The 54,685-nt window shown below is 71.7% G+C and carries 61 protein-coding genes and 1 pseudogene (2 of these 62 only partly in view); 28 read left to right on the top strand and 34 right to left on the bottom strand.

The features are described from left to right. From EDF47_RS10775 to pucL, 7 genes are all read left to right on the top strand, one after another. Positions 1-113: the final stretch of a M23 family metallopeptidase gene (locus EDF47_RS10775; RefSeq protein WP_131877806.1), read on the top strand. Its footprint begins 877 nt before the window's first position; the window shows 113 of its 990 coding nt (coding positions 878-990); the start codon falls outside the window, past its left edge; it ends in the stop codon at positions 111-113. 140 nt (positions 114-253) lie between these two features. After that, the gene (locus EDF47_RS10770; RefSeq protein WP_123339379.1) at positions 254-1,513 is read left to right on the top strand and encodes a hemolysin family protein; all 1,260 of its coding nucleotides are present in this window, start codon (positions 254-256) and stop codon (positions 1,511-1,513) included. A gap of 114 nt (positions 1,514-1,627) precedes the next feature. After that, positions 1,628-2,539 carry a helix-turn-helix transcriptional regulator gene (locus EDF47_RS10765; protein WP_123293003.1) on the top strand — a complete coding sequence of 304 codons (912 nt, stop codon included), beginning with the start codon at positions 1,628-1,630 and terminating at the stop codon, positions 2,537-2,539. Between the two features lie 40 nt (positions 2,540-2,579). Then, the gene (locus EDF47_RS10760; RefSeq protein ID WP_123937055.1) at positions 2,580-3,374 is read left to right on the top strand and encodes a class I SAM-dependent methyltransferase; all 795 of its coding nucleotides are present in this window, start codon (positions 2,580-2,582) and stop codon (positions 3,372-3,374) included. Between the two features lie 169 nt (positions 3,375-3,543). Continuing rightward, a complete protein-coding gene (locus tag EDF47_RS10755) occupies positions 3,544-4,026 on the top strand; it encodes an FBP domain-containing protein (RefSeq protein WP_123937056.1) in 483 nt (160 codons plus the stop codon). Positions 4,027-4,211: 185 nt separating this feature from the next. After that, on the top strand, positions 4,212-5,009 hold the full coding sequence (gene uraH / locus EDF47_RS20380; RefSeq protein WP_133938157.1) for a hydroxyisourate hydrolase: 798 nt from the start codon (positions 4,212-4,214) through the stop codon (positions 5,007-5,009). A gap of 5 nt (positions 5,010-5,014) precedes the next feature. After that, complete coding sequence (pucL, locus tag EDF47_RS10745; protein WP_131877812.1) at positions 5,015-5,932, top strand: factor-independent urate hydroxylase; 918 nt, start codon at positions 5,015-5,017, stop codon at positions 5,930-5,932. Here pucL and EDF47_RS10740 read toward each other — a convergent pair. Together EDF47_RS10740 and EDF47_RS10735 are read right to left on the bottom strand one after the other, a co-directional pair. Further along, entirely contained in the window at positions 5,929-7,335 is a 1,407-nt protein-coding gene (locus EDF47_RS10740) for a nucleobase:cation symporter-2 family protein (RefSeq protein WP_243698011.1), read from the bottom strand. The two genes, pucL and EDF47_RS10740, sit on opposite strands and share 4 nt — an antisense overlap. Positions 7,336-7,512: 177 nt before the next feature. Next, positions 7,513-8,499: an aldo/keto reductase gene (locus EDF47_RS10735; protein ID WP_131877814.1), complete on the bottom strand. Its 987-nt coding sequence runs from the start codon at positions 8,497-8,499 to the stop codon at positions 7,513-7,515. A gap of 128 nt (positions 8,500-8,627) precedes the next feature. Between EDF47_RS10735 and EDF47_RS10730 the strand changes: the two genes are divergently transcribed. From EDF47_RS10730 to EDF47_RS10700, 8 genes are all read left to right on the top strand, one after another. After that, positions 8,628-9,167, top strand: coding sequence for an acyl-CoA thioesterase (locus EDF47_RS10730; protein WP_131877816.1), 540 nt, complete (start codon positions 8,628-8,630; stop codon positions 9,165-9,167). A 59-nt stretch (positions 9,168-9,226) separates the two neighbouring features. After that, positions 9,227-9,463: a hypothetical protein gene (locus EDF47_RS19825; RefSeq protein WP_159572479.1), complete on the top strand. Its 237-nt coding sequence runs from the start codon at positions 9,227-9,229 to the stop codon at positions 9,461-9,463. Then, entirely contained in the window at positions 9,460-11,010 is a 1,551-nt protein-coding gene (locus EDF47_RS10725) for an FAD-binding protein (RefSeq protein ID WP_165932301.1), read from the top strand. The genes EDF47_RS19825 and EDF47_RS10725 overlap by 4 nt, the downstream gene beginning before the upstream one ends. A 70-nt stretch (positions 11,011-11,080) precedes the next feature. Next, the gene (locus tag EDF47_RS10720; RefSeq protein WP_131877821.1) at positions 11,081-11,713 is read left to right on the top strand and encodes a YdeI/OmpD-associated family protein; all 633 of its coding nucleotides are present in this window, start codon (positions 11,081-11,083) and stop codon (positions 11,711-11,713) included. 9 nt (positions 11,714-11,722) lie between these two features. Beyond that, positions 11,723-12,604 carry an aldo/keto reductase gene (locus tag EDF47_RS10715; protein WP_131877823.1) on the top strand — a complete coding sequence of 294 codons (882 nt, stop codon included), beginning with the start codon at positions 11,723-11,725 and terminating at the stop codon, positions 12,602-12,604. A gap of 165 nt (positions 12,605-12,769) precedes the next feature. Then, the gene (locus tag EDF47_RS10710) at positions 12,770-13,354 is read left to right on the top strand and encodes a PadR family transcriptional regulator (RefSeq protein WP_243692331.1); all 585 of its coding nucleotides are present in this window, start codon (positions 12,770-12,772) and stop codon (positions 13,352-13,354) included. Continuing rightward, positions 13,351-14,079 (top strand): ABC transporter ATP-binding protein, encoded by a 729-nt coding sequence (locus EDF47_RS10705; protein ID WP_123292992.1) that lies wholly within the window; start codon positions 13,351-13,353, stop codon positions 14,077-14,079. The genes EDF47_RS10710 and EDF47_RS10705 overlap by 4 nt, the downstream gene beginning before the upstream one ends. Continuing rightward, positions 14,076-16,895 carry an FtsX-like permease family protein gene (locus EDF47_RS10700; protein ID WP_131877825.1) on the top strand — a complete coding sequence of 940 codons (2,820 nt, stop codon included), beginning with the start codon at positions 14,076-14,078 and terminating at the stop codon, positions 16,893-16,895. The genes EDF47_RS10705 and EDF47_RS10700 overlap by 4 nt, the downstream gene beginning before the upstream one ends. 45 nt (positions 16,896-16,940) lie before the next feature. Here the strand turns inward: EDF47_RS10700 and EDF47_RS10695 are convergent, their stop codons facing one another. Beyond that, a complete protein-coding gene (locus EDF47_RS10695) occupies positions 16,941-17,378 on the bottom strand; it encodes a hypothetical protein (protein WP_131877827.1) in 438 nt (145 codons plus the stop codon). Positions 17,379-17,464: 86 nt separating this feature from the next. Continuing rightward, entirely contained in the window at positions 17,465-17,788 is a 324-nt protein-coding gene (locus EDF47_RS10690) for a DUF952 domain-containing protein (protein ID WP_131877829.1), read from the bottom strand. A gap of 53 nt (positions 17,789-17,841) precedes the next feature. Between EDF47_RS10690 and EDF47_RS10685 the strand changes: the two genes are divergently transcribed. After that, positions 17,842-18,384, top strand: a complete 543-nt coding sequence (locus EDF47_RS10685) for a TetR/AcrR family transcriptional regulator (RefSeq protein ID WP_131877831.1) — start codon at positions 17,842-17,844, stop codon at positions 18,382-18,384. Between the two features lie 131 nt (positions 18,385-18,515). Here EDF47_RS10685 and EDF47_RS10680 read toward each other — a convergent pair whose 3' ends face one another. Continuing rightward, positions 18,516-19,187 carry an SDR family NAD(P)-dependent oxidoreductase gene (locus tag EDF47_RS10680; protein WP_131877833.1) on the bottom strand — a complete coding sequence of 224 codons (672 nt, stop codon included), beginning with the start codon at positions 19,185-19,187 and terminating at the stop codon, positions 18,516-18,518. Then, entirely contained in the window at positions 19,184-19,582 is a 399-nt protein-coding gene (locus tag EDF47_RS10675) for a cupin domain-containing protein (RefSeq protein WP_131877835.1), read from the bottom strand. The genes EDF47_RS10680 and EDF47_RS10675 overlap by 4 nt, the downstream gene beginning before the upstream one ends. A gap of 109 nt (positions 19,583-19,691) precedes the next feature. Between EDF47_RS10675 and EDF47_RS10670 the strand changes: the two genes are divergently transcribed. Together EDF47_RS10670 and EDF47_RS10665 are read left to right on the top strand one after the other, a co-directional pair. Next, positions 19,692-20,867: a PQQ-dependent sugar dehydrogenase gene (locus EDF47_RS10670; protein ID WP_243648812.1), complete on the top strand. Its 1,176-nt coding sequence runs from the start codon at positions 19,692-19,694 to the stop codon at positions 20,865-20,867. Between the two features lie 73 nt (positions 20,868-20,940). Further along, positions 20,941-21,828 (top strand): helix-turn-helix transcriptional regulator, encoded by an 888-nt coding sequence (locus tag EDF47_RS10665; RefSeq protein ID WP_133938155.1) that lies wholly within the window; start codon positions 20,941-20,943, stop codon positions 21,826-21,828. 18 nt (positions 21,829-21,846) lie between these two features. Here the strand turns inward: EDF47_RS10665 and EDF47_RS10660 are convergent, their stop codons facing one another. From EDF47_RS10660 to EDF47_RS10645, 4 genes are read right to left on the bottom strand one after another with little or no spacing between them, the layout of a single operon-like run. Next, positions 21,847-22,821 (bottom strand): trypsin-like peptidase domain-containing protein, encoded by a 975-nt coding sequence (locus EDF47_RS10660; protein ID WP_131877841.1) that lies wholly within the window; start codon positions 22,819-22,821, stop codon positions 21,847-21,849. Between the two features lie 16 nt (positions 22,822-22,837). Further along, a complete protein-coding gene (locus EDF47_RS10655; RefSeq protein ID WP_131877843.1) occupies positions 22,838-23,833 on the bottom strand; it encodes a VWA domain-containing protein in 996 nt (331 codons plus the stop codon). Beyond that, positions 23,830-24,744, bottom strand: a complete 915-nt coding sequence (locus EDF47_RS10650; protein WP_133938153.1) for a DUF58 domain-containing protein — start codon at positions 24,742-24,744, stop codon at positions 23,830-23,832. The genes EDF47_RS10655 and EDF47_RS10650 overlap by 4 nt, the downstream gene beginning before the upstream one ends. Further along, positions 24,741-25,841: an AAA family ATPase gene (locus EDF47_RS10645; RefSeq protein ID WP_133938151.1), complete on the bottom strand. Its 1,101-nt coding sequence runs from the start codon at positions 25,839-25,841 to the stop codon at positions 24,741-24,743. Before EDF47_RS10645 ends, EDF47_RS10650 begins: the two co-directional genes overlap by 4 nt. 138 nt (positions 25,842-25,979) lie before the next feature. Here EDF47_RS10645 and EDF47_RS10640 point away from each other — a divergent pair. Both EDF47_RS10640 and EDF47_RS10635 read left to right on the top strand, forming a co-directional pair. Beyond that, positions 25,980-26,660 (top strand): annotated as a pseudogene (locus EDF47_RS10640) (response regulator transcription factor); the annotation flags it as partial. A gap of 101 nt (positions 26,661-26,761) precedes the next feature. Further along, positions 26,762-28,027 (top strand): HAMP domain-containing sensor histidine kinase, encoded by a 1,266-nt coding sequence (locus EDF47_RS10635; protein WP_208320978.1) that lies wholly within the window; start codon positions 26,762-26,764, stop codon positions 28,025-28,027. A gap of 73 nt (positions 28,028-28,100) precedes the next feature. On the opposite strand, the gene EDF47_RS10630 is transcribed toward EDF47_RS10635, so the two are convergent. Beyond that, on the bottom strand, positions 28,101-28,985 hold the full coding sequence (locus EDF47_RS10630) for an aldo/keto reductase (protein ID WP_133938147.1): 885 nt from the start codon (positions 28,983-28,985) through the stop codon (positions 28,101-28,103). A gap of 86 nt (positions 28,986-29,071) precedes the next feature. On the opposite strand from EDF47_RS10630, the gene EDF47_RS10625 reads away from it, so the two are divergent. Further along, positions 29,072-29,944, top strand: a complete 873-nt coding sequence (locus tag EDF47_RS10625; RefSeq protein ID WP_165901010.1) for a helix-turn-helix transcriptional regulator — start codon at positions 29,072-29,074, stop codon at positions 29,942-29,944. Further along, entirely contained in the window at positions 29,941-30,144 is a 204-nt protein-coding gene (locus tag EDF47_RS10620; RefSeq protein ID WP_123671333.1) for a hypothetical protein, read from the top strand. Before EDF47_RS10625 ends, EDF47_RS10620 begins: the two co-directional genes overlap by 4 nt. 80 nt (positions 30,145-30,224) lie before the next feature. Here the strand turns inward: EDF47_RS10620 and EDF47_RS10615 are convergent, their stop codons facing one another. After that, a complete protein-coding gene (locus EDF47_RS10615; protein WP_132099730.1) occupies positions 30,225-31,241 on the bottom strand; it encodes an aldo/keto reductase in 1,017 nt (338 codons plus the stop codon). Between the two features lie 123 nt (positions 31,242-31,364). On the opposite strand from EDF47_RS10615, the gene EDF47_RS10610 reads away from it, so the two are divergent. Then, positions 31,365-32,063, top strand: a complete 699-nt coding sequence (locus tag EDF47_RS10610; protein ID WP_133938145.1) for a carboxymuconolactone decarboxylase family protein — start codon at positions 31,365-31,367, stop codon at positions 32,061-32,063. A 16-nt stretch (positions 32,064-32,079) separates the two neighbouring features. On the opposite strand, the gene EDF47_RS10605 is transcribed toward EDF47_RS10610, so the two are convergent. Continuing rightward, the gene (locus tag EDF47_RS10605) at positions 32,080-33,051 is read right to left on the bottom strand and encodes an NAD(P)-dependent oxidoreductase (RefSeq protein ID WP_133938143.1); all 972 of its coding nucleotides are present in this window, start codon (positions 33,049-33,051) and stop codon (positions 32,080-32,082) included. Next, positions 33,051-33,539: a DUF4126 family protein gene (locus EDF47_RS10600; protein WP_123671330.1), complete on the bottom strand. Its 489-nt coding sequence runs from the start codon at positions 33,537-33,539 to the stop codon at positions 33,051-33,053. The genes EDF47_RS10605 and EDF47_RS10600 overlap by 1 nt, the downstream gene beginning before the upstream one ends. 107 nt (positions 33,540-33,646) lie before the next feature. On the opposite strand from EDF47_RS10600, the gene EDF47_RS10595 reads away from it, so the two are divergent. Next, positions 33,647-34,297 carry an SDR family oxidoreductase gene (locus tag EDF47_RS10595; RefSeq protein ID WP_123292977.1) on the top strand — a complete coding sequence of 217 codons (651 nt, stop codon included), beginning with the start codon at positions 33,647-33,649 and terminating at the stop codon, positions 34,295-34,297. Positions 34,298-34,343: 46 nt separating this feature from the next. Here EDF47_RS10595 and EDF47_RS10590 read toward each other — a convergent pair whose 3' ends face one another. The 6 genes from EDF47_RS10590 to EDF47_RS10565 form a co-directional block, all read right to left on the bottom strand. Beyond that, positions 34,344-35,357, bottom strand: coding sequence for a matrixin family metalloprotease (locus EDF47_RS10590; RefSeq protein ID WP_123292976.1), 1,014 nt, complete (start codon positions 35,355-35,357; stop codon positions 34,344-34,346). Positions 35,358-35,481: 124 nt separating this feature from the next. After that, the gene (locus EDF47_RS10585; RefSeq protein WP_131877861.1) at positions 35,482-36,573 is read right to left on the bottom strand and encodes an acyl-CoA desaturase; all 1,092 of its coding nucleotides are present in this window, start codon (positions 36,571-36,573) and stop codon (positions 35,482-35,484) included. Between the two features lie 96 nt (positions 36,574-36,669). Then, on the bottom strand, positions 36,670-37,386 hold the full coding sequence (locus EDF47_RS10580; protein WP_123339354.1) for a GAF and ANTAR domain-containing protein: 717 nt from the start codon (positions 37,384-37,386) through the stop codon (positions 36,670-36,672). A gap of 12 nt (positions 37,387-37,398) precedes the next feature. Further along, positions 37,399-38,097, bottom strand: a complete 699-nt coding sequence (locus tag EDF47_RS10575) for a GAF and ANTAR domain-containing protein (protein ID WP_131845127.1) — start codon at positions 38,095-38,097, stop codon at positions 37,399-37,401. Positions 38,098-38,215: 118 nt separating this feature from the next. Then, positions 38,216-38,674 carry a hypothetical protein gene (locus EDF47_RS10570; protein WP_123339352.1) on the bottom strand — a complete coding sequence of 153 codons (459 nt, stop codon included), beginning with the start codon at positions 38,672-38,674 and terminating at the stop codon, positions 38,216-38,218. Positions 38,675-38,824: 150 nt separating this feature from the next. Further along, entirely contained in the window at positions 38,825-39,526 is a 702-nt protein-coding gene (locus EDF47_RS10565) for an SDR family oxidoreductase (RefSeq protein WP_123292971.1), read from the bottom strand. 96 nt (positions 39,527-39,622) lie between these two features. On the opposite strand from EDF47_RS10565, the gene EDF47_RS10560 reads away from it, so the two are divergent. Beyond that, a complete protein-coding gene (locus EDF47_RS10560) occupies positions 39,623-40,018 on the top strand; it encodes a MerR family transcriptional regulator (protein WP_133938141.1) in 396 nt (131 codons plus the stop codon). Between the two features lie 57 nt (positions 40,019-40,075). Here EDF47_RS10560 and EDF47_RS10555 read toward each other — a convergent pair whose 3' ends face one another. The 6 genes from EDF47_RS10555 to EDF47_RS10530 all read right to left on the bottom strand — a co-directional run bounded on the left by EDF47_RS10555 (position 40,076) and on the right by EDF47_RS10530 (position 46,244). Next, complete coding sequence (locus tag EDF47_RS10555; protein ID WP_133938139.1) at positions 40,076-41,353, bottom strand: family 1 glycosylhydrolase; 1,278 nt, start codon at positions 41,351-41,353, stop codon at positions 40,076-40,078. Between the two features lie 53 nt (positions 41,354-41,406). Beyond that, entirely contained in the window at positions 41,407-42,279 is an 873-nt protein-coding gene (locus tag EDF47_RS10550) for a carbohydrate ABC transporter permease (protein ID WP_133938137.1), read from the bottom strand. Further along, the gene (locus EDF47_RS10545; protein WP_132099213.1) at positions 42,276-43,229 is read right to left on the bottom strand and encodes a sugar ABC transporter permease; all 954 of its coding nucleotides are present in this window, start codon (positions 43,227-43,229) and stop codon (positions 42,276-42,278) included. The genes EDF47_RS10550 and EDF47_RS10545 overlap by 4 nt, the downstream gene beginning before the upstream one ends. A 9-nt stretch (positions 43,230-43,238) precedes the next feature. Beyond that, entirely contained in the window at positions 43,239-44,501 is a 1,263-nt protein-coding gene (locus EDF47_RS10540; protein WP_133938135.1) for an ABC transporter substrate-binding protein, read from the bottom strand. A gap of 110 nt (positions 44,502-44,611) precedes the next feature. Beyond that, entirely contained in the window at positions 44,612-45,631 is a 1,020-nt protein-coding gene (locus EDF47_RS10535; RefSeq protein WP_166673221.1) for a LacI family DNA-binding transcriptional regulator, read from the bottom strand. Between the two features lie 112 nt (positions 45,632-45,743). Next, on the bottom strand, positions 45,744-46,244 hold the full coding sequence (locus tag EDF47_RS10530) for a MarR family transcriptional regulator (RefSeq protein WP_132099214.1): 501 nt from the start codon (positions 46,242-46,244) through the stop codon (positions 45,744-45,746). A 107-nt stretch (positions 46,245-46,351) separates the two neighbouring features. Between EDF47_RS10530 and EDF47_RS10525 the strand changes: the two genes are divergently transcribed. After that, positions 46,352-47,143 carry an SDR family NAD(P)-dependent oxidoreductase gene (locus EDF47_RS10525; RefSeq protein ID WP_133938131.1) on the top strand — a complete coding sequence of 264 codons (792 nt, stop codon included), beginning with the start codon at positions 46,352-46,354 and terminating at the stop codon, positions 47,141-47,143. 8 nt (positions 47,144-47,151) lie between these two features. Here EDF47_RS10525 and EDF47_RS10520 read toward each other — a convergent pair whose 3' ends face one another. Beyond that, a complete protein-coding gene (locus EDF47_RS10520; RefSeq protein WP_133938129.1) occupies positions 47,152-48,375 on the bottom strand; it encodes an FAD-dependent monooxygenase in 1,224 nt (407 codons plus the stop codon). Between the two features lie 59 nt (positions 48,376-48,434). Here EDF47_RS10520 and EDF47_RS10515 point away from each other — a divergent pair, with 59 nt between their 5' ends. After that, positions 48,435-48,974, top strand: coding sequence for a MarR family transcriptional regulator (locus EDF47_RS10515; protein WP_243692333.1), 540 nt, complete (start codon positions 48,435-48,437; stop codon positions 48,972-48,974). On the opposite strand, the gene EDF47_RS10510 is transcribed toward EDF47_RS10515, so the two are convergent. Continuing rightward, positions 48,975-49,232: a hypothetical protein gene (locus tag EDF47_RS10510; protein WP_131920855.1), complete on the bottom strand. Its 258-nt coding sequence runs from the start codon at positions 49,230-49,232 to the stop codon at positions 48,975-48,977. Between the two features lie 172 nt (positions 49,233-49,404). On the opposite strand from EDF47_RS10510, the gene EDF47_RS10505 reads away from it, so the two are divergent. Further along, the gene (locus tag EDF47_RS10505; RefSeq protein WP_133938127.1) at positions 49,405-50,400 is read left to right on the top strand and encodes an NADP-dependent oxidoreductase; all 996 of its coding nucleotides are present in this window, start codon (positions 49,405-49,407) and stop codon (positions 50,398-50,400) included. Between the two features lie 12 nt (positions 50,401-50,412). On the opposite strand, the gene EDF47_RS10500 is transcribed toward EDF47_RS10505, so the two are convergent. The 6 genes from EDF47_RS10500 to EDF47_RS10475 form a co-directional block, all read right to left on the bottom strand. Next, complete coding sequence (locus tag EDF47_RS10500) at positions 50,413-51,012, bottom strand: TetR/AcrR family transcriptional regulator (protein WP_243648810.1); 600 nt, start codon at positions 51,010-51,012, stop codon at positions 50,413-50,415. Between the two features lie 165 nt (positions 51,013-51,177). Continuing rightward, positions 51,178-51,828 (bottom strand): dihydrofolate reductase family protein, encoded by a 651-nt coding sequence (locus EDF47_RS10495; RefSeq protein ID WP_133938125.1) that lies wholly within the window; start codon positions 51,826-51,828, stop codon positions 51,178-51,180. Between the two features lie 17 nt (positions 51,829-51,845). Beyond that, positions 51,846-52,568 (bottom strand): SDR family NAD(P)-dependent oxidoreductase, encoded by a 723-nt coding sequence (locus EDF47_RS10490; RefSeq protein ID WP_133938123.1) that lies wholly within the window; start codon positions 52,566-52,568, stop codon positions 51,846-51,848. Between the two features lie 52 nt (positions 52,569-52,620). Then, positions 52,621-53,190 (bottom strand): manganese efflux pump MntP family protein, encoded by a 570-nt coding sequence (locus EDF47_RS10485; RefSeq protein ID WP_133938121.1) that lies wholly within the window; start codon positions 53,188-53,190, stop codon positions 52,621-52,623. A 175-nt stretch (positions 53,191-53,365) separates the two neighbouring features. Next, the gene (locus EDF47_RS10480) at positions 53,366-54,013 is read right to left on the bottom strand and encodes an NAD(P)-binding domain-containing protein (protein ID WP_133938119.1); all 648 of its coding nucleotides are present in this window, start codon (positions 54,011-54,013) and stop codon (positions 53,366-53,368) included. A gap of 65 nt (positions 54,014-54,078) precedes the next feature. Then, on the bottom strand, positions 54,079-54,685 hold the 3' portion of the coding sequence (locus EDF47_RS10475) for an inositol monophosphatase family protein (RefSeq protein ID WP_133938117.1). It continues 179 nt past the right edge of the window; the window shows 607 of its 786 coding nt (coding positions 180-786); its start codon lies off the right edge, out of view; its stop codon occupies positions 54,079-54,081.

The raw sequence follows: 54,685 nt of genomic DNA, 5'->3' as shown, positions 1-54,685 counted from the left end.
CCGGTGTCTCGACCGGCGCGCACCTGCACCTCGAGGTCCTGATGGACGGCGTGACCCCGATCGACCCCGAGGCGTGGCTCGAAGCCCGCATCGGCCGCTCGCTCACGACCTAGCACCGCACCACGCATCCCGGACGCACAGCAGACGTCGAGCGCTGGTGGGGTGACGTCACAGCTGCCCTGTGCAGACTCACAGGCATGGACGATCACCACAGACCGCCCGCCCGTCGTCGATCCGAGGAAGCTGCCCGCTGATGGGCGCCGACACCTGGATCGCCTTCGGGCTCGTCATCCTCTTCGTGCTCGTCGGCGGGGTCTTCGCCGCCGCCGAGATCGCACTCGTCTCGCTCCGTGAGTCGCAGCTGCAGCAACTCGAACGCCGGGGTTCCCGTGGCCTGCGGGTCGCCGAACTCGGGCGTGACCCGAACCGCTTCCTCGCGGCCGTGCAGATCGGTGTGACCGTCGCCGGGTTCTTCTCCGCCGCGTACGGCGCCTCGTCGATCGCGCCCGACGTCGCACCCGTGTTCACCGGGCTCGGACTCGGCCAGGGGGCCGCCGAGACGGTCGCCCTCGTGTTGATGACCCTCGTCATCGCCTACCTGTCGCTCGTGTTCGGCGAGCTCGTGCCGAAGCGACTCGCCCTGCAGCGGGCCGAGGGCTTCTCGATGCTCGTCGCACCGACCCTCGACCGCTTCGCGACCCTGATGCGCCCGGTGATCTGGGTGCTGTCGGCCTCGACGAACCTGGTCGTCCGCGCACTCGGTGGCGACCCGAACGCCCGCAGCGAGTCGATGAGCACCGAGGAGCTCCGCGGCCTCGTCGACGAGCACACCGGCGTCGACGAGCAGGGCCGCCGGATCGCCCGGAGTGCGCTGGACGCCGGTGACCGGATCCTGCGCGAGTCGATGCGCCCCTGGTACGACGTGTCCACGATCGACGCCGCGCTGACCATCGCCGAGGCCACGGACCACGCGATCGAGGTCGGGCACACCCGGTACCTCGTGACCTCCGGCGGACGCGACGAGGTCGACGGCTTCGTGCACCTCCGCGACCTGCTCCGTCCGAGCGACCCGTCCGCACCGGTGTCGACCCTGGTACGCCCGGTGCTTGCACTGCCGGAGACGAAGTCGCTGTCGAGCGCGATCGCGGACATGCGGACCGACGGGCACCAGATCGCCCTGGTGGTGGACGAGTACGGCGGCAGTGCGGGCATGGTCACGCTCGAGGCGCTGCTCGAGGACCTCGTCGGCCGTATCCGCGACGAGTACGACGAACCCACGGCCGAGCACGACGGCGTGGACGGGTCCACGGTGCTCGAGGACCTCGTCGCCGACGGCGGTCCGGCGCTGCCCGACGGTGACTACGAGACCGTCGGCGGCCTCGTCCAGGTCCACCTGGACCGCGTGCCGGAGGTCGGCGACGTCGTCGCCGCCGGCGGACACCGCCTCGAGGTGACCGCCATGGACGGTCACCGCGTGGCGCGCGTCCGGATCACGGCCGACGTCACGCTCTGAACTCCGCGCAGCTGACCTGGAGGCCCGTGGCGGCGCCGCCACGGGCCTCCCGTCCGCCCGGCGGGTACCGCCAGTGCCTGCCGGACGGACAGCGCCGCCACGTACGCTCTCCCCATGGGTATCGACGTGCGCAACGAGATCCGCGACTTCCTGTCCTCACGGCGAGCGCGGCTCACCCCCGAGCAGGTCGGCATGCCGTCGTTCGGCGGCGGGGTCCGACGCGTCCCCGGGCTGCGGCGGCACGAGGTCGCGATGCTCGCCGGCGTGAGCGTCGACTACTACACGCGGCTCGAGCGCGGATCGCTCAAGGGGGTCTCGGACAGCGTGCTCGAGGGCCTCGCGAGCGCCCTGCAGCTCGACGAGGACGAGCGCGTCCACCTGTGGGACCTCACCCGACTGGCGAACTCCGGCGTCAAGACGATGCACCGCACCGTCCCCACGCGGGTCCGCCCCGGCGTCCAGCGCCTGCTCGACGCCATCACCGGCGCGCCTGCCTGGGTGCGGAACGAACGCGGTGACGTCGTCGCGACGAACGAGCTCGGTCGCGCGCTGTACTCGCCCATGTTCGCCGGCCCGGGGCGTCCCGTGAACACCGCACGCTTCACGTTCCTCGACCCCGCTGCCCGAGACTTCTTCCCGGACTGGGCGCAGACCGCGAAGGACGCCGTCGCCGTGCTCCGGGCGGCTGCGGTGTCGAACCCGTGCGAGCCCGGACTCATCACCCTGGTCGGGGAGCTCTCCACCCGCAGCGAGGAGTTCCGCGGCTGGTGGGCCGCGCACGACGTCCGGCTGCAGCGCGCCGGCGGGAAGCGCATCGACCACCCGATTGTCGGCGAGCTCCGGTTGTCGTACGAGGCGCTCGACCTGGTCGCCGACCCCGGCCTGACGTTGTTCACGTACTCGGCCGAGCCGGGCAGCGAGTCCGAGCGGTCGCTGGCCCTGCTCGGCACCTGGGCCGCGACGGAACGGGCCGAGCAGTACGCGGCCCTGCGCGCGGCGGAGTCGGAGTCCGAGTCGGTCGACTGAACCGCTGGTCGGCCCGGCGCACGGTTCGTAGGCTGGGGCCGTGACGAGGACGACGGACGGATCAGCGGGGGACGCCGACTACGCCCGCATCGGCCAGGACTACCGGCAGTACCGGCGCCCCGAACCGACGTTCGCCCGGGCGATCGCGAAGGCCCTCGGCGACGCCCGCACCGTCCTCAACGTGGGTGCCGGTGCCGGATCCTACGAGCCGACCGATCGCGACGTCACGGCTGTCGAACCCTCGGCGTCGATGCGTGCCCAACGACCGGACACCCTGTCGATGGCGATCGACGCCACCGCCGAGGACCTGCCCTTCGACGACGACACGTTCGACGCCGCGATGACGACGTTCTCGGTGCACCAGTGGGGCGACCTCGAGCGCGGGCTGGCCGAGCTGCGCCGGGTGACCCGGGGTCCGGTCGTGATCCTGACGTGCGACCCGGCCCGCGTCGAGGACTTCTGGCTCGCCGAGTACGCACCAGAGGTGATGGCGACCGAGGCCCGGCGCTACCCGGCGCTCGACCGCATCGCCGCCGCGCTGGGCGACGACACCGTCACGAACACCCCGCTGCCGATCCCGTTCACGTGCGTCGACGGCTTCTCCGAGGCGTACTACGCCCGCCCGGAGCGCCTGCTCGACCCCGGCGCCCGGAAGGCGAACTCGGCGTGGAGCTTCGTCGACGAGCTCACCGCCCGGCGATCGGTGGCCGCCCTCCGTACCGCGCTCGACTCCGGCGAGTGGGACCGGCGGCACGGGGCGCTGCGGATCCAGCCGACCTACGAGGGCGCCCTCGTCCTGGTGACGGCCGTCCCCGCGCTTGACACGTCGACGTAGGCTGGTCGCGTGAGCTTCCAGGAGGTGGTCGGCGCCCGTAACGCCGGCATCAGGGCGTGAGGCCCCCGGTCGTGCCCGCAGGCACGGCCGCCCTCGTCGAACCCTGACCTCCTTCCGCCCGGTGCGGTGTGCGTCCGCACGCCCCGGGCCCGCTCGAAAGCGATGCACCATGCTCCCCATCACGGAGAAGACCCTCCGCACGTCCTTCGTCAACGCCTCCCGCAAGGAGACGACCGACATCACGCTGCCCGCCGACTTCGAGACGATCGGCTGGGACGCCCTCGACTTCCTGGGCTGGCGCGACCCGAAGATCGGTCGGCGTGCGTACGCCGTCGTGCCGACACTCGAGGGAACGCTCGTCGGCATCGTGTTCCGGCAGGCCGAGGCCTCGTCGCGCTCGCGCGCCCAGTGCTCGTGGTGCCAGGACGTCAAGCTGCCGAACGACGTCGTGTTCTACAGCGCGAAGCGGTCCGGCAAGGCGGGGCGGAACGGCGACACCGTCGGCACGCTCGTCTGCCAGGACTTCCAGTGCTCGCGGAACGTCCGGAAGCTGCCGCCGCCCGCGTACGAGGGCTACGACGTCGAGGCCGCGCGCCTGCGGCGCATCGAGGACCTGCAGCTGCGCGCAGCGTCCTTCGCCACGGAGGTCTGAGCCGCCGAGGTCTGAGCCGCCGGCGTCTCGCGTCCGCAACGCGACGGACGGCGGACGGGAGGCGCGGGGCGGGGCCGCCACGGGCCTCCCGTCCGGCAGACGCGACCGTTTCAGGGCCGCGGGTCGCGTTGCGGGGGAAACCGCCCGGTAACGCGGGTGAAACGGTCGTTCCGTAGCCTCGCCACATGGACCTCGGCGACCTCGACGACGCGACCGCCCCCGACGCCGCCGCGGTGATCCGGCGATGGGCCGACGTGCCCGCGTGGGTCGACGCCCTGGTGGCCGCGCGCCCCTTCGGCTCGGTGCCGGCGCTGATCGACCGGGCACGTGCCGAGTCGGCGTCGTGGGGTGGGCCGGAACTCGACCACGCCCTCGCGCAGCACCCGCGGATCGGGGAGCGGACGACCGATGCCTCGTCCGCCCGCGAACAGTCGTCGATGCGCACCGCCGGCGACGAGGTGGCCGGCCGGATCGCCGACGGCAACGTCGCGTACGAGCAACGGTTCGGGCGGGTGTTCCTGGTGCGGGCCGCCGGTCGGACCCCCGAGGAGCTGCTGGCCGAGCTCGACCGGCGCCTCGGGGCCGACCCGGCGGTCGAGGCGCACGAGGCCGCCGCTGCCCTCGCCGACATCGCCCTGCACCGCATCCGTGCGACCTTCGCCGTGCCGCACCTGACCACGCACGTGCTCGACGCCACCACCGGCACCCCGGCGGTCGGCGTCGGCCTGACGCTCAGCACCGTCGACGGTGACGTCGTCGCGACCGGCTCGACCGATACCGACGGCCGTGCGGCACTCGGCCCCGACGTGCTCGCGCGCACCGACCACGTGCTGCGTTTCGACACCGGCCCGTACTTCGCCGCCGCCGGGGTGCCGACCTTCCACCCGTTCGTGACCGTGGCGTTCCGCGTCACGGGAACCGAGCACCTGCACGTCCCGCTGCTGCTGAGCCCCTTCGCCTACAGCACCTACCGAGGGAGTTGACCGCCATGTCGGAGACCACCGTCCACTTGGGACCGAACAAGTACGGCAAGGCCGAGAACCGCCTGGTGCGGGTGACCCGGCACGGGGACCGGCACGAGATCGCCGACCTGACCGTGACGTCGCAGCTCATCGGCGAGGCGTTCGCCGGGTCGTTCACCAGCGGCGACAACTCCCGGATCGTCGCGACGGACACCCAGAAGAACACCGTGTTCGCCCTGGCGAAGGAGCACGGCGTCGGAGCTCCGGAGGACTTCCTCGCCCTGCTCGCCGACCAGTTCACGAGCGAGTTCGACTGGGTCGAGGGCGGGCTCTGGCAGGCGGAGGTGCACCCGTGGGAACGCATCACGGTCGACGGGCAGCCGCACGACCACTCGTTCCGCCGCACCGGCACCGGGACCCGTCTGGCGACGGTGCACGTCGAGGGCGGCGAGCGCCACGTCACCGGCGGCGTCAAGGACCTGGTCGTCCTGAAGTCGACCGGCTCCGAGTTCCACGGGTTCCCGCGGTCGCGGTTCACGACCCTGCCGGAGACGACGGACCGGATCATGGCGACCGAGGTCACGGCGCGGTGGCGGTACCTGCCGTCCGCCGTCGAGGCCGGGATCGACTACGACCACCTGTACGAGGAAGTCGTCGCCGTGATGCTCGAGCAGTTCGCCACGGTGCACTCGCTCGCCCTGCAGCAGACGCTGTGGGAGATGGGGCGGGCGGCGATCGAACTGCGGCCCGAACTCGCCGAGGTGCGGTTCGCGATGCCGAACAAGCACCACTTCGTCGTGGACCTCTCGCCGTTCGACCTGACGAACGAGAACGAGGTGTTCATCGCGGCCGACCGTCCCTACGGGCTGATCGAGGGGACGGTCGTCCGCGACGGCGTGGCCGAGGCGCCCCGCGCGTGGGAGCACCTGCCCGCCTTCGTCTAGGCCGAGGGCTCCTCGCGCGGCAGTGCGATCGGCGCCGTCGACCGCACCCCGTCGTACGAACCGACCGCCGGGTCCTCGCCGTACCGCTCGGCCACGGAACGCGACCCGAGCAGCAGGTTGAGCAGGATCGCCGCGACGGCGCCGGCCGAGATCCCCGAGTCGAACACCAGCGTGAACCAGGTCGGGAACTGCCCGTAGATCTCCGGGGCGACGGTCGGCAGCAGCGCGATGCCGAGCGGCAGCGCCACGACCAGGACGTTCCGGTTGTCGAACCGCACCTTCGACAGCGTCCTGATGCCCGACGCCGCGACCATGCCGAACAGCGCGACACCGGCACCGCCGAGCACCGCGTGCGGGATCGCCTCGACCACCGCGGCCACCTTCGGCACCAGGCCCAGCACCACGAGGATGCCGCCTGCCGCCGTCGCCACGTACCGGGAGCGCACGCCGGTCAGTGCGACGAGCCCGACGTTCTGCGCGAACGCCGTGTACGGGAACGTGTTGAACACCCCGCCGACGACGGTGCCGAGTCCGTCCGCGCGCAGACCGTCGGCGAGCGTGCGCTTCGACACCGGGCGGCCGGTGACCTCGCCGACCGCGATCATGTCGCCGGTGGTCTCGGTCATGATCACGAGCCCGACGACGAGCATCGACACGATCGAGGCGAGGTCGAACGTCGGCAGCCCGAAGTGGAACGGCGTGACGAAGGCGAACCAGCCCGCGCCGCCGATGCCCGAGCCGTCGACCATGCCGGGGACGAACAGCGCCACGACCGTGCCGAGCAGCAGTCCGAACAGCACCGAGACCCGGGCGAGACCGCGCGGCGCGAACCGTTCGACCAGGACGATCGCGAGCAGGACCCCGGCGGCGAACGCGACGTCGAGCGGGTCGGCAGCACCGTCCTTGCCGCCGTCGGTGACCCAGCCGGCGGCGACGCTCATGAGCGACAGACCGATGATGAGGATGACCGTGCCGGTGACGATCGGTGGGAACAGCCGGACGAGCTGCGCGAACCACGGTGCGACGACCACCATGAAGACACCGCAGGCGATCGTCGCCCCGTAGACGGCGGTGATGCCGTGCTCCGATCCGATCGCGATCATCGGGCCGACCGCGGCGAAGGTGACACCCTGCACGAGCGGCAGCCGGACCCCGAACCGCCAGAAGCCGACGGACTGCACGATCGTGGCGAGGCCCGCGACGAACAGGTCGGCGCTGATGAGGAACGCCAGGTCGGCGCTGTCGAAGCCGAGGGCCCCACCGACGATGAGCGGCACGGCGATCGCGCCCGCGTACATCGCGAGCACGTGCTGCAGGCCGAGCGGCAGGAGCCTGGCGAGCGGTGGGACGGAGTCGACGCCGTCCTCGGTCGGTGTCGCGCGCGGTGTCTTCGTGGTCGTCATGGCGTCCCCTTCGAGCGGTGGTTTCCCTGTGCTCCGGACGCTATGCACCCCGTGTTTCCCCGCGATGACGGGCGTGGGTCGCGTCGGTCACCGGACCAGCGCCCGAAACGCACGCCGAGACGGACGGGAGGCCCGTGGCGGATCCGCCACGGGCCTCCCGGCCGTCATCCGGTTGCGTCAGCGACCGATGGTCGACATGTCGGGGTAACGGTCGCCGCTCGGGACCGGGAGCGCCGACAGGCGCGTGACCTGGTCCGCGGTGAGGGTCAGGTCGGCGGCACCGACGTTCTCCTCGAGGCGCGACACGCGCTTCGTGCCCGGGATCGGCACGACGTCGTCGCCCTGGGCGAGCAGCCAGGCGAGGGAGACCTGGGCCGGGGTGGCTTCGGCCTCGGTCGCGATCGCCTTGACGGCGTCGACGATGCGCATGTTCTGCGCGAACGCTTCCTCTTGGAAGCGCGGGTTCGCCAGGCGGAAGTCGTCGGAGTCCAGGTCGGACGGCTTCGTGATCGCACCGGTCAGGAACCCACGGCCGAGCGGCGAGTACGGCACCAGGCCGATGCCGAGCTCGCGCAGGGTGTCGAGCACCGCACCCTCGGGGTCGCGCGTCCACAGCGAGTACTCGCTCTGCAGGGCGGTGATCGGGTGGACCGCGTGGGCCTTCCGGATCGTCTCGGGTCCGGCCTCGGACAGGCCGATGTGCCGGATCTTGCCCTCCTGCACGAAGCCCGCGAGCTGCCCGATGACGTCCTCGATCGGGACGGCCGGGTCGACGCGGTGCTGGTAGTACAGGTCGATGTGGTCGGTGCCGAGGCGCCGCAGGGACCCCTCGAGGGCCTCGCGCACGGACTCCGGTGCGGAGCTGATGCCGCGGCCGGTGGCGGGCGTCTCCTCACCGGCGGTGTGGGTGATGAGGCCGAACTTCGTCGCGATCACGACGTCGTCGCGGCGGTCGGCGAGGGCCCGGCGGAGCAGGTCCTCGTTCGTGTAGGGGCCGTACGCCTCGGCCGTGTCGAACAGGGTGACGCCGAGATCGATCGCGCGGTGGATCGTGTGGATCGACTCCGCGTCGTCGGTGCCGGCGCCCGTGTAGAAGGCGCTCATGCCCATGGTGCCGAGGCCGACGGGTCCGACCTCGAGGTCTGCGAGCTTGCGTGTCTGCATGGTGCAGGTCTACTCCGGGTGCGCCGCTCGGAGGAAGGCACTGCCTGTGCCGGTCAGACACGGGCACCGTTCGTGTGGATCCTCCAAGGTCCACGCGGGGCAGCGCGGCCTTCTGGTGTGATCGGGGCGTGAACCTGTACTTCCGGCTGTTCCTGTTGCGCCTGCGTGTCCGGCTCCGCCCGACGACGGGTGGACGGCGGCCGTCGCTCTGGGACGAGGCACGCACACCGTTCCGCGTGACCCTGACCGACCTGGACCCGCTGCGGCACGTGAACAACGGGAAGTACCTGTCGATGCTCGACCTCGGGCGGCTCGACCTGATGCTGCGGTCGGGGTTCTGGGGCGCGATCGCGGAGCGCGGCTGGTACCCGGTCGTCTCGGCGCAGACCATCACGTACAAGCGGCCCCTGACGCTCGGGCAGCGGTTCGAGCTCGTGACCCGGGTGCTCGGCGTCGACGACCGGGCCGTGTACCTGGAGCAGACCTTCGTCCGTCGCGGAGCCGTCGTCGCCCGTGCCGTCGTGCAGGCGCGGTTCCTGCGCCGCGCCGGCGGAACGGTCCCGATGGCGGACCTGCTCGACGCCGTCGGCGGAGCACCGGCCGACCGTGAACTGCCCGCGTGGGTGCACGGGTGGGCTGGTGCCGTTCGGATCAGCAGCGCGGCGTAGTCACGGCGGCGGTACGCTCGGGGGACGGGGTGGACGCCCCGGGACGGAAGGGGAACGTCATGGTCGTCATGTGGATCGTCATCGGAGTGGTCGTGGCCATCGCCGCGCTGCTCACCGTGCTCGAGGTGCAGAACCGCCGTCGTGCGAAGCGCCTCGCCCACCTCGAACCGGTCGACCCGACACTCGGCGCCCGCTCCCTCGCCGACGCCGAAGCGGCGCACTCGATGACCGAGGGCCTCGCGAAGTCTGCACACCCCGGCATCACCGGTGCCAGCGGGGGACTCGCCGGCTCGTGAGCCGCACGTCGACCCGGCGCGCCCTGCTCGCCGGGGGCGTCGGACTCGGGCTCGCCGGGGTCCTGGCAGCGTGCACCCGGCCGAGCCCCACTCCGTCGGGTTCGCCGCGACCGACCGCCAGCGGCTCCGCACAGCCGACGAGGACGCCTTCGAGCACGCCGACGCCCGGCGGCCCCGACTCGTGGGACGCCCTCGCCGCCGCGGTCTCCGGCACGGTGCTCCGGTCCGGGTCGAACGGGTGGGACAGCGCCCGCGTGCTCGAGAACCCGCGGTACGACGACGCCGACCCGCAGGGCATCCTGCGCGTCGCCGGGGTCGCGGACGTGCAGGCCGGTCTCGCCTTCGCGCGGAACACCCGCACCCCCGTCGCACTGCGCGCGGGTGGGCACTCGTACACGGGCTGGTCCGCCGGCGGCGCACCCGGGACCGACGTCCCGCGGTCGCTCGTGATCAGCACGCAGGACCTCGACGACATCGAACTGCACGACGACGACACCGTCACGATCGGCCCGGGCGCGCAGCTCGGGGACGTCTACGCCGCGCTCGCGAAGGCCGGACGGGCGATCGGCGCCGGCTCCTGTCCGACCGTCGGCATCGGCGGGCTCACCCTCGGCGGTGGGGTCGGCGTGCTCGTCCGCTCGTTCGGGCTGACCTGCGACCAGCTCACCGGCGTCACGCTCGTCACTCCGGACGGCGCCGTGCACGAGGTCTCGACGTCCAGCGAACCGGACCTGTTCTGGGCTTGCCGCGGTGGGGGCGGTGGAACCGTCGGCGTCGTGACCGCACTGACGTACCGGACGCAGGCCGCGCCTCCCGTCCTGCTCTTCAGCATCACGTTCGCGTGGTCGGCCGCCGCTGCCGTGGTGCGCGCCTGGCAGGACTGGGCGCCCACCGCCGACCCGAAGCTGTGGTCGACGCTCAAGCTGCTGAACGGCAGTCGGCACACCGCGCCGACGGTCACCGTGACCGGCGTGTGGACCGGATCGAAGACCGGCGCCGACACCTCCGTCGACGGTTTCATCGCCGCCACCGGTGCGAAGCCCCTCGCCCACACCGGGCAGGTGCTCACCTACGGCGCCGCGATGTCCGCGCTGGCGGGGAAGCCGCAGCGGGTGTCCGAGGCAGCGACGTCGTCGATCGGATCGGCGAAGCTCACCGACGCGCAGATCGACGTGCTCGTCGCCCGGGCGGCCGCGGCGGGCGACGTCGACGGCAACCTCGAGGGCGGGGTCGCGCTCGATGCCCTCGGCGGCGTCGTGGCGGACATCGGCCGGACCGACTCGGCGTTCCCGTGGCGGTCCGCGCTCATGACAGTGCAGTACACCGCGGTCTTCGCCGACGGCGCGGACCCCGCACCGTTCGACGCGTACGTGCGGGGGTTCCGACGGGCCATGCGGCCGGCGTGGGGCGACGCGGCGTACGCGAACTACTGCGACGCGGCGATCACGGACCCGTCGGCGTACTTCGGGGACAACACCTCGCGCCTGCACCGCATCGCCGAACAGGCGGACCCGACGGGCGTGCTCGACCAGCCGAACTGGGTCTGACGCCGCACGAGTCTCGGCCCGACGCACGCGAGAGCCGGGGCCGGCCGGCGGGCCGTCCTACGATGACCGCATGGACATCGTCGACCTGGTGCTGCCGGACGTCGCTGCCTGGCGCGCCTGGCTCGACGCGCACGAGGGTGACGCGGACGGGGTGTGGCTCGTGCTCGCGAAGAAGGGCGTCACCGAGCCGACGACCCTGACCTACGACACCGCCCTCGACGAGGCACTGTGCTCGGGCTGGATCGACGGGCAGCGGCGTGGGCGGGACGACACGACCTACCGCCAGCGGTTCACCCCGCGGCGGAAGGCCTCACTCTGGTCGCAGCGCAACCTCGGGCTCGTGGCGACGCTCATCGCCGACGGCCGGATGCGCGAGCGCGGGCAGGCCGAGATCGACCGGGCGAAGGGCGACGGCCGGTGGGACCGCGCGTACGCCGGGCCGGCGACCGCCACCGTCCCCGAGGACCTGCAGGCCGCGCTCGACGCGTCACCCGCGTCAGCCGCCCTGTTCGCCGAGCTCGACGGCACGAACCGGTACGCCGTGCTGCACCGGATCACGACCGCGCCGAGTGCGACCTCGCGGACGAACCGGCTGACCAAGCTCGTCGCAGGGCTGGAACGGGGTGAGACGCCGCACCCGCGTCCGGACCGGTCGGAGCGGCGGGGGACACCGACTCAGGGACCGGCAACGCCTCCGGCGTAGACCGGGGACATGACCACTGGCACCGACACCACGAACCGTCCGGCCGCCGCCTCCGGCACCTTCCGCATCGGGGGCGACCTCGAGGTCCACCGCCTCGGCTACGGCACCATGCAGCTCACCGGCCCCGGCGTCTGGGGACCTCCGAAGGACCACGACGAGGCCATCCGCGTGCTGCAGCGCGCCGTCGAGCTCGGCGTGGACTTCTTCGACACCGCCGACTCGTACGGCCCGTACGTCGCCGAGGAGCTCCTGCACGAGGCGCTCCACCCCTACGGGGACGACGTCGTCATCGCGACGAAGGCCGGACTCACCCGGACCGGCCCGAACGAGTGGCCGCCGGTCGGCCGTCCGGAGTACCTGCGTCAGGAGGCCGAGATGAGCCTCCGCCGTCTGGGCCTCGAGCGCATCGACCTGTTCCAGCTGCACCGCATCGACCCGAAGGTCCCGCTCGAGGACCAGGTCGGCGAGCTGAAGAAGCTGCAGGACGAGGGCAAGATCCGGCACATCGGCCTGTCCGAGGTGTCGGTCGACGACGTCAAGGCTGCCCAGGAGATCGCGACGATCGTCTCCGTGCAGAACCTGTACAACCTGCAGAAGCGCGACGCCGAAGAGCTCCTCGACTGGTCGACCGAGCAGGGCATCGCGTTCATCCCGTGGTTCCCGCTCGCGACCGGCGGGCTGACCGGCGAGGACTCCCCGCTCACCGAGATCGCGTCGCGGAAGGGTGCGTCCCCGGCGCAGCTCGCCCTCGCGTGGCTGCTCAAGCGCTCGCCCGTCGTGCTCCCGATCCCGGGTACCTCGAGCGTCTCGCACCTGGAGGACAACCTGCAGGGCGCGACCATCGAGCTGACCGACGACGAGTTCGAGGAGCTGTCGAAGCTGGGTTCCTGACCCGGGGTCGCGGACGCGACCGAAACGGCGGACGGGAGGCACGGTGCCAGCTGGCACCGTGCCTCCCGTCCGTCTCCCGCGCTCCCCACCACCGCGCTTGCGCATGCATACGCAGTATGGGCATACTCGGTATGTCCATGGTGGACGAGAGACGGGGGAAGTGTCATGAGCGTACGGATGGGCGTACTCGCGCTGCTGGTGGGGGGACCCGGTTACGGGTACCAGCTCCGGGGGGAGTTCGAGCACCGCACCGGCGGGAGCTGGCCGCTGAACATCGGCCAGGTCTACACGACGCTCGACCGCCTGGAACGCGACGGCCTCGTGGCCCGCGGCGACACCGACGACGACGGCCACGTCGTCTACACGGTGACCGACGCGGGTCGCGGGGAAGTGGCGCGCTGGTTCAGCGAGCCGGTGCCCGCCAAGCGCGGGCGTGACGAGCTCGCGATCAAGTTCGCCCTGGCCGTGACGGTGCCCGGCGTCGACGTCGCGCGCCTGGTGCAGGTGCAGCGCGGTGCCGCGATCCGGAACCTGCAGGACCTGACCCGGCTCAAGCGCACGACCGATCCCGCGACGGACCTGGCGTGGTCGCTCGTGCTCGAGTCGATGGTGTTCCAGGCCGAGGCCGAGGTGCGGTGGCTCGACCACGTGGAGTCGACCGTGGCGCGGTACCGGCCGGAGGAGCATCCGGCGGCGGACGCTGGCTCCTCGTCCGCGACCGCTGCCGACACCGCGCGGAGTGCACGGTGAGCGCCGCACCGCTCCTGCAGCTCGACGCCGTCAGCGTGCACTACGGCTCCGGCGCGAAGGCCGTCACGGCGCTGGCCGGCATCGACCTGGCCGTCCAGCGCGGCGAGATGGTCGCCGTCATGGGGACCTCGGGTTCCGGCAAGTCGACGCTGCTCGCCTGCGCCGGCACCCTGCTGCCGCCGACGAGCGGCGAAGTGCTGATCGACGGCGAGTTCGTGTCCGACCGGCCGGCCAAGGAACTCGCGGCCCTCCGCCGTCGCCTCATCGGGTTCGTGTTCCAGGACTTCAACCTGATCCCATCGCTCACCGCGGTCGAGAACGTGGCGCTGCCGCTCGAGCTCGACGGCTGGAAGGCCTCGCAGGCCCGCCGCGCCGCGGAGCTGGCACTCGACAACGTCGAACTCGCACACCGCGGCGACGCCTACCCGGACGACCTGTCCGGCGGGCAGCAGCAGCGCGTCGCGATCGCCCGGGGCGTGGTCGGCGAACGTCGGCTCGTGCTGGCGGACGAACCGACCGGCGCCCTCGACTCGCAGACCGGCGAGGTCGTGCTCCGCATGCTCCGACGGCACGTCGATGCCGGAGCCGGCGCGCTGCTCGTCACCCACGACGCCCGGCACGCTGCCTGGGCGGACCGGATCGTCTTCCTGCGCGACGGTCGCGTGGTCGACGAGACCGTGTACTCGGGCGTGGAGCTCGCCCTGTCGGACCGGACCGCGTCGTGAGCCGGCGTCGGCGTCCGGGTACCGGCCGGACGCCGTTCGCCCTCCGACCGGCGTTCCGTCTGGGGCGTCGACTGGCGTTCGCGAAGGTCGGTCGGGCGGCGCTGATCATCGCGCTCATCGGCATCCCCACCGCCGGGTTCGCCGCGGTGGCGGTCGTCGTGCAGTCGACGCAGCCCACGACCGCGGAGTCGCTGGACTACGACCTCGGCAAGGCAGCCGCGCAGATGCGGGTCTCCGGCCCGGACCTGCCCGGCATGCGGCAGGACCCGGTGCAGTGGCAGTTCACCGATGCGAAGCGGAACAGCCCGGTCACGGAGGCCGACGAGGACCCGCCGTTCGCGAACGTGCTCGCCCACGTGCCGGACGGTGCGCTGTCCATCCCGGTCGGCGGCACGCCCGTCGTGGTGCAGGGACCCAAGGGACCTGTCGGCCTGGCCGCGGTGGAGGGCAGCGTCTGGGACCCGTCGCTCGAGGGCCACTGGCGTGTCCTCGACGGTTCGGCGCCGACCGCGCGCAACCAACTCATGGTCACGCCGGCGACGCTCGACCGGCTCGACGCCCACATCGGTGACACCGTCGACATCACCGATCCCGTCACGAAGCGGTTCACGATCACCGGGACGATGCGCGACCTCGGCTCGGCGCCCAGCGAGCAGGGCGTGTTCCTGCCGTGGGGGACGACCCTGTCGACGACCGAGACCACTGACGACGCGGGTCTGACCGACGTCACCGTCTACCTGCCGTCGGACGCGCCGACCTGGTCGGAGATCCGGCAGCTCAACGCGCACGGCATCGTCGTGCAGTCCCGCCCGGTCGTGCTCGATCCGCCGGATGCCCGCCTGCCCGGCGGCCAGATGAGCTCGTCACTCGGCTGGTACCTCGGCGCGATGGCACTGCTCGGGGTCTTCGCGATGTTCGAGGTCGCGCTGCTCGCCGGGGCCGCGTTCCTGGTCGGCACCCGGGCGGACACCCGTTCGTACGCGATCGTCACGAGCGTCGGCGGGGACAAGCGGTTCGTCCGGACGATCGTCGCCGGGTCCGGCCTCGTGCTCGGGTCCATCGGCGCCGTCCTCGGCGTCGCGGTGGGCACCGGGATCGGCGTCGCGGTGTTCCGCCTGATCGACAACGGCGACGTCGTGTCGTTCCCCGGCTTGCACGTGCCACCGCTCCTGCTGCTCGTGGTCGCGGCCGCCGGCGTCCTCGCCGGGCTGGTCTCCGCACTCGTCGCCGCCCGGGCCGCCACCCGCATCAACGTGCTCGCGGCGCTGCGGGGTTCACTCCGACCCGCGCCCGTCGACCGTCCTGCTCGTCGTCGGCGACGCATCTGGGGGCCGGTGCTCATCATCGCCGGTGCCGTGATGACGCTGGCCTGCGGCGCCGGGGTGCTCATGCTCAACGACCGCCGGGTGCAGGACGACCACTGGGCGTGGGCGGCCGGTGCCGGGGTCGCGCTCGGGCCGTGCCTGATGCAGCTCGGCATCGCGATCTGCTCGCCGTGGCTCCTGGCCCTGGTGTCCCGGATGTCCGCACGCCTGGGCCTGTCGGCTCGGTTGGCCGCCCGCGATGCCCGGCGCAACCCGGTCCGGACGGTGCCGGTGCTCGCCAGTGTGATGAGCGTCGTGTTCGTCGCGTCGGTCGTGATCACGTGGAGTGCGTCGAGCCACGCGCAGTACGTCCGCGGGTACGAGTACACGACGGCGGTCGGGGTCGCGACGTCCGAGGTGCAGCTGTCCAGCGAGGACGGTGCCGCCAGCGGGCACGACGCGGCGTTGACGGCGCACGCGGCGAAGGTCGTGGCGCGGGTGCTCGACCACGACCGGATCCGGGTGCTCGGCGTGGCCGAGGGCTGGGCGGGCGACACCCCGTCGTCCGTGACGATGCCGCACCGGTGGACGGACTTCGACTGCGACGGCTACGACTCCACGTCGTGCTCGTACTACCTCGACACCGCTGACGCGACCGTCCCGCACATCTGGACGGGCACCGTCGACGACTACGCGGTGCTCACCGGACACCGACCGTCTGCTGCCGTGCGGGATGCGCTCGAGGGCGGCAAGGCGGTGTCACTGTGGCCGGAGTACGCCCACGACGGTGCGGTCCGCATCGACACGTTCCACGACCGCACGTGGGAGAGCCCGACGATCACGACGACGACGAAACCGGACGCCAGCGTGTCGATCCCGGCCGTGCTCGACGTGCAGTCGCCGCGGATCCAGGTCGGCGTCTTCATGACGAAGGCGACCGCGGCGCACTACGGGGTGCGCGCCGTCGACGGCATGCTCGTCACGACGCTGCCCGGGGACATCGCGCCCGAGCAGTGGGACGAGCTGAGTTCCGCCTGGCAGAGCTTCGGCGGCGCGGACCGCGCTCGGTGGGACGGCCCGCAGTTCGCCTACGAGGCCGGGCCGGTCGACAACGGCGCGCTCATCCGGGCGATCGTGCTCGCGCTCGCTGCGGCGGTGACGATCGGTGCGACGGCGGTGGCCATCGGGCTCGCGCGGTCCGACGGGCGCCGGGACGACGAGGTGCTCGACGCGATCGGTGCCGCACCACGACTGCGACGGCGGGTGTCGACCTGGCAGGCGGCGATCCTGGCCTCGGTGGGCGCGGTGATCGGCACCCTGCTGGGGCTGCTGCCGATGCGGGCACTCACCCTGCGGTTCACGGAGCCAGCGGTCGGGTCGAACCACATGCCGTTCGTGCCGGACTGGTCGATGCTGGCCGTGCTCGGGATCGGGTTGCCGCTCCTGGTGACGGCCGGGGCATGGCTCACCGCGCACGGCCGACGCCGGGTGGCGGTGCGGCGGGCGCACTGAGGTGTGGGGCGGCGCTGCACGTGGCGCCGCCCCGGTGCAGCCCGGTCAGGCGCCGGGCTGCACCACCATGAGCACGGCGACGACGACCCACACCAGGTTGAACAGGCCGACCAGGGCAGCGAGCTTCCGCGGCGAGCGCTCGGTCCCGTTCCCGCGCAGGACCTCGCGCTGCTCCGGCAGGACCCCGAGCGCGAGGATCCCCGCAGCCACCGCGGTCAGACCGATCGAGACGAGCAGCCACGCCTCGTCGAGTGCCCCGACCTCGAACGCCAGGGCCATGCCGAACGTCGGGACGGCGAGCGAGATGATCGAGTACACGTGGCAGATCCGGTGCAGGACCCTGGCGACCGCTCGGGCCACCTGGTCGCCCGGATCGGCGACGAGCGCGCGAGCCGGCTTCGGGAACATGCTCCCGGCGACCGCGACGGGTCCGAGGGTGAGCAGCGCCGCCACGACGTGCACGGTGAGGAGGACGCTGGACATCGCTTCCAGCCTAGGGCGCGGTACTTCGTGAGCAGAAATGGTCGGGTGGCCGTCGGCGGACTCGACCATTTCTGCTCACGAAGTGGTCACACGTTCGGGATGGGCACCTCGGCCAGTACGACCTCGGCGTCCATCGGGATCGGACCGCGCACCCGGGGGAGACCGTCGACCCACTCGACCGGCACCCCCGCAGCCGCGAGCCCCTCGACGCTCAGGTCGATCCGGAGCAGGGGCAGCGCGAGGTCGCCGTACCGCTCGGTGACGACCTCGGCCACCCGGTCGGGCGTGGTGGCGCGGACGTACCCGCCCGGCTCGAGCGGCACCCCGCGAGTGGACACCTCGTACTCGCCGAACCCGCGGCTCATCTCCCAGTCGTCGGCGATCGCCACGTGACAGACCACATCGGTCATGGACCCTCCTCGGTAATGAAACGGGAGCGTATCATTACCGCTAGGATGGGTCTGTGAACAAGCGTGGACGTCCGACCGCCGACGAGCGGATCGCCCGTGACGAGCGGATCCTCGACGTCGCGACCGACCTGTTCCTGGAGCACGGGTTCGCGGGCGTCGCACTCGACCGCGTCGCCGCCGAGGCCGGGGTCACCAAGCGCACGCTCTACACGGCGTTCGGCGACAAGCCCGCGATCCTCCGAGCGGTCGTCCGGCGGCAGCACCCGTACGCCGCGCAGCCCGCCGCGGACCTCGTGTCCACGGCCACGGCGATCGGCAGCGCGTTGCTCTCGGACCGCGCCGTCGCCCTGCACCGGCTCGTCATCGCCGAGTCGGCGCGATCACCCGAGCTCGCCCGTGAGTTCCACGAGGCCGGCCCGCTCGCCGCGCAGCAGGCCCTGGTCCGCGCCGGAGCCACTCCGGAGACCGCCGCCGAGCTCTTCACCCTGCTGCTCGGGGAGCTCCACCGCGAGCGCCTGCTCGGCCTGGCTCCGGCCCCGACGGCGGCCGCGGTCGCCGCACGCGCCGCGCGTGCCGTCGCGGTGCTCTCGACGTGACCCCAGGGCGGACGGGAGGCCCGTGGCCAGCTGGCACCGGGCCTCCCGTCCGCCACGGAGTGAGCAGAAGGCGACGGGTCACGCGCTCGGACTCGTCGCCTTCTGCTCACTCGATGCGGCGCGAACCGCGCTCAAGCGGGGTCGGGCAGCGCCTCCGCGTACGTGCGGAACTCGCCGCGCTCCGAGTGGATCGCCCACAGACGATCCGCGATGGACTCGCCGGAGTGCTCCGGCTGCCCGTCGTCGATGCCGAACGGGATGATGAGCTGACCGACGTGGACCTGCTCGTCGCGCACGGCGTCGTGCAGGAGCTGGGCGTAGGCGCTCTCGGCAGCGAAGGCGACCGAGGTGCCGGTGACCCGAGCGCCGGGACGCACCGCACTGCCGCCGTTCACGAACAGGATCGTGCCGTGGCCGATCGCGCGCATGCCGGGCAGCACCTGGCGGACCGCGTTGACCGAGCCGTAGACCGAGAACTCGATCGGGCCGACCAGGTCCTCCGCGGTGGTCTCGAGCACCGGGCGCATGTACTCCTTGGCGGGGAGCGGGCTGTACTGCAGCACCTCGATGGGACCGAGCTGCTCGGTCGCACGCTCGAGGGCGCTGCGGAGCGAATCGCCGTCACGGACGTTCGCGGCGAACCCGGCGGCCGTGATGCCCTGCTCGCGCAGCGACGCGGCGAGGCCGTCCAGGCGGTCCTGGTTGCGGGAGACGAGGGCGATCGAGAAGCCCTCGCGGCCGAAGCGTTCGGCGACGGCGAGACCGAGGCCCTTGCCGGCCCCGATGATGGCGATGGTGGTCATGCGGAGTACTCCTCGTCGGTGACGTGCTCGAGCCAGGTGGTGGTGGTCGCCGGGTCGTCGGCGAGGTCGAGCATCGCGAGGTGCTCCATGTAGTCCGTCGGGGTCGCACCGTGCCAGTGCTCCTCACCCGCAGGCGTGTAGACGGTCTGGCCCGGCTGGACCTCGACCACGCCGCCGTCACGGGTGCCCATGCGCGCGACACCCTCGGTGACGTGCAGGGTCTGGCCGTTGGCGTGCGAGTGCCAGGCGGTGCGGGCGCCGGGCAGGAACCGGACCTTCGCGACGGTCATCGACTGGCCGGCTTCCTTCGGGCTGGCGATGGCGTCGAGGTACACGTCGCCGGTGAACTGCGCGGCCGGGTTCTTGACGGTCGGCTGCTTCGGTTGGATCTCCATGGCCCCGACGGTAGGCCGATGTGCGCACCGGAGGGAGGTGCCGGCCGTACCCCTCAGCCGTTTCCCGAACACGACGTGTGTGATCGACGCACGATCCGGGAGGACCACCGTGGACAGCAGCGAACACCCGAACCCGCACCCGAGCCCGAACCCCACCCGAGCCCGACGCGGCTGGTCCGCTGCGGGCATCGCCGCGGTGGCCGCCCTCGCCCTGGGCGGCTGCGCCGATGCCGCACCGGACGACGACCGCGGCTCGTCGGCGAGCGCCCGCGCCACCGCCCCCGCCGACCTGCCCACCGGGCAGATCGCGCTCGACGGCGACACCAGCGACGTGGTCACCGGACTCGAAGCACCGTGGTCGGTCGTCCGCACCGGCGACGACGGCGACGCCCTGGTCAGCGAACGCGACTCCGCGAAGGTCCTCGAGCTGCAGGACGACGGCACGACGCGCGAGGTCGGCACCGTCGACGGCGTCAGCCACGGCGGCGAGGGCGGGCTGCTCGGGCTGGCCCTGCACGACGACGACCTGTTCGTGTACTCGACGGCCGAAGACGGCAACCGGATCCAGCGGTTCGAACTGACGGGCAGCGCCGGGTCGTGGGCGCTCGGCGACGCCACGACGATCATCGACGGACTGCCGTCGAACACGTTCCACGACGGCGGCCGCATCGCGTTCGGCCCCGACGACATGCTCTACGCCAGCGTCGGGGACGCCGGCACGAGCAGTGACGCGCAGGACGAGGACTCGCTCGCGGGCAAGATCCTGCGGCTCACCCCGGACGGCGACGTGCCGGACGACAACCCGTTCGACGGGTCACCCGTCTGGAGCCTCGGGCACCGCAACGTGCAGGGCCTGGGGTGGTCCTCCGACGGCACGATGTTCGCGTCGGAGTTCGGCGAGAACACCCTCGACGAGCTGAACGTGATCGAGGCGGGCGAGAACTACGGCTGGCCCGAGGTCGAGGGTGAGGGCGGCGAGGACCAGGGCTTCGTCGACCCGGTGCAGCAGTGGTCGACGGACGAGGCGTCCCCGAGCGGCCTGACGGTCGTCGACGACACCGTGTTCGTGGCCAACCTGCGCGGCGAGGTGCTCCGGGCGATCCCGGCGGACGACCCGGGGACGTCGACCGAGTACTTCCAGGGCGACTTCGGCCGGATCCGGACCGTGCTCGAGGGGCCGTCGGACACGCTGTGGTTCGTCACGAACAACACCGACGGCCGTGGTGACCCTGCGGAGGGCGACGACCGCATCGTGTCCGTGCCGCTGACCCGCGCCGAGGGGTGAGCCGACGGAGCGCTGCCACAGGGGTTCCGGCAGCCCCTCGCTCGCACGCTGTCCAGCGGGTTACCGTGACGGCATGAACCACCGCGACGAAGCCCGCGACTTCCTGTCCAGCCGTCGCGCCCGCATCACCCCCGAGCAGGCCGGGGTCGAGACGTTCGGAACCCGCCGTCGGGTCACGGGGCTCCGGCGCGAAGAGGTCGCACGGCTGGCAGGCGTCAGCATCGACTACTACACGCGGCTGGAGCGGGGGAACCTGCAGGGCGTCTCGGACAGCGTGCTCGAGGCCGTCGCCGGCGCACTGCAGCTCGACGCCGCCGAGCTCGAGCACCTGCGCGACCTGTCCCGGCACCAGAACGCGACACCGCGGCGCGCGGGCAAGGTGGTGCCGGTGGCCGCCGTCCGCCCGGAGCTGCAGTACCTGCTCGACGTCATCACCGATGCGCCGGCGATGATCATCAACAACCGGCAGGACATCGTCGCCGCCAACGCGCTCGGCTACGCGATGCACTCGGACCTGGTCTCGGCACCGGCCCGGCCGATGAACTTCTCGCGCTTCATCTTCCTCGACCCGCAGGCCCGGAACTTCTACCAGGACTGGCAGCGGGCGGCGCACACGAACGTCGCGATCCTGCGGCGCGAGGCCGGCCGTACACCGAACGACCGCGACCTCGCAGCACTCATCGGCGAGCTGTCGATGCGGAGCGACGACTTCCGCGCCCTGTGGGCCGCGCACGACGTCCGCCGCCACTACGCCGGCGTGAAATCCTTCCGGCACGCCGTCGTCGGTCCGCTCGAGCTGCACTTCCAGACGCTCGAACTCGCCGAGGACCCCGGGCTCGCGCTCACGATCTACCCGGCGACCCCGGGCAGCCCGACCGCCGACGCGCTCCGCCTGCTCGCATCGTGGGCGGCGACGGAGCAGATCGCGGAACGTGCGCGCAGCGCGGTCAGCCCCGGATGAGCGGTGCCCCGCGGAGCGTCAGCCCCGGATGATGTCGTCCGCGATCCGTGCGGCGTCGTCGATGGGCACCGCGAAGCCGATGCCGATGTTGCCGGAGGAGTAGCCGAGCGTCGCGATCGACGTGTTCACCCCCACGACGCGGCCGTCGAGCCCGACGAGCGGCCCGCCGGAGTTGCCGGGGTTGATCGACGCGTCGGTCTGCACGAGCGGCTGCGCGGATCGCTGCGAGGTCCGTTCGAGGGCGCTGATGATGCCCGAGGTGACGGTGCCGTTCAGGCCGAGCGGGGACCCGACCGCGATGACGGACTCGCCGATCCGCAGGTCGGCGCTGCGTCCGAGGTCGGCTGCGGGCACGGTCAGGCCGGTCGCCTCGATGACCGCGATGTCGCTGTCCTCGTCGCTGCCGACGACCCGGCCGTCGGTGCTGGTGCCGTCGGGCAGTACGAGCCGGACGGCCGACGAACCGTCGACGACGTGGTGGTTCGTCATGACGTGTCCGGCATCGTCGATGACGAAGCCGGAGCCGCTCCCGCCGGTCGTGCGGACCTGCACGACGCTCTGCAGCATCCGCTGGGCGGCGTCCTCGGCGTCGGTCGCAGTACCGCCGGACGAGCCGGACGTCCCCGACGAGCCGGACGTGCCGGACTGCTGCCGCCCGGCCACCGGGGCGCTGACCGGGGAGTCCGGGGTGACGAGCAGGGCGCCGGTGACCCCCGCGGTGCCGCCGAGGACGAGCGCGGCGACGAGGACGGTCGCGGTCCGGCCGCCGCCCCGCCGCTCGCGGCGCGGTGCCGGCTCGTCGAACTCGGACCGGCGGGTGGCCGGGTCCGGTGGGGGGCCCTGGACGGGCGTGGGGACGGACGGGAGGCCCGTTGCGAGCTGGTCCCGGGCCTCCCGTCCGCCGTCTGGTCGCGCAGATCGCTCGGGCGGTGCGCCGGTGGACCAGTGCTGTGGACCTGCGGGCCGGCCGATGCCGGGAGGGGTGTCACTCATGGTCGTGTCCTCGTGTTCAGACGATGCGGGCGAACCAGCGGAGGGAGAGCGCGCCGGCGGTGAGGGCGAGGAGCATGCCGAGCAGGGCGAGCCATGGTGTGATCTCGACGGGTTCCTCGTGCCAACCGATCGACGAGCCGATGTCCTGGTAGACCTCGCGGAGTTCGTCGGTGCTGGACGCCCGGTAGAACCGTCCGTCGGTCTCGTCCGCGAGCTGGCGGAGGGAGGTCTCGTCGACGGGGACGGCCTGCTGCGTCCCCCACAGGTTCGCGACCCCGGAATCGGTGCCGTAGGCGATGGTGGAGACGGGCATGCCGGCTTCGCGAGCTGCTTCGGCGGCCGCGGCGGGTTCGCGCCCGGTGGTGTTCGCGCCGTCGGAGAGCAGCACGAGTCGCGCCGGGATGCGCTCCGGTTCCCCGGACCCGCCGGGGGTCGGGGACGGCGACGCCGAGCCGGTGGCACCCTCGTCACTGAGGCGGTCGACCTCGCCGACCGCCTCGAAGACGGCCTCGCCGATCGCCGTCCCACCGCCGCCGTCGTCCATCCCGGCGATGGCCTCCCGGACCGCTTCGTGGTCGCGGGTGGCCGGAGCCAGGACGTCCGCGCCGCCGGCGAAGGCGATCGCCCCGACGTTGAACGTCTCCGGCATCTCGGCGACGAAGGACTCGGCGGCGGACTTGGCGGCCTCGAGCCGGTTCGGGTCGACGTCGTCGGCCTGCATCGAGCCGGACGTGTCGATCGCGACGATCACCGTGGCACGCTCGTAGGGCACCCGGACGTCGATCTCGGGGCGCGCACCGGCGAAGCCGAGGGCGGTCAGGCCGACCAGGACGAGCGCCGCGGGCAGGTGCCGACGCCACCGGGGCTGCTTCGGGACGAGCTTGTCGAGCATCGGCAGGGTCGCGAAGCGCACGGCGTACCGCCGGCGTCGGCGCTGGACGAGCAGGTGCGCGACGGCGAGCGCCGCCACCGGCACCAGGGCGAGCAGGAACCAGGGTGTGAGGAAGGTCATCGGGTCCTCCGTGCCGATCGGGCGGGCGTGCGGTGCCGGCGGTGGATGAAGCGGGTGAGTTCGCGGCCGAGGTCATCGTCGGTGCGCAGGACCAGGTGGTCGGCCCCGGCGGCGCGGACGGCGGTGGCGGTGGCCGCGCGGTGGGCGGCTGCTCCGGCGGCGTAAGCGGTGCGGAGTGCCCGGTCCGAGGTGGCGACGACGCGCTGGGCGCCGGACTCCGGGTCGACGAAGACGACGTCGCCGACGTCGGGCAGGTCGAGTTCGCGGGGGTCGAGCACCTCGACGACGATGACCTCGTGGCGTGCCGACAGCCGACGCAGGGCGGGCTCCCACGGCAGCCGCGCGCTGTCGGTCGCCGGCTGGTCGAGCAGGTCACTGATGACGACCCGCAGACCGCGGCGGGGCGCCTGGGCGGCGAACACGCGGAGCGCTGCGGACAGGTCGGTCGTCGGGACGCCGTCGCGGGGGCCTGGATCGGCACGGAGCACGCGGCGGGCGGTGGTGCGACCGGCGCGCGGAGGGGTCCAGCGGATCCCCTCGGTGCCGACGACGCCGAGTCCCACCCGGTCACCCGCGCCGGTGGTGAGCAGGCCGATCGCCGCCGCCGTCCAGGTGGCGACGTCGGCCTTCTCACGGTCGGTGGTGCCGAAGGCCATGCTCGGCGAACGGTCGACCAGCACCCACGTCTCGAGGGCGTGCTCAGCGCGGGTGAGCCAGACGTACGGTTCGCCGGCGCGAGCCGTGGCGTTCCAGTCGATCCGGCGGACGTCGTGCCCGGGCTGGTAGCGCACGAGTTCCTCGGGGTCGCTGCCCGTGCCGAGGGACAGGCCCTGGTGGTCGCCGTGCACCGTGCCGTCGACACGGCGCCGGACGGTGAGCTCGAGGCGGCGGAGCCGTGCGTCGTCGCTCACGGCGTCGCCTCGTACGGGGTGGAAGCGGCCGCGGCGGGGGTCGGTGCGGCTGGGGGGTACCGCACGTCACCGCCCGCCGCGACCGCGCTCGGGTCCTCGGACGCCGCGATCCGAGGCTGCGGGACGGCCGCGAGCACGGCCTCCACAGCGGTCCTGGGGTCGACCCCGTCGGCGACGGCGTCGAAGGTGAGCACGAGGCGGTGCGCGAGCACGTCGGAGGCGACGTCCGCGATGTCACCGGGCAGCACGTAGTCGCGGCCCCGGAGGAGCGCGAGCGCACGGGCCGCGGCGACCAGGCCGAGCGACCCGCGAGCACTGACGCCGTACTCGAGTACTCCGTCGAAGGTGTGCACGCCGTACCGGTGCGGGTGGCGGGTCGCCATCACGAGCTGCACGGCGTACATGGCGACCGCGTGGTGCACGAAGACCTGCTCGGCTTCGGCCTGCAGCCGGACGATGTCCGGCACCGTCAGGATCTGCTGCGCGCGTGGCCGGTCGGCGCTCATCCGCTGCACGATGGTCAGCTCCCCGAGCTCGTCGGCATGGTCGACGTCGACCTTGAGCAGGAAGCGGTCGCGCTGCGCTTCGGGGAGCGCGTACACGCCGTCGTTCTCGATCGGGTTCTGGGTGGCGAGCACGATGAAGGGGTCGGGGAGCCGGTGGGTCTGCCCACCGATCGAGACCTGCTGCTCGGCCATCGCCTCGAGCAGCGCCGACTGCACCTTGGCGGGAGCGCGGTTGATCTCGTCCGCGAGCACGAGGTTGGCGAACACCGGTCCGGGTTCGACGTCGAAGGTCTCGGTGGACGGCCGCCAGACCCGCGTGCCGACGATGTCGGACGGCATCAGGTCGGGGGTGAACTGCAGGCGGACGAAGTCCCCGCCGACGACGGTGGCCAGGGTGCGCACCGCGAGGGTCTTCGCGACGCCGGGGACGCCCTCGAGCAGCACGTGGCCCCGGGCGAGCAGCCCGATCATCATCCGTTCGACCATGGCGTCCTGGCCGACGACCACGTGCTTGACCTCGAACAGTGCGCGTTCGAGGACGGCTGACGCGGACGGCGTCGTGTACGGGTCGGCGTGGGCGGCTTCGGTCATGGTGTCCTCCTGTCGTTCGGGTGCGTCCCACTCCAGTCGCCAGGGGCGAAAACGACGGGAAGCCGGATCGAAACCGGACCGAAAAGGGGGAACGGACAGTACCTGTCAGTCGCCCAGCCGCCCTGGTTACCGTGAGGCATGCGCGTGCTGATGGTGGAGGACGAAGCCGGTCTGGTGACCGCGTTGCGCGTCGCCCTGCAGCGTGAGGGGTACGCGGTCGACGCCGCCGGCACGCTCGGGGACGCCCGCGGGAAGCTCGCCGTCACGGACTACGACATCGTCCTGCTCGACGTGAACCTGCCGGACGGGGACGGCTTCGAGCTCGCCGGCGAACTCCGGTCGACCGGCGAACCCGGTGGGTCCGGTGGCCCCGGCCCACGGATCCTCATGCTCACCGCCCGCGGCCAGCTGCGCGATCGGGTCCGCGGGCTCGACCTCGGTGCCGACGACTACCTGGTGAAACCGTTCGCGCTCGTCGAGCTCACCGCCCGGATGCGCGCACTCACCCGGCGCTCGGGCGAGGCCGCGTCCTCCGTGCTCGTCGACGGCCCGATCGTCGTCGACACCGCGCGGCAGCTCGCGCGCCGTGGCGACCGCGAACTCGCGCTGACCCTGAAGGAGTTCGGGGTGCTCCGGTACCTGCTCGGCCGTGTCGGCTACGTGGTGTCGGCAGAGGAACTGCTCGAGCACGTGTGGGACGAGAACGCCGACCCGTTCACGCAGACCGTCCGGGTCACGGTGGGCACGCTCCGCCGGAAGCTCAGCGTCGCGGACGAAGAGCCGGCGATCGAGACCGTCGTCGGCCGCGGGTACCGGCTCCGGGAACTCACCGAGGACGGCACCGGGGACTCGTCGACGCTCGGAGCGCCAGCCGCGCCGGTACGGGCGGTCGGCGCGGCCGGCGCTGCCGGCGCTGCGTCGTGAGCGCGCTCGACCGCGCCAGGCGCGAGGTCGGCCACCGCCGGTTCCTCCGCCTGCCGGCCTGGGCACGCACGATCCGGATGCGCCTGACCCTGACGTACAGCGCCGTCCTGTTCGGGATCACCGCACTCGCCCTCGCCGCCGTCTACGTCGCCCTGTCGAGCACGGTCAGCGCCGAGCCCCTCAACCCCGTCACGGTGAAGAAGTTCTACAAGGCCGCCGACGGCACGATCGTCTACAAGCCCGGCGAGCAGTTCCAGGTCGCCGACCTCGAGACGGTGCAGCGCGCCGTCAACTACACGTCCCTGCAGTCGCTGCAGCAGTACTCGATCATCGCCCTCGTCGTGATGTTCGTCCTGAGCCTGGCGATCGGCTGGTGGGTCGCCGGCCGCGCGCTCCGCCCCGTCGGTGCGATCACCCGGGCGACGCAGGAGATCACCGCGACCGACCTGTCACGCCGCATCGACGCGTCAGGACCTCCCGACGAGCTGCACACCCTCGCCGACACCATCGACGGGATGCTCGACCGGCTCGACCGCGCGTTCCGGGCCGAACGGATGCTCGTCGAGGACGTCTCCCACGAACTGCGGAACCCCGTCGCCGTCGTGCAGTCGAACGTCGAGGCCGTCCTCGCGGACGACGCCGCTACCCCGGCCGAACGGCAGGCGTCAGCCGACGTCGTGCTGCAGTCCACCCGGCGGATGAGCCGCCTGCTCGAGGACCTGCTCGCGACCGCCCGCACCCGGTCCGAGGCCTTCACCGACCGCGACGTCGACGTCGCGCGGCTGGCCGCGTCCGCTGCTGCGGAGTACGGGATCCTGGCGAGCCGCCGCGACCTCACGATCCGCGAGCGGATCCACGGCGGCCCGGTGGTGTTCGCCGATCCCGACGCCCTGTCGCGCGCACTCGGCAACCTGCTCTCGAACGCCGTCCGGCTCGCACCCGTCGGCTCCACCGTGACGATCGGCGTCGGGAGCGTCCGCGGGTGGGCGTGGCTCGCGGTGCGTGACGAGGGCCCCGGCATCGGCGACGATGCCCGGCCACGGGTGTTCGACCGCTTCTACCGGGAGTCCTCGGACGCCTCCACCGGCAGCGGCCTCGGGCTGTCGATCGCGCGCCAGATCGTGGAGAGCCACGAGGGCCGCCTCCGCCTCGAGAGTCGCGGCTCCGACGGGTCGACCTTCGTCATCTGGTTGCCGGAGCGCGCCGTGCCGGGCGCGCCGACGAGGACGGACGAGCCGCCGGACGGCGACCCGCTCGCCTGAGTGCCGACCCCGTGACGGCCAGGAGGCCCGTGGCGGCGCCGCCACGGGCCTCCTGGCCGTCTCCTGGTCCGCGTCAGGCCTCCGGGATCACCCGCTCGAAGCGGCTCGTGTCCGCACCGTCGGGGTCCGGGCCGTTCCGGCGGCCCGTGTCGAGCTCGTCCAAGGCCCTGAGGTCGTCGTCGGACAGTACGAAGTCGAAGACGTCGAAGTTCTCCGCGATCCGTCCGGGGTTCGTCGACTTCGGGATCGCGTTCCGCCCCTGCTGCACGTGCCAGCGGAGCATCACCTGCGCCGGCGTCTTGCCGTGCGTCTGGGCGATGGTCCGGATCGTCGGGTCGTCCATCACGCTGACCCGCTCGTCACCCCAGCCCGGGTAGAAGGTGATCCCGCCGATGGGGGACCACGCCTGGTCGAGGACCCCGTGCTCCGCGTCGGCGCGCTGCACGTCCGGCTGCGTGAAGTACGGGTGCAGCTCGACCTGGTTGAGCGCCGGGATGACGTCGGTCGCGTCGAGCAGCGACTGCAGGTGGTGCGGCATGAAGTTGCTCACGCCGATCGCTCCGACCCGACCGTCGGCGTACAGCGTCTCGAGCGCCTTGTACGCCTGCACCGTCCGTTCGAAGCGGTCCGGCGCGGGCTGGTGCAGGATCAGCACGTCGACGCGGTCGAACCCGAGCTTGCCGGTGGCCTTCTCGAACGCGTGCAGGGTCTCGTCGTAGCCGTAGTCGGAGACCCAGATCTTCGTCTCGACCACGATCTCGTCGCGGTCGACGCCGGAGGCGCGGATGCCCTCGCCGACCTCGCGTTCGTTGCCGTACGCGGCGGCGGTGTCGATGTGGCGGTACCCGGTCTCCAGTGCCGTGCGGACCGCGTCCACGGTCTCGTCGGGTGCGCTCTGGAACACGCCGAAGCCGATCGCGGGGATCTCGAGTCCGTTGTTGAGGGTGAGTGTGTCCATGCCCACGACGCTAGGCCGGTGCCCCTGACCCTGACGGGTACCAGCAGCCCCTTCTTCCCCGCCCGGCACCGTCCTACCGTGGACGCATGGACACCAAGAGCGAAGTGCGCGACTTCCTCCGCACCCGCCGCGAACGCGTCACGCCGCAGCAGGTCGGGCTGCCCGACTTCGGTGGCGCCCGACGGGTCAAGGGTCTCCGCCGCGAGGAGCTCGCGCTCGTCGCCGGCATGAGCGTCGACTACTACATCCGCCTCGAGCGCGGGAACCTCACCGGCGTCTCGGAGAGCGTGCTCGAGTCGCTGTCGCGCGCGTTGCGCCTCGACGACGCCGAGCACGCGCACCTGTTCGACCTGGCCCGCGTGCAGAACGCCTCGGCGACCACGCGGCGGAAGCCCCCGACGTCGAAGGTCCGACCGAACGTGCAGCGCATGCTCGACGGCATGACGATGCCCGCGTGGGTCCGGAACGGCCGCTCGGACTTCCTGGCCGGCAACGCCTTGGCACGTGCGCTCTACTCGCCGCTCTTCCTCGACCCCGCCGGCACCCCGAACACCGCCCGCTTCGCGTTCCTCGACCCGCGCGGTCAGGAGTTCTGGCGCGACTGGGACGTCGTCGCGAGCGACATGGTGGCCGTGCTCCGTGCCGAGGCCGCCCGGTCGCCGTACGACAAGGGGCTGACCGACCTGATCGGCGAGCTCTCCACCCGCAGCGAGGAGTTCCGGCAGCGCTGGGCCGCGCACGGCGTCATGCGGCACCTGAACGGCTCGAAGCGGGTGCACCACCCCGAGGTCGGCGACCTCGACCTGACGTACGAGACGATGGAGCTCGCGACCGACACCGGTCTGACGCTCATCGCCTACGGCACCGAGCCGGGCTCACCGTCCGAGGAGCGCCTGCAGCTGCTCGCGAACCTCGTCGCCACGACGGCCGCAGCCGTCCCGGAACCGGAGGACGCATGAGCGAGACCGAGTCCGTCCCGACGACCGCAGCCGCCGCGCCGCTCGGGTTCCTGGGCCGGTTGCGGTTCCGCTGGCGCGCGGAGCAGGAGATCCACGACCTGACCCGCGACCGTGCGCTCGAGGAGCGCGTGCGTGCCGAGGCCGCTGTGCGGCTCGCGCCCGGCCCGTGGCACCTCGGCGAGCTGTTCCGACGTCGCTGACGTTGCGCGCGTGCCCAGATGGCGGACGGGAGGCCCGTGGCCAGCTGGCCGCGGGCCTCCCGTCCGTCAGTCGGTCGCGTTCACCGGCGACGTGCGGCGGGCACCAGGGTGTGCTGCCCGTAGCTGTTGTCGTCGGGGTTGATCGTGACGCCCGGTGCGACGAGCTCGTCGATGCGGTCCAGGACCTCGTCGCTGAGCACGCGGTCGGCGGCAGGGAGCTGCGACTCGAGCTGCTCCATGGTGCGCGGGCCGATGATCGCGCTCGTGACGCCGGGGTGCCGGATCGCCCACGCCAGCGACATCTCGATGAGGGACATGTCCTGCGACTCGGCCAGGAGTGCGAGTTCCTCGACGATGTCGAGCTTCCGCTGGTTCGCGGGCGTCGACATGTCGAACCGGGCCGCGGGGCGGTGCTTCGCCGTCGGGGTGCCGGGAGCGTCCTTGCGCCAGCGGCCACTGAGCCAGCCGCCGCCGAGCGGGCTGTAGACGAGGGTGCCCATGCCGTAGCGCTGCGTGGTCGGCAGGACGTCCTCCTCGATGCCACGCACCAGGATCGAGTACGGCGGCTGCTCGGTGCGGAAGCGCTCCAGGCCACGGCGCTCCGAGGTCCACTGGGCCTCGACGATCTCGGCGCCCGAGTACGACGACGATCCGATGTTCCGGACCTTGCCCTGGCGGACCAGGTCGGTCAGGGCGCCCAGGGTCTCCTCGACGTCCGTCGTCGGGGACGGGCGGTGCACCTGGTACAGGTCGATGTGGTCCGTGCCGAGGCGGCGCAGGGAGTTCTCGACCTCCTGCATGATCCAGCGGCGCGAGCCCCCGGAGCGGTTCGGGCCCTCACCCATCGGCATGAAGAACTTGGTGGCGAGCACGACGTCGTCACGGCGGTCCTTGATGGCCTTGCCGACGATCTCCTCGGAGACGCCGTCCGAGTAGGCGTCGGCGGTGTCGACGAAGTTGATGCCCGCGTCGAGGGCGCGGTGGATGATCCGGATCGAGTCGTCGACGTCGGCGTTCGCCCACGGACCGAACATCATGGTGCCCAGAGCGAGCGGGCTCACCTCGACGCCGGTGCGTCCGAGCTGGCGGTACTCCATGGTTTCCTCTCCGTGCCCGCGGGTCTCGCCGGGCACGGCTGCCACGCTAGGCCGGTCACCCACGGCGAAAGGGGGGAGGCCCTTACCTCCCTCGGCCGGCGGAGCGGTCGTAGCGTCGGGGACATGACGTTCGCCGAGACCGACCCCGAGTTCGCCCAGTACCACGCCGACTTCGTGGACGAGACGCTGCAGCACGCGTCGCTCAGCAGCCACGACCGCGCGGTCGTGCAGCTCGGCGCGATGATCGCCGCCGGCGCGCAGACCGCCTTCCGACAGCTGCTCGGCGCCGCGCTCGACGAATCACTGACCCCGGTCGAGGCGAAGGAGATCGGGTACCAGGCCGTCGCCTACGTCGGGTCCGCACGCGCCTCGGACTTCCTCACGATCACCAACGACGTGCTGATCGCGCGCGGTGTCGAGTTGCCGCTCCCGGGCCAGTCGACGACCACCCCCGACGACCGACTCGAACGGGGCCGTGCGGTCCAGAGCGCCGTCGTCGGCGCCGGACGTGTCGACGCGATGTACGAGAACGCGGCCGACGACACCGTGCACCTCCAGCGGTTCCTGTCCGGCAACTGCTTCGGCGACACCGTCGGACGGGACGGGCTCGACCTGCCGACGCGTGAGCTGCTGACGTTCGCGGTCCTCGTCGCGCTCGGTGGTGCGGACGCGCAGGTCACGGGACACGTCGCGGGCAACCTGCACGTCGGGAACACCCGGCAGCAGCTGCTCGACGTGCTCACCGTCCTGGTGCCGGTGATCGGCTACCCGCGGACGCTCAACGGGCTCGCCGCCGTGAACGAGGGTGCGCCCGCCGCTTGAGGTCGCGGCCGGTCCCTCAGGCGACGAGGGGGCCGGCGACCTCGATCTGGTCGTGGTCGACCTGCCAGCGGACGGCGTCGAGCACCGTCTGTTCGGCGGTGAAGCCCGGCGTGTAGCCGAGCAGACGGCGGGCCTTCTCGACGCTGAACACCTGACTGCGTGACAGGTGCTCCCAGCTGGCGCCAGCGTGCTCGGGAGTCGTGGTCTCGCGGAACCGGTCCCAGCTGACGGACTCGAGCCGGGCCTCCTGGCCGAACCACGACGCTGCCAGGTGGGCGTACCCACGCGCGGTGAGCGCCGTCGGCGCCGTGATGAAGAAGTCCTCGCCGACCGCCGCCTCGCGGCGTTCGACGGCGAGCTGGAAGGCCTGCGCGACGTCGTCCGCGTGCACGTGGGCCATGGCCTCGGCGCCGAGCCCGGGGAACTCGATCGCCTCACCGGCGGACAGCCTCGTCAGCACCGACGGGTCGAGGTTGCCGAGCGGACCGATCGGCATCCAGCCCGGACCGCTGATGTGCCCCGGGTGCAGCGTCGTCGTCGCCAAACCCTCTGACACGGTTTCTTGCATGAGCATCCGCGCGATCGCGTCCTTCTGCACGCCGTAGTCGCCGAAGGGCGGCGTGAAGTCGTCCTCGGTGATCGGCAGCACACGGGATGCACCCGCGCGCCAGATCGAGCCGCAGTGCACGAGGTGCGTGCCCGTGCCGCGGAGCGCTTCGACGAGGGCGGCGGCGGACGGCTCGGTGAAGCAGACCAGGTCGACAACGGCATCGGCGCCGAGCGCAGCGATCCGCGTTCCGAACGTGCCGCCGCGATCCTCCTGCTCACGGTCCGCGGTGACGCGTTCGACCCGCTGCCACTCGGGGGAGTCGGCGTAGGGGGTGCTGGTGCCGCGACTGATGGCGACGACCTCGTGACCGGCGCGGACGAGGCGGGGGACGAGGAACGTGCCGATGTGGCCGGTGGCTCCGATGACGACGATGCGCATCAGTCGGCGGTGATGACCTTCACGGAGCCGGCGATGGTCGCGGCGTCCTCGGCGAGCGCCACGACCGGGTCGGGCAGGCGGGTGGTGGCACCGACGAGCTTGCGGGCACCCCACCCGACGAACGACCCGACGATCGCACCGACGCCGCCGAGGATCGCGCCCTCGATGCGCAGGTCGCGCTTGCCGGTCGTGCCGAGTGCCGCGCCGACGAGCGCACCGGACCCGATGCGGCCGATCAGGCCGGCGGGGGAGATGCGGTTCGGGGTCATCGGCAGCTTGTCGCCGATGAGTTCGCCGACGGCCGAGGCGACGAGCAGCCCGCGGCCGAGCGGGGTGCTGAAGACCTTCCAGTCCTGCCACGACCCCTTCAGCGAGGACCGGTCGTGGTTCAGCGCCAGCACCGCGAGCGGGGTGGCGCTGCGGCCGCCGCTCAGGATGCCGAGCACCAGGGTGCGGACCAGGGTGTGCTGCTCGTGCTGCGTGCTCATCGTGTCTCCAGTCGTGATCAGGTCCGACCGTACGCACGCGGGCCGCGAGCGCTCCGAGGGTCCTCACGGACTGCGGGTACTGAGCCGGCCCGAGTAGCGTCCGCCGCATGAGCAACGTCATCGTCTTCGGCGGCCACGGCAAGGTCGCACTCCTCACCACCCGCATCCTCAGCGACCGCGGCCACTCGGTCACCTCGGTCATCCGCGACGCGGACCAGTCCGACGAGATCCGTGCCCACGGCGGCGAACCCCGTGTCGCGGACATCCAGCAGCAGTCCCTGACCGACTTCGCGGAGCTCGTCCACGGGCACGACGCCGTCGTGTGGTCGGCCGGTGCCGGCGGCGGGTCCGTCGACCGCACCTGGGCGATCGACCGCGACGCCGCGATCCTGTCGGTGCAGGGCGCGAAGCAGGCTGGCGTCGACCGCTACGTCATGGTGTCGTGGTCCGGGTCGCAGCTCGACCACGGGGTACCGCAGGACAACGACTTCTTCGCCTACGCGCAGTCGAAGGCGATCGCCGACGCCGTGGTGCGCGACTCCGGTCTGCAGTGGACCATCGTGGCGCCGAGCACCCTGACGGACGACGACGCCACCGGTTCGGTCGACTGGGCGGGCTCGTCGAGCGACGTGCCGCGCGGCGACGTCGCACACGTGATCGCCGACGTGCTCGAGACCCCCGGCACGGCGGGCAACACCATCCGGTTCAACTCGGGATCGACCCCGATCGCGGACTTCCTGCGCGCCGACGCGGTCTGAGGACCCCGACGGGGTCTGACGACGGCCCGCGGCCCGCAGCCGCGCTTCAGTAGATCGCTGCGATGCCGGTCATGTCGCCGAGCCCGAGCGTGCGTGAGCCGGTGTCGCAGTACCCGCCGGACGGCTCCATGACCTGACCGGTTCCGGTCTTGACGTGGCCGAGTCCGTACAGGTGTCCCCACTCGTGGGTGGCGACGGCCTGGGTGTCGAACCGTGCGCCCGAGCAGGTGGTCGTCGAGCTCCACTTGTAGCTGGTGGCGTACCGCTGGTCGGACTCCTTCGCGACGCCGTTGCCGTCGTACCAGACGCACGTCACGCCGAGGGTGCCGGAGGGCAGCTTGCCCCATCCGACGACGCTGTAGCCGTTGCTCTTCGAGCAGCCGCCCTTGTCGGTGAGCCCGGGCACCTGGGTCGCCAGGCGCACGTAGGAGTTCCGGGCCGACGAGGTCACGGTGCGGTCGCACGACGCGATCGTGCCGGTCCACGCGTTCGCCGCCTTGCGCAGGGCGTCCTTGGCGTACGACGACTTCTGGCCGGACTCGTTGTAGTACCACTGCACCGTGCTCGACCAGCGGTACTTGTTCCGTACGTTGGCCGTGCTGGTGCACTTGGTGGTGGCCGCGGTCGTGGCGGCCGGCGCTGCGGGTGCGCCGGCGGCACCGCTGGCTGCCGCGCTCCTCGCCTGCTCGCGGCGCACGGCGGGCGCCGAACCGCTCCAGGTCTCGTCGATGCGGACCGCGACACCGCCGGTGCCGGTGTTCGCGATGACGACCTCCGCAAGCTCCGGAGCACCCGGCGCCGCGGAGCTGCTCGCCATCACGCTCTCACCGGGCGCCGGCACGGCGAAGGTGCGGCCGTCGGGCAGCGCGACCGTGCCCGACGAGACCGTGCACCCCGACCGGAGCGTCTGCACCGAGAGCGTCCCCGTGGCGCAGCGGGTTCCGGCGGCCGGCGTCGATGCCCCCGGCGTCGCCGCCTGCGCGGGTGCCGCCGTCGCGGTGAGGCCGACGACGAGTGCGATGACCGCCCCGGTGGTGAGCGTGTTCCTGACAGGACGCATGGTTGCCCTTCCCGCGGTGGGCCCCTGTGCCCGCCGTCCCTGATCGGGTCCATGCTCGCCGATGAGCCCCGTCAGGTCCAGGGCTGCGCCAACAGGACAGGAAGCGCCCAGCCGTCGCGGTCGGTCAGCGCAGCCGCTCGACCATCGGACACGCGAACGGGTCGCGAGCCGCCAGACCGACCTCGTTGAGGTAGCGGACCACGATGACGTAGGAGTGCACCAGCGTCGTCTCGGTGTACGGCACGCCCTGGTCCGCGCAGTACTTCCGGACCATGTCCCGGGCGGCCCGCAGGTTCGGTCGGGCCATGCTCGGGAACAGGTGGTGCTCGACCTGGTGGTTCAGGCCGCCCATGAAGTACTCGACCCAGGCGCCGCCACCGATGTCGCGCGAGGTCAGGACCTGGCGCGAGAAGAAGTCCACGCGGCGGCCGGGTTCGATGACGGGCATGCCCTTGTGGTTCGGCGCGAACGCGATCCCCATGAGGAACCCGAACACGGCGAGCTGGACACCGAGGAACGCGAAGGCCAGGCCGACCGGCAGGAACCAGAACACGACACCCAGGTAGAGCACGAACCGGCCGACGAAGACCGATCCCTCGGCCCACCGTCGCTTCACCGGGCCACGGCTCGTGTACGTGCGGATCGACTGCCAGTGCAGGTTCACGCCCTCGACCAGGAGCATCGGGAAGAACGCGTAGCCCTGCACGCGGACGAGCACACGCAGGAACCCGGTCCGGCTGGCAGCGTCCTCGGGTCGGAACGAGATCGCGTCGAACGAGATGTCGGGGTCCTTGCCGACGGTGTTCGGGTTGGCGTGGTGCCGGGTGTGCTTGTTCATCCACCACGCGTAGCTGATGCCGGTCAGGAACGTGCCGGCGTACCGGGCCGCTCGGTCGTTCCAGTGGTGCGACGCGAAAACCTGTCGGTGGGCAGCCTCGTGCGACAGGAACGCGAACTGCGTGAACAGTGCGCCCAGCACCCCCGCGACGATCAACTGGTACCAGGAGCCGCCGAGCACGGCGAACGCCCCGCCGGTGATGCCGAGCAGCGCGGCGAGCACTGCGATGAGGCCCCAGTACCAGCCCGTGCGGCGACCGAGGAGCCCAGCGGTGCGGACCTGCGCGAGCAGCGCGGTGTACGTGGAGGTGGTGTCGGTCCGAGGCGACCGTCGTTCGGTCTTCCGGTAGCCCGTCGGTACGACCAGTTCGTCGCCCATGCTTTCCTCCTGGATCCAGTGCTGCGCCTGCAACCGGGGTCCGGGGCTACGACTTGCTCGTGATCGTACGCCGGCCCGGACCGGGGACACACGGGATCAGGCGGGGAGGACCAGGCGGCGTTCGACGATGGCCCGGGCGACGTCGGCGAGGCGCTCCTGGTTCGACCGCGCGTACTGCCGCAGCAGTTCGAACGCCGCCTCGGTGTCGACCGAGTGCGTGTACGCCACGAATCCCTTGGCCTGCTCGATCACGACCCGGCTGTCGAGGGCTCGCTGCAACTGCGCCTGCGTCAGCGCCGCGTGTTGCAGGGTCCGCTGCTGCAGGATGCTGATGGTCGCGACGTCGGTCAGGGCCTGAGCAGCCAAGGCATCGTCGCGGTTCAGCGCACCCTCGGTCTCGCGGAACAGGTTGAGCGACCCGAGCGTGGTGTCCCGCAACCGCATCGGGATCGCGTGCACCGACGCGTACCCCGACTCGGCGGACGCGGCGGCGAACGTCGGCCACCGGCGTTGCATCTCCGCCTGGTCACTGACGGACACCGGACGCCCGGTCGCGAAGCACTCCACGCACGGCCCTTCGCCGGCGTCGAGCTGGAGGAGTCCGACGAAGCTGGACCGCTCACTGGTCGACGCCACGACCTCGAGTTCCTGGTGCTGGTTGGCCAGCAGGATGCCGGCCGCCGAGGCGTCGAAGATGTCGACGACGCTGTCGACCAGGTTCTGCAGCAGGTCGACGACGTCGTACTCGTCGACGAGGGTGTCGGTCAGCGTGACGAAGGTGTCGATGAGCCGGCGCTCGCGGGTCGGTGCCATGGTGCGTGCTCCTCAGTTCTCGGAACCGTACGGCCGGGCGAGGTCGATGCGGCGAGCGATGACGTCGGTGGCGACGTCGCGGACGGTGCGTTCGGTGGCGAAGGCGTGCGCCTGCAGCACGAGGAGGGCGTCGGTGACGTCCACCCCGAGCTGTGCTGCGACCATGCCGGTCGCCTGGTGCACCTCTCGTCGGGAGTAGCGGCTGGTGCCCATGTCGGCACGACCGTCGGCGGCCGCAGCGAGCAGGGCACCACGGAGCACCCGACGGGCTGCGACCTCGGTGAGCTCCACGGCGCCGCGGATCTGCCCCACGGTCAGGGTGCGCTCGCTGTCCACGGACAGGTCGACGGCGCCGACGGGGATCGTCCCGATGCGCATCGGGAACGAGAACACCGCCCCGACCCCGGCGCGCAGGAGTTCCTCGAGCGCGAGGGGCCAGTCGGTGTTCGTCGTGCCGGACAGGTCGGACTCCAGGACCGGGCGGCGGGTCGTCAACGCCTGCCAGCACGGGCCCTCGCCGAGGTCGAACTGGATCTCGTCGATCCGCGCGGCGCGCGCGTCGCTCGCGCACACCGTCGCCGACCCGAGTGGGTTGCCGAGGGTGGAGATGCCGACCCCGGTCACGGGCAGCGTCGTCAGGAACGGCGGGCACATGTCGGTGCCGTCGGGTGCGGCCTGCAGTGCGGAGACTGCCGTCGTGAAGTCGTTCATCGCGAGGAAACCATCCGGGTCCGTGAACACGGGGCTGATCCGGTCCCCGCGTGCTGCAACGCTAGCGCAGTGCCCCGCTGGCGTCGCCCGCCGGGCACGTCGACCCGCGCGGACACGGTCAGCCCGCGCTGACGCGCGACGGCTCCGGCACGAAGTGGATCCGCTCCGCCGCTCGCGTGACCTCGCGGGCCCGGGCCGTGCGGTCGTCGAACTCGATGCGCGCTGCGTCACGGACCTGCTCCTTGTCGAACAACGACGCCCGGCTCACGACGTCGACGATCGTCGCCACCACCGTGGCGAGACCGCGTTCGAGCTGTCCGAGGTTCGTGTTGCCGATGACGAGACGACGGTCCTGCACGTCGAGCGTGACGTCGGGGTAGCCGGCCGTCACGAGCTGCGCGTGTCCGTCGGCACCGCGGAGGCCGGCCATCTCGGCTGCGTCGGGTCGGCGGTTGAACACCGCCGGGACGTCGTAGTACTTCGCCGCCGTGGGCTTGCCGAGCTCGGTGGGCAGGCCGGAGGCCACCACACTCGTGAGCGCGAGCGGCGTCGAGGCCGCCTCGGACTGGTCCGTCATGATGACTCCCTTGGCGGATCCCCGCGGGAGCTCGAGAGGATCTCGGACTCGGTACGGCGACACCGTGGCGTCAGTGTGGGACCCGCGGATGTGAGCACTCCCAGCCGCGGCCCGACGCCGGGGCTCCACCACGCCCAGGCGTCACCCTGCTCAGGCGAACTGCGCGTAGAACGCCGACGGGTCCTGCGACAGCGACGCCTTCACCGCGCTGCTCCACTCGTCGACGACGACCTCGGCCGCGCCCCGCTCGACGCCGTCCAGCGCGGCCCGCGCCACGTCGGCCGGGTCGACCTTCGGCCCCTCGTAGCCGTCCATCATGTCCGTGTCCGCCGCCCCGAGGTGCAGCCCTTGCACGCTGATCCCCTTGCCGGCGAGCTCCAACCGGACGGCGTTCGTCAGGTTCCACTCGGCGGCCTTCGCCGCCGCGTACGCGCCGGATCCCGGGTAGACGAACCAGGACAGTGCGGACAGGACGTTCACGATGCCGCCGCCGCCGTTCCGCTCGATCACCGGTGCGAACGCCCGGATCATCGCGAGGTTCCCCCAGTAGTGCGTGTCCATCTCGCGGCGCGCATCGGTCAGGTCGTCGGTGAGCAGCGAGCCCGTCGTCGAGATGCCCGCGTTGTTCACGAGCAGGGTGACGTCGCCGGCGGCTGCGGCCGCCGCCTCGACCGACGCCGGGTCGGTGATGTCGAGCGGCAGCGCCACGACGCCCTCGATGTCCACGAGCTCGGGTCGGCGTGCGGTCGCGTAGACCTTGGTGGCGCCGCGCTCCAGCAGCTGCAGGGCGAAGCGGCGTCCGATGCCCCGGTTCGAGCCGGTGACGAGTGCGACCGATCCAGCGATGTCCATGGTGTCTCCTCCTGCCGCGCGGGTGTCTCCCGCAGCGGCTCGGTTACGCTAAGACCTCACATCCATGTCAGGGGCAAGCCCCGGATCGGAGTCCGCATGCGGATCGGCGACCTCGCCGCGGAGACGGGTGCCAGCGTGCGCTCGCTGCGGTACTACGAGGAGCAGGGACTGCTCGCCGCGTCGCGGACCACCAGCGGGCAGCGCGTCTACGACGCCCCGGCGGTCGAGCGCGTCCAGCTCGTGCAGCAGCTGTTCGCCGCCGGCCTGCCGAGCCGCACCATCGTGCAGCTGTTGCCGTGCGTGGACAGCGGCCACGCGACACCGGAGTCGTTCGCGCTGCTCGTCGCCGAGCGCGACCGGATCACGGCGCAGATGGCGGAGCTCGAGGCCGCGCGTGGCCGGCTCGACGAGGTCATCGCCATCAGCGAGCACCCGACTGCCGAGCACTGCCCGGCCCTGCGTGAGCCGACAGACGGAGCGGTCGCGGCCTGAGACGTGGTGTGGGGCGGACGGGAGGCGCGGGACCGACCCGACCCGCGCCTCCCGTCCTCAGGTGGTCGCCGACAGGGCCGCTGCCACGGCTCGTTCCTGCCGCGCATGCGCGGCGAAGGCGTCGGCGACCGGGGTGCGACGGCGGTCGAGCCCGCCGTCGCCGTCTTCGACGAGGTCGAAGAGGCCCATCGTGAGCAGGTGCTCCTGGCGGGGTGCGTCCGTGTGCCGCCAGGTCCACTCGTACATGTCGAACAGCGGCCACCAGGTGTACCCGACCACCGGGACGCCCTCGGCACGGAGCTCGTGCACGGCGGCCACGGAGGCGTCGAGCCAGCCGATGCGTTCGTCGACGGACCCGGTGACGCACGTCTCGGTCAGCATGACCGGGGCGCCGTACCGCTCGGCGTACGTCGTCAGCACGTCGCGGAGTCCCTCGGCCCCCGTGTCCCGGTACGGACGCGGGTCGGCGAAGCCGCCGCCGTGGTGGACGCCGGCCTCGAAGACCTCGGTGGAGTGCAGGGGGTAGTAGTTGACGCCCATCACGTCCGGCCGGACCGCGTGCTGGCGGAACCAGTCCAGGTCCGCGTCGGTGACCCCGCCGGAGCGGAGCCGTCCGACGAGCGGGTGGTGGTCGTCGACCCCGCCGGTCACGAGGTCCTCGACCAGGAACGTCTGGGCGCGGAGCCGCGCCACGGTGTCGCGGTGCTCGGGGGCATCGACGTCGCCGACGTACCGGATGCCGGCGTCGACGTGCACGAAGGTGGCGGCGTCACCGAGTTCACGGGCGATCGCGTGCTGGGTGGAGACGAACCCCTTCGCCAGCGCCGAGGCGATCCGGGCAGAACCCTCGGCACCGGTCAGGTACGGGGGCCAGTACCCGTACTCACCCGAGAACAGGGCGTGGATGACGGGCTCGTTGACGGGCGTGTAGTCGGTCGCGACGTCGCCGTACCGGGCGGCGAACCGGGCGGCGTACTCCGTGACGTGCGCCGGGTAGTCGGGGTTCGCGAACTGACCGTCGAGCCAGAGCGGTGTGCCGTAGTGCAGCAGGTCGATGACGGGCCGCAGGCCGGTCTCACGGAAGCGCTGCATGACATCGTCGACCCACGACCAGTCCCACAGACCGGGCTCGGGGGCGACCCGGTACCAGGGCACGCCCCAGCGGAGCAGCTCGGCGCCGACGTCGACGGCCAGGCCGAGGTCGGCGGCGTACTGCCGGTAGTGGTCGGTGAGTTCGTACTCGTCGATGGGGCGCTCGCCCGGACGGGCCTGCGGGACGAAGGTGTCCTCGATGCCCAGGGCGAAGTGCAGCCGTCCGTCGTCGGACCAGTGCATGGTGTCTCGTTTCGTGGTGGGCGCGTCCCCGAGGGGACCGCGCGGGGTCGTCGTCACTTGAGCCCGGTGCTGGCGACGCTCTCGATGAAGCGGCGTTGCACGAGCAGGAACATGACGGCGAGGGGCAGCACGGCGATCAGGGCGCCGGCCATCATCACGCCCTGCGGGATGATGCCGCCGGGTCCGGTCAGCAGGGTCAGCCCCGAGGTGATGGTCCCCATGTCCTGGTCCGTGGTGAACACCAGCGGCCAGAGCAGGTCGTTCCAGTTGTTGACGAAGGTGAAGATGCCGAGGGTGAGCAGTGCCGGTACGGCGTTCGGCAGGATGATGCTCCGGAAGATCCGCCACTCGGACGCACCGTCGATGCGCGCCGCGTTGTCGAGGTCGCGGGGGAGCGACACGAAGAACTGCCGGAGGAAGAAGATGCCGAAGGCGTCCGCCGCCCGCGGTGCGATGAGGCCGGCGAAGGTGTTCACCCACCCGAGGTCGGACACGAGCTGGTAGATCGGGATCAGGGTGGCCTGGAACGGGATCATCAGGCTGGCGATGATCACGATGAGCAGGACCTTGCTGCCCCGGAAGTCGAGCCGGGCCAGCGCGTAGGCGGCGAGCGCGTCGAACGCCAGCGCGAAGACGGTCACCCCGCCGGCGAAGGCGAAGCTGTTCAGGATGAGCCGGCCGAACGGCAGCTGTGTGAAGATCGCTCGGAAGTTGTCGAGCGTCCACGTGTGCGGGAACAGCGTCGGCGGGTAGGCGTTCACCTCGCTCGCCGGCTTGAACGCCGTGAACACGATGACGAGCACGGGGAGCAGCACCGCGAGGGTGACGATGAGCACCGCGGCGAAGCCGAGCCAGCGCATCGACGGTGCGCGACGGGCGACGGTCCTGCGCCGGACCGCGGTGGCCGGACGGGGGAGTGCGGTCATGATGCGGTGTCCTCTCCGCGCTTGCCGAAGAACAGGAACTGCACGAGGCTCAGCAGCAGGGTCGCGATCAGCAGCACGTACGCCAGTGCGGATGCGAAGCCGAGGTCGAGGTCCTTGAACCCGGACTGGTAGATCTGCATGACGATCGTCTCGGTGGACCGGTACGGCCCGCCGCCGGTCAGGACGTAGATCTGGTCGAACGCCTGCAGTGCGGCGATGAGCGCGACGATGACGACGAACGCCATGGTGTTGCTGAGCATCGGGAACGTCACGTTCGCGAACCGCTGGCGGCCGTTCGCGCCGTCCAGCTGCGCCGCCTCGTACAGGCTGGTCGGGATCTCCTGCAGCCCCGCCAGGAAGATGACCATGTAGAAGCCGAAGTTCTTCCAGACCGCGACGAGCACCACGGTCGGCATCGCCAGGGCCGGGTCCTGCAGGACGTTGCCGAGCCGGATGCCGCCCACCTGGAGCCAGTGGTTCAGCAGGCCGATCTGCGGGTCGAGCAGGTACGACCACGCGAACGCGGCGACCGCCAGGGACACGATGAACGGCAGGAACAGCGCCGAGCGGAAGAAGCCGCGGAACGGCAACGCCGGGTGGTTGAGCGCCAGGGCCAGCACCAGCGCCACGGCGATCGCGACCGGGGTGAACAGCACCGAGTACAGCGCCGTGTTGCCGATCGAGCGGACCACGTCCGGGTCGGTGAAGACCCGGACGTAGTTCGCGAAGCCGACCCAGCTCGGGTCACCGAAGCCGCTGGCGTCCGTGAAGGACAGCCGCAGTGCCGAGAGCATCGGCCACAGGACGAACGCCCCGAGGATGACGATCGCGGGTGCGAGGAAGCCGACGACGGTCGCACGGCGGCGGAAGGTCCCGTTCAGGGGCGTCCGGCCGCCGAGCTGTCCCGGGGGTCGGTACCGACGGCGTCGGCCGAGTTGCTGCGTGGTCATCGTGGTCCTCTACTTCAGGGCTGACTGCACGTCGGTGTCTGCGGTGCCGAGGAGCGACTCCGGGTCGCCGCCCGCGATCGACTTCTGCGTCGCGGTGTCGAGCGCGGTGAGCACGTCACCGCTGTTCACGACGCCCGGGAGGAGCGGGATCGTCGTGCCGGGCAGACCGGTCAGCGCCGCGACGGTGGGGTTCGCGTCGACGTCGGCGGCGGTCACGTCGGTGCGCAGGGACGGCCAACCCGACCCGAGCGCCCACTTGGTCGCGACGTTCTTCTCGTTGAAGTACCGCAGGAAGTCCTCGGCAGCGGCCTGCTTCGGGTCGTCGGTCTGTGCGGTCACGCCGAGCGAGATGCCGATGGCGGAGGCCACCTGCGCCTTCGGCCCGGCCGGGATCGCGGCGATCCCGTAGTCGATGTCGGACGACTTCGCGACGCCGGCCATCCACGGGCCGCCGATCTCCATGGCGGTCTTGCCGGCGGTGAAGAGCTTGTCGGCCGCGATGCCGTCGACACCGGTCGGCGAGATCTTGTCCTGCCGGATCGCCTTCGCCCAGTACTCGAGCGTCTCGACGTTCGCAGCGGAGTCGATGGTCGACTTGGTCCCGGCGTCGTTCGTGATCGAGCCGCCGTTGCCGGCGAACAGGCTCGGCCAGATGCCGTTGCCGACCGTCTGGTGGTCCGGCAGCACGAGCCCGTACTGCTCCGGGGTGCCGTCGCCGTTCTCGTCCTTCGTCAGCTTCTTCGCGTCGGCGACCCACTCGTCCCACGTCGTCGGGAACGCGTCGATGCCGGCCTCGGCGAAGAGCTTCTTGTTGTAGATCACGGACAGGGGCACGAAGCCACTCGGGACGCCGTACTCCTTGCCGTCGACCTGCTCCATCGCGACGGCCTGCTCCTTGAGCTCGCCGGTGTTGCTGGTGTCGTCGTCGTAGAAGTCGCTCAGGTCGACGAGGGCCTTCTTCTCGGCGTAGACGGGCAGTCGGTCCGAGGTCATCGCGACGATGTCCGGGCCCTTCTTCGCCGTCAGCGCGGGGAGCATCGTGTCGTCGATGACCGCCCACGTCTTCGTCTGGGTCGTGATCGTGACCTTGTCCTGCGACTCGTTGAAGTCCTTGACGATGCCGTCCAGGACCTTGCCGTCAGCCTCGGTGTACCCGTGCCAGAACCTCAGGTCGACGTGGGCGTTCGCGGACGATCCGGGGGAGCCGGCGCACCCGGCCAGGGAGATCGCCGCCGCTGTTGCGAGCGCGACGACCGCGATGTGCTTCTTCATCGAAAACCTGCCATCCGTCCCGCACTTCGGTGTGCGGGACCTCGTCCATGCCGGATTTACACCGGTGTAAATCTGGACAGTAGTCGGTGCTCGACGGGCAGGTCAAGACCTCAGGCGGAGACCGTGCGTTCCACGGCGACGGGCGCCGAAGACGCCCGCACGACCAGCGCATGCGGCGAGCGCAGCACGCCCGGACCGACGGCCGCGTCCTCCTCGAGCTGCTCGACGAGGACCCCGACCGCCGTCGCCGCGACCCGGTCCAGGTCGGCCGACACCGTGGTCAGCGCGGGCGTCGCGTACGCCGACTCCTCGATGTCGTCGAAGCCGACGACCGCGACGTCGTCCGGCACGGTCCGACCGGCGAGCTGCAACGCGCTCATCGCCCCGAGCGCCAGGGCGTCGTTGCAGCAGACGATCCCGTCGACCTCGACGCCGGAGTCGAGCAGCGCCCGCGCCGCCGCTGCCCCCTCGGCCCGGTGCCAGAGCGCCGTGGGGACGACGAGTTCGGGTCGGAACGCCACGCCCTGCTCGGCGAGCGCCTCGCGGTACCCGCGGAGCCGCTCCTGCGCCGTCCGTACCGGCCCCGACGGTTCGGAACCGATGAAGGCGATCGAACGACGGCCCGCGTCGAGCAGGTGCGCCGTCGCGTCGTGCAGCGCGTCCGCGTTCGACATCGTGATGAACGTGACCGGGCTGTCCGGGATCGGCTCGCCGAGCACCACGAGGGGGAACTTCACCTCGAGCGCAGGAGCATCGCTCGACCGCACCGTCAGCGGGCTGTAGATGATGCCGTCGATCGAGTGTTCGCGCATCCGGGTGATCGCGTCCGCCTCGCGCACGCCGCTCGCGGTCTGCTCGATGAGCACCGTGTAGCCCACGGCACCGGCGGCGCGGATGACGGCGTCGGCGAGCTCGGCGAAGTACGCCTGCCGTAGCTCCGGCACCGCCAGGCCGATGACCTTCGACCGGCCGGCGCGGAAGTTCCGGGCCGAAACGTTGAGCTCGTAGCCGAGTTCGTCCACCGCGGCCATCACCCGGTCGTGGGTGCGGGCGGAGACGTGCTCGTAGCCGGAGAGGACGTTCGAGACGGTCTTCTTCGAGACGCCGGCGACGGCTGCGACGTCACTCATCGTGGGGGGCGAGCGGTGTCCCTGGGCCATCCGCGCTCCCCTCTCGCGTCCGGAATGCGTTGGGCAGGAACCTACCGCACCAGCGTGGTGCGGCCCGGACGTGTCGGTCCGGTCACGGCTGGCGGGCCCTGGGCGGCGTCCACGCCGGAGCTGCGTCCACTGCGTCGCCGATGCTCCGCGCGATGACCCCGAGCTGCCGCGTCTGGGTTTCGGTGAGCGTGTCGAACACCAGGCGCTCGACCAGGGCATGGTGCGCGGGCGTCGACTCGAGGACCTTGCCGTGCCCGTCATCCGTCAAGACCGCGAGGGTGAAGCGGCCGTCCGTCGGGTCGACCACACGGCGCACCCACCCCTTCGCCTCGAGCCGAGTCACCGCGCGGGACAGTCGTGAGAGCGTCGAGCTCGCGTACCCGGCGAGCGTGCTCATCCGCAGGGTCCTGTCCGGCGCGGCGTCGAGGGCGGTGAGGACCCCGAGTTCGAAGTGCGTGAGGCCACTGTCTCGTTGGAGTTGGGCGTCCAGGGCGACCGGGAGCCGTTCGAGCATCGTCGCCACGGCTGCCCAGATCTCGAGTCGTTCGCCGCGCAGGCCGTGTGGTTCATCGGGCGGTGCCATCACGGCATCGTACGTCCGGTGACTTGCCTGAGCAAGTAAACGGACGTACGGTGACTTGCTCAGGCAAGTCACCGGGTCGAGTGACGCGAGACGACGAAGGAGGATCCATGGACCTGCAACTCCGAGGCAGAACGGCGTTCATCAGCGGATCGACGCAGGGCATCGGGTACGCGATCGCCTCCGCACTCGCGGCCGAGGGCATGCGCGTGATCGTCAACGGCCGGGAGGACGCCCGGGTCGAAGCAACCGTCGATCGCCTGCGGCGTGACCAGCCGGGAACCACGGTGTCCGGCATCGCGGCCGACTTCGGAGACCCGGGCGACGTCACCCGACTGCTCGGGTCCCTCGACGACGTCGACGTCCTCGTCAACAACGTCGGACTCTTCGGCCTCGCCGCCTTCGAGTCGATCGCCGACGAGGACTGGTCCCGGTACTTCGAGGTCAACGTGATGAGCGGGGTCCGCCTGTCGCGGCACCTGCTCGGCGGGATGCTCGAACGCGGGTGGGGTCGCATCGTGTTCATCGGGAGCGAGTCCGGCGTGAACGTCCCCGCGGACATGGTGCACTACGGCGTGACCAAGGCCGCGGTGATCGCGCTCGCGAACGGACTCGCGAAGCAGACACGTGGGACCTCGGTCACGATCAACACCGTCCTCGGCGGTCCCACGTACTCCGACGGTGTCGCGACGACGGTCGAGGCGATCGCCGAGGCGCAGGCTCTTCCGGTCGAGGCGATGCAGGCCGCGATCATCGGTCAGAACCGGACCAGCCTGCTCGAGCGCTTCATCGACCCTGCCGAGATCGCGGCGCTCGTCACCTACCTCGCGAGCCCGCTGTCCTCCGCGACGAACGGCGCCGCGATCCGGGCTGACGGCGGCGTCCTGACCGGGCTCCTGTAGGTGGCACGTCAGCCGAGGTGTGCGTAGTCCGGCAGGTCGATCGCGTCGGCCGGTGGCGTGAAGAACCGGTCGCCGAGCCGACCGATGAACGGGGTGGAGGCGACCCGAACCGCAGCACCGAACGCGGCGATCCCGAGCCGGCTCTTCGGGTTCGCGACCCGCGGCACCCCCGGCGGCAGCTGCTGCGCCTGGGTGACGTACGGCCGCATGATGCGCTCGTAGCCCCGGAATGCATCGCGGTGGTCGACGTGGGCGGCGAGTTCACCGGCCAACACGTACGCCCCGGTGAGCGACAGGCTCGTACCCATGCCACTGACCGGTGAGGCGCAGTAGGCGGCGTCGCCGACGAGCGCGACCCGACCCTCGGACCACCGCGGCGCACGGACCTGCCCGATCGACTCGGAGTACAGGTCGTCAGCGGCGTCGATGCCCGCGAGCACACGACGTGCTTCCCAGCCGGCATCGGCGAAGACCTCGTGTAGTCGCCGGCGCTGCTCCTCGATCGACCGTCGCTCGGAGCCGGCGCGCTCCCGTGTCCGGTCGGTCACGAACGACAGCGTCGCCCGGATCGTGCCGTGCGGGTCCGGACGGAGGGTGACCGACCGACCACCCGGTGCGTTGTACCAGCGCCACCAGTCGTCGTCGGCATCGGTGCGGGGGATCGTCGCGTAGGAGGTCTCGAGGCCGAGGGACCGGATCTCGGGCTCGTCGCCGAAGACCAGTCGCCGGGTGCTCGACCCGATGCCGTCCGCCGCCACCACCAGGTCGAACCGCTCGTCGGCGGCGTGCTCGAACTGCACGGTCACGCCGTCGCCGGCGCCGTCGTTGTCCGCGATGCCGGTGATGCGGTCGCCGAACCAGTACTCGGTGGTGTCGGTGGTCCGGCCGACCAGCAGCTGCGCGAGGTCACCGCGCAGGATCTCGAGCTCCGCGGTGGCGCCGCCCGAGTCCGTGGTTCCGGCCGGGAACTCCGCGATGACCGAACCGGAGCGGCCGATGAACCGCGTGCCGACCTCACCGGTCGTGGCGGCACGGATGTCGTCCTCGATCCCCATCCGCCGCGAGACCTCGCGCCCGGCGCCCCGCACGTCGACGTTCTGGCCGCCGGTCCGGAGCTCCGGCGCGCGCTCGACGATCGTCGTGTCGTAGCCGTACCGGTGCAGCCAGTAGGCCAGGGCGGGTCCGGCGATGCTCGCACCGGAGATGAGGACGCGCTTGCGGTCGGTCGACATGTTGCCTCGAATCTTGATTACCAATGAGATTGGCAATCTACACGACTACCATCGACCTCGTGCCGCACGACGAACCGACAGCGCCCACCGACGGACGACGAGACCGCGACGCCCGGAGCGACCGCGACGATCGACGCGACCGCGAAGCCGCCCGTCGCGACGGACGACCGCTGCCCGACGACGACATCCGCGCCCGGGTCCAACAGGTCGGGGTCCGCCAGCAGCGCTTCGAGCGACACCTGGCCCGGGCACTCGACGTCGACGCGGCCGGGCTCGAGGCGATGGACCACCTCATCACCCACGGACGGTCCACCCCGACCGAGCTCGCGCGGCGACTGGAGATCTCCACCGCCGCCATGACCCTCGTGCTCAACCGACTCGAGTCCGCCGGCCACGTCACGCGCGAGCGGCACCCCAGCGACGGCCGGAAGCTCGTGGTCACCGCAGCCGAGCGGTCGTCCGATCGTGCGTACGACCTGGTGCTGCCGCTGATCGAGGGGATCGAGGACGTCGTCGCCGACATGGACGACAGCGAGCGCGCCACGGTGCAGGCGTTCCTCGACCGCCTGATCGGGATCTACGACGACGCGATGGACTGATCAGTCGACTCCGTCGGGTGACCACGGTCGCTCACCGAGGCTCCACCGCGCCATCGCCTCGACCTGTGCCTTCGCGCTCTCCAGGCTCGTGTGGTCGCCGAAGACCTCGCCCGACCACCCACGGACCTCGTACCGGTTCGTGAAGACGACTGTTCCGATGTGGGACCGGCCGGAGCGGGCTTCCCACCGGCCGACCTCGAGCGCGGTCCAGCTCGTCGGGTCGTGCTGGTGTGGGAGATCGGTCTGCGAGGAGGACATGGCGTTTCCGGTCGGCATCGGACGAAGAGATCGTGCCGGCAGCCGGGGGCCTGGGTCACCTGCGGTCGACGGTAGTCCCTCCTCGTGCGGGTGGCCCAACGTCGACCGATTGACATCGGTTACTGAGTGCACTCAGAATTGAGTCTTCTCATCGACCCTCAGGAGCACCACCATGCGCGCCTTCGCGTTCGACCAGTACAAGCAGCCCCTCCGCGAGACCGACGTCCCCGAACCGGTCGTCGGCGACCACGACGTCCTCGTGGCCGTCGCCGCCGCCGGCCTGAACCAGCTCGACGAGAAGATCCGCCAGGGCGAGTTCAAGCTGATCCTGCCGTACAAGACCCCGCTCGTCCTCGGCCACGACGTCGCCGGCACCGTGATCGCGGTCGGCGCAGGCGTCCGACGGATCAAGCCCGGCGACGAGGTCTTCGCCCGCCCCCGTGACCACCGCATCGGCACGTTCGCCGAGCGCATCGCCGTCGACGAAGCCGACGTCGCCCGCGCGCCGTCGAACGTGAGCGCAGCCGAGGCTGCCTCGATGCCGCTCGTCGCCCTGACCGCGTGGCAGGCGCTCGTCGAGAAGGGCAGGGTCGGACCGGGCACGAAGGTGCTCGTCCACGCGGGCTCCGGTGGCGTGGGGACGATCGCGATCCAGCTCGCCAAGCACCTCGGTGCCCACGTCGCCACCACGGTGTCGGCCGCCAACGCCGACTTCGTCCGCGAGCTCGGTGCCGACGTGGTGATCGACTACCGCACCCAGGACTTCGAGCAGGAACTGTCCGACTACGACTTCGTCCTCGACAGTCTGGGCGGCGAGAACCTCGAGAAGTCCCTGCGCGTGCTGCGCCCCGGCGGCAAGGTCGTGAGCATCAACGGCACCCCTGACCCCGCCTTCGCGAAGGAGGCCGGGCTGGGCCCGGTGATCCGACTGGTCATCGCCGGCATCAGCCGCGGGGTCCGCGCGCAGGCGAAGCGACTCGGGGTCACGTACGAGTTCCTGTTCATGCGAGCGGACGGCGCGCAGCTCCAGCAGATCGCCGACCTCGTGCAGGCCGGCGCGATCCGCCCGGTGGTCGGCGCCACGTTCGCCTTCGACCAGACCCCCGAAGCGCTCGCGTCGATCGGGACGAGCCGCGTGCGCGGCAAGACCGTCGTCACCGTCGCCTGACGGGAGTCCGGCTCAGCGCGGCAGGACCGCCCCGAGCTGCGCCCGGATCGACTCGACGACGCTCGCCACGCTGGTCTCGGGGTCGACGTGCGACACCATGGTGACGAACACCACCGCCGAGACCACGTGCGCGAGCGTCGCGGCCCGTGCGTCGTCGAGACCACCGCGGTCGATCAGGATCTCCGCGACCGCCTGCTCGGTCATCCCCGAGATCGCGAGCGCTCGCGCATGGTGCGGCTCGCCAGGGTCCCCGAAGGCCATCTCCCGCAGGTAGGTCCGCCCGTTGGACACCTGCACCCGGTTGCAGGCGACGATCGGCGTCACGAGCGCGAGCACCGCATCGAGCGCGTCGTCGGTCGCCTCAGCAGCTCGACGGCCCTGTTCGAGCGCTTCGTCGTACTTCGCGTTCTGCACCAGCAGCAGCAACTCGCCCTTGGTCTTCGCGTACAGGAAGAGCGTGCCGGCTCCGATGTCCGCGCGCTCCGCGATCTGCTGCGTCGTCACGTCGTCGACGCCGTGCTCGGCGAACAACTCGCCGGCAGCAGCCGTGATCCGGTCGAGCTTGTCCTGCCGGTTCCGCTCACGCCGACCTGGGACCTGTGTCACGTGCACACTCCGGATCTGATCGGCGATGGGGTCGACCCATCCTGCCATCCGCAGGAGAACCCCGGGACCGCCGTCGGTCGTCGACGTGGCGCGCAGTGCGGACGGGAGGCCCGTGGCGGGCCCGCACCGTTCCTCCCGTCCGCCGCCCCCTGCGTTCAGTGCCCCCGGCGGTCAGCGCGCCGCCCGCGTGAACGTGCGGTGCACGACGCCCGACGGCGACGCGACCGTCTCGACGTCGAAGCGCTCCTCGATCCCCTCGAGTCCGTCCCAGAGCCGCTCGCCGCGGCCGAGCACGATCGGCACCTCGACCAGGTGCAGGTGGTCGACGAGGTCGGCCTGCAGGAACTCGCGGACGGTCTCGACCCCGCCGCCGATCCGGACGTCCCGGCCCGGTGCGGCCTGGCGGGCGAGCTCGAGCGCTTCCGCCGGGGTCGCGTCGACGAAGTGGAAGGTCGTCCCGCCCGCCATCTCGAGGGGCTCGCGCGGGTGGTGGGTGAGCACGAACACGGGCGTGTGGAACGGCGGTTCGTCGCCCCACCACCCGGTCCAGCCGTCGTCGGGCCACGGTCCGCGCTGGGGTCCGAACTTGTTCCGCCCCATGATCTCGACACCGATCTCCGGTCCCCAGGCGCGAGCGAACTCGTCGTCGACATCGGTGGTCCCGCCGGACGCTCCTTGCATCGCGCGGAAGGTGGCCGTGGCGGCGAACCACCCCATGAGTCGGCCGTCGGCGTGCCCGAACGGCCGGTCGATCGACTGGTCGGCTCCGGCACCGTACCCGTCGAGCGAGATTGCGAAGTTGTGGACCCTGACCGTCGACATGGTGCTCCTGTCCTGCTTCAGAGGGTGATGCCCGTCGCCGTCGCCAGGGCGCCGACGAGTTGGCGGCGGAACTGCGGGTCAGCGACCGCCTGGTGCGGCTCCTGCCGCTGTCCGTGGAACCAGTAACCGCCGCTGAGGGTTGCGTCGGGGTCGGTCACGAGGGCCTCTTGGGTGCGGTGCCCGAGCTCGAGGTCGTCCGACGCCCCCGCGCCGCCCATCTTGGTCGGGACCCAACCCGGGTCGACGGCGTTGCTCAGGACGCCGGGCCGGCGCTCGGCGACCTCGGCGGCGAGCGCGGTCACGAAGAGCTTGGTGTCCGAGTAGGTGTTGGTCTCCGCGGTGCCGTCCCAGTCGACGCCGTCCAGTCGGGGCCGGCCGCCGCGGTGCATCCCGCTGCTCAGGTACACGTGCCGGGTCGGCGCGTGGAGCAGCGCGGTGAACAGGTACGGCGCGACGACGTTGACCGGGATCAGCGCACGGCCGGAGATCACGCCGGCGTTGTGCACGACCGCGTCGATCGGGTCGCCGGCGTCGAGGTCGCGCGCAGCGGCGATCACGGCGTCGCGGTCGGACAGGTCGGCGACGACGAGCGTGGCACCACGGTCGAGCAGGTCGGCGACTGCCTCCGCCCGTGCCGTGCTCCGGGCGTGCACGACGACGTCGTGCCCGTCGCGGAGCAGGGTGTCGGCGGTCGCCCACCCGAGGCCGTCGGTCGATCCGGTGACGAGGATGCGGGACATGCGTTCATCATGCGCCGGGTGGCGCGGGCGCGTGCGGCGCGACACCGCGGCCTCAGCCGATGACGCCCGTGTGCTCGAGCACGATGTTCACGCCGATCAGGATGAGCACCACACCGCCGGCGATCTCGGCCGGCTTGCCGAACCGGGCTCCGACACGGCGCCCGACGACCACGCCGGCGAAGGACAGCACCGCCGTCGTCACACCGATGAGCAGCACCGCGCCGCCGATCGACACCGGCAGGAACGCCAACGTGACACCGACGGCCAGGGCGTCGATGCTCGTCGCGATCGCCAGGACCAGGAGTTCGCGGACCGGCAGACGGTCGGTGTCCTGCTCGGTGTCCTCGTGCTTCGAGAACGCCTCCCACAGCATCTTGCCGCCGATCAGCGCGAGCAGCCCGAACGCGATCCAGTGGTCGAAGGCGGCGATGTACTGCGCGAACGCCGAACCGAGCAGCCATCCGAGCAGGGGCATGAGCGCCTGGAACGCACCGAACGTCAGCGCGATGACGAGCGCGTGCCGCACGTCGAAGCGCTTCATGTGCAGGCCCTTGCCGAGGGCGACGGCGAAGGCGTCTGCGGAGACGCCGAGCGCGATGAGGAAGAGGGCCCAGAACGACATGGGGGCGGCGCCTTTCGAGACGGTCGGACGGAGACGCCGACGTCTCAGGACCTGACGATCCTGGCATGGTTCCGAGGACGAAAAGGCCTGATCAGCGGTATTCGTCGTGCCGAATCCGGGGGTTGGTGCGCCCGCCCCGGACCCCCGTGGTCGCCGCCGGTCGCGCCTCCGGTCCTCAGCGAGCGACGGACAGAGCGAAGGGCGCGAAACCGATTGCGCCGAGCAGGCTCGGCACCATCAGCGCCATCGACTCCGGGCCGGACGCGGTGGCGATCGGGCCGAGGTCCACGACCCACCCGTCCTGCCAACCCAGGCTGCGAAGCAGGTCGCCCACCGTGGCCTTCGCCGCGGCGTCGTCCCCGGAAACGAAGGCGGTCGGCGGGGTGGCGAGTGCCGCCGGCGCGGTCATGACCGAGAACAGCATCGTGTTGAGGCTCTTCACCACCCGGGTCTCCGGCAGGGCGGCCTGCAGCCGCTCGCCGAGGCTGCCGTCGAGGTAGGCGAGTCCACCCGGCAACCCGTCGGCGGTCCGCGTGGTCGCGTTCGAGACATCGAGCAGGGTCCGTCCGGCGAGTCCGGGCCGCAGTGCGGTCATCCGCTCCAGGGTTGTGTCGCCCGGTGTGGCGTTGACCACGACCGCGGCGGTCCGGATGGCGGTCGCGACGTCGGCGACCTCGACCCCGGTGTCGGCCCAGTGCGGCCGGACGGACTCGGGGTCGCGGACGCCGATGGTGACGGGGTGGCCGGCGGCGACGAGGCCGCGCGCGAGCGTGCTCCCGACACGTCCGGATCCGAGGACGGAGATGGTCGTGGTCGTGGTCATGGGGGTGTCCTTCGTGGTCAGGTGCGACGGGTGGGTCAAGGGGTTGGGGTCAGCGGCTCAGCGGCTCAACGGGTGAGCACTGCTGCGATCTGGCGGGCGAGGTCCGGGGCCGCCGCGATGCAGTCCTCGCTCGCCAGCGTCCAGGGGGCACCGCTCGTGTCGGTGACGGCACCGCCCGCCTCGTGCACCAGGAGCGCTCCTGCAGCCAGGCCGGACCGCACCTGCCCGAACTGCCAGAAGCCGTCGACGTGCCCGGTGGCGACCTGCACGAGCTGCACCGTCGCGGGGACCGAGGCCGACACGAGCAGGGCTGCGTCGAGCATCCGGTCGATCGAGTCGCTCATCCGGCCACGGATCTCGGATGCCTCGCCCGGCTTCGCCTGACCGGTACCGACCAGGGCGGCTCCGAGCTCCGTCTTCCGTGAGGTACTGATCGGGGTGCCGTTCAACCGCGCACCGGCCCCGCGGACGGCCGTGAACACCTGGTCGAGTGCGGGCAGGACCACGGCGGTCAGGACGGGGACGTCGTCGCGCACGAGCGTCGCGGTCACGCCCCAGTTCGCGGATCCGTGGACCAGGTTGACGTTGCCCTCGGCGGCGTCGGTCACCCACCATTCGCCCGGGCCGAGCGTGCCGGCGCCCTCTTCGTCGTCGTCCCACTGCGCATCGGGC

This window comes from Curtobacterium sp. PhB190 (genome assembly GCF_004365385.1).
Classification (GTDB): Bacteria; Actinomycetota; Actinomycetes; order Actinomycetales; family Microbacteriaceae; genus Curtobacterium.
The sequence above is the reverse complement of the archived record's forward strand: the minus strand, read 5'-3'. Positions and strand labels throughout refer to the sequence as shown.

Coding starts and splice junctions, on each gene's coding strand:
- EDF47_RS10770 (WP_123339379.1), top strand. CDS start 254: ATGGGCGCCGACACCTGGATCGCCTTCGGGCTCGTCATCCTCTTCGTG.
- EDF47_RS10765 (WP_123293003.1), top strand. CDS start 1,628: ATGGGTATCGACGTGCGCAACGAGATCCGCGACTTCCTGTCCTCACGG.
- EDF47_RS10755 (WP_123937056.1), top strand. CDS start 3,544: ATGCTCCCCATCACGGAGAAGACCCTCCGCACGTCCTTCGTCAACGCC.
- uraH (WP_133938157.1), top strand. CDS start 4,212: ATGGACCTCGGCGACCTCGACGACGCGACCGCCCCCGACGCCGCCGCG.
- pucL (WP_131877812.1), top strand. CDS start 5,015: ATGTCGGAGACCACCGTCCACTTGGGACCGAACAAGTACGGCAAGGCC.
- EDF47_RS10740 (WP_243698011.1), bottom strand. CDS start 7,335: ATGACGACCACGAAGACACCGCGCGCGACACCGACCGAGGACGGCGTC.
- EDF47_RS10735 (WP_131877814.1), bottom strand. CDS start 8,499: ATGCAGACACGCAAGCTCGCAGACCTCGAGGTCGGACCCGTCGGCCTC.
- EDF47_RS19825 (WP_159572479.1), top strand. CDS start 9,227: ATGGTCGTCATGTGGATCGTCATCGGAGTGGTCGTGGCCATCGCCGCG.
- EDF47_RS10720 (WP_131877821.1), top strand. CDS start 11,081: ATGGACATCGTCGACCTGGTGCTGCCGGACGTCGCTGCCTGGCGCGCC.
- EDF47_RS10715 (WP_131877823.1), top strand. CDS start 11,723: ATGACCACTGGCACCGACACCACGAACCGTCCGGCCGCCGCCTCCGGC.
- EDF47_RS10710 (WP_243692331.1), top strand. CDS start 12,770: ATGAGCGTACGGATGGGCGTACTCGCGCTGCTGGTGGGGGGACCCGGT.
- EDF47_RS10695 (WP_131877827.1), bottom strand. CDS start 17,378: ATGTCCAGCGTCCTCCTCACCGTGCACGTCGTGGCGGCGCTGCTCACC.
- EDF47_RS10690 (WP_131877829.1), bottom strand. CDS start 17,788: ATGACCGATGTGGTCTGTCACGTGGCGATCGCCGACGACTGGGAGATG.
- EDF47_RS10680 (WP_131877833.1), bottom strand. CDS start 19,187: ATGACCACCATCGCCATCATCGGGGCCGGCAAGGGCCTCGGTCTCGCC.
- EDF47_RS10675 (WP_131877835.1), bottom strand. CDS start 19,582: ATGGAGATCCAACCGAAGCAGCCGACCGTCAAGAACCCGGCCGCGCAG.
- EDF47_RS10665 (WP_133938155.1), top strand. CDS start 20,941: ATGAACCACCGCGACGAAGCCCGCGACTTCCTGTCCAGCCGTCGCGCC.
- EDF47_RS10660 (WP_131877841.1), bottom strand. CDS start 22,821: ATGAGTGACACCCCTCCCGGCATCGGCCGGCCCGCAGGTCCACAGCAC.
- EDF47_RS10655 (WP_131877843.1), bottom strand. CDS start 23,833: ATGACCTTCCTCACACCCTGGTTCCTGCTCGCCCTGGTGCCGGTGGCG.
- EDF47_RS10645 (WP_133938151.1), bottom strand. CDS start 25,841: ATGACCGAAGCCGCCCACGCCGACCCGTACACGACGCCGTCCGCGTCA.
- EDF47_RS10630 (WP_133938147.1), bottom strand. CDS start 28,985: ATGGACACACTCACCCTCAACAACGGACTCGAGATCCCCGCGATCGGC.
- EDF47_RS10625 (WP_165901010.1), top strand. CDS start 29,072: ATGGACACCAAGAGCGAAGTGCGCGACTTCCTCCGCACCCGCCGCGAA.
- EDF47_RS10620 (WP_123671333.1), top strand. CDS start 29,941: ATGAGCGAGACCGAGTCCGTCCCGACGACCGCAGCCGCCGCGCCGCTC.
- EDF47_RS10615 (WP_132099730.1), bottom strand. CDS start 31,241: ATGGAGTACCGCCAGCTCGGACGCACCGGCGTCGAGGTGAGCCCGCTC.
- EDF47_RS10610 (WP_133938145.1), top strand. CDS start 31,365: ATGACGTTCGCCGAGACCGACCCCGAGTTCGCCCAGTACCACGCCGAC.
- EDF47_RS10605 (WP_133938143.1), bottom strand. CDS start 33,051: ATGCGCATCGTCGTCATCGGAGCCACCGGCCACATCGGCACGTTCCTC.
- EDF47_RS10600 (WP_123671330.1), bottom strand. CDS start 33,539: ATGAGCACGCAGCACGAGCAGCACACCCTGGTCCGCACCCTGGTGCTC.
- EDF47_RS10595 (WP_123292977.1), top strand. CDS start 33,647: ATGAGCAACGTCATCGTCTTCGGCGGCCACGGCAAGGTCGCACTCCTC.
- EDF47_RS10590 (WP_123292976.1), bottom strand. CDS start 35,357: ATGCGTCCTGTCAGGAACACGCTCACCACCGGGGCGGTCATCGCACTC.
- EDF47_RS10585 (WP_131877861.1), bottom strand. CDS start 36,573: ATGGGCGACGAACTGGTCGTACCGACGGGCTACCGGAAGACCGAACGA.
- EDF47_RS10580 (WP_123339354.1), bottom strand. CDS start 37,386: ATGGCACCGACCCGCGAGCGCCGGCTCATCGACACCTTCGTCACGCTG.
- EDF47_RS10575 (WP_131845127.1), bottom strand. CDS start 38,097: ATGAACGACTTCACGACGGCAGTCTCCGCACTGCAGGCCGCACCCGAC.
- EDF47_RS10570 (WP_123339352.1), bottom strand. CDS start 38,674: ATGACGGACCAGTCCGAGGCGGCCTCGACGCCGCTCGCGCTCACGAGT.
- EDF47_RS10565 (WP_123292971.1), bottom strand. CDS start 39,526: ATGGACATCGCTGGATCGGTCGCACTCGTCACCGGCTCGAACCGGGGC.
- EDF47_RS10560 (WP_133938141.1), top strand. CDS start 39,623: ATGCGGATCGGCGACCTCGCCGCGGAGACGGGTGCCAGCGTGCGCTCG.
- EDF47_RS10555 (WP_133938139.1), bottom strand. CDS start 41,353: ATGCACTGGTCCGACGACGGACGGCTGCACTTCGCCCTGGGCATCGAG.
- EDF47_RS10550 (WP_133938137.1), bottom strand. CDS start 42,279: ATGACCGCACTCCCCCGTCCGGCCACCGCGGTCCGGCGCAGGACCGTC.
- EDF47_RS10545 (WP_132099213.1), bottom strand. CDS start 43,229: ATGACCACGCAGCAACTCGGCCGACGCCGTCGGTACCGACCCCCGGGA.
- EDF47_RS10540 (WP_133938135.1), bottom strand. CDS start 44,501: ATGAAGAAGCACATCGCGGTCGTCGCGCTCGCAACAGCGGCGGCGATC.
- EDF47_RS10535 (WP_166673221.1), bottom strand. CDS start 45,631: ATGAGTGACGTCGCAGCCGTCGCCGGCGTCTCGAAGAAGACCGTCTCG.
- EDF47_RS10530 (WP_132099214.1), bottom strand. CDS start 46,244: ATGGCACCGCCCGATGAACCACACGGCCTGCGCGGCGAACGACTCGAG.
- EDF47_RS10525 (WP_133938131.1), top strand. CDS start 46,352: ATGGACCTGCAACTCCGAGGCAGAACGGCGTTCATCAGCGGATCGACG.
- EDF47_RS10520 (WP_133938129.1), bottom strand. CDS start 48,375: ATGTCGACCGACCGCAAGCGCGTCCTCATCTCCGGTGCGAGCATCGCC.
- EDF47_RS10510 (WP_131920855.1), bottom strand. CDS start 49,232: ATGTCCTCCTCGCAGACCGATCTCCCACACCAGCACGACCCGACGAGC.
- EDF47_RS10505 (WP_133938127.1), top strand. CDS start 49,405: ATGCGCGCCTTCGCGTTCGACCAGTACAAGCAGCCCCTCCGCGAGACC.
- EDF47_RS10495 (WP_133938125.1), bottom strand. CDS start 51,828: ATGTCGACGGTCAGGGTCCACAACTTCGCAATCTCGCTCGACGGGTAC.
- EDF47_RS10490 (WP_133938123.1), bottom strand. CDS start 52,568: ATGTCCCGCATCCTCGTCACCGGATCGACCGACGGCCTCGGGTGGGCG.
- EDF47_RS10485 (WP_133938121.1), bottom strand. CDS start 53,190: ATGTCGTTCTGGGCCCTCTTCCTCATCGCGCTCGGCGTCTCCGCAGAC.
- EDF47_RS10480 (WP_133938119.1), bottom strand. CDS start 54,013: ATGACCACGACCACGACCATCTCCGTCCTCGGATCCGGACGTGTCGGG.